General features: G+C 69.5%; 57 protein-coding genes and 1 riboswitch (1 of these 58 only partly in view). Of the genes, 26 read left to right on the plus strand and 31 right to left on the minus strand.

Translation table 11 applies throughout. The annotated features are described in order from the left end of the window. Window positions 1–345 (plus strand): integrase core domain-containing protein (locus E3T61_RS01640; protein WP_134639194.1); only part of this gene is annotated, 345 nt, incomplete at its 5' end. Here E3T61_RS01640 and E3T61_RS01645 read toward each other — a convergent pair. The 3 genes from E3T61_RS01645 to E3T61_RS01655 all read right to left on the minus strand — a co-directional run bounded on the left by E3T61_RS01645 (window position 342) and on the right by E3T61_RS01655 (window position 3,477). Continuing rightward, a complete protein-coding gene (locus E3T61_RS01645) occupies window positions 342–1,925 on the minus strand; it encodes a cation:proton antiporter (RefSeq protein ID WP_134639195.1) in 1,584 nt (527 codons plus the stop codon). The two genes, E3T61_RS01640 and E3T61_RS01645, sit on opposite strands and share 4 nt — an antisense overlap. 67 nt (window positions 1,926–1,992) lie before the next feature. After that, window positions 1,993–3,090 carry an alanine racemase gene (locus tag E3T61_RS01650; protein WP_134639196.1) on the minus strand — a complete coding sequence of 366 codons (1,098 nt, stop codon included), beginning with the start codon at window positions 3,088–3,090 and terminating at the stop codon, window positions 1,993–1,995. Between the two features lie 30 nt (window positions 3,091–3,120). Beyond that, window positions 3,121–3,477, minus strand: a complete 357-nt coding sequence (locus E3T61_RS01655) for a YybH family protein (RefSeq protein ID WP_134639197.1) — start codon at window positions 3,475–3,477, stop codon at window positions 3,121–3,123. A 140-nt stretch (window positions 3,478–3,617) separates the two neighbouring features. Here E3T61_RS01655 and E3T61_RS01660 point away from each other — a divergent pair, with 140 nt between their 5' ends. Beyond that, complete coding sequence (locus E3T61_RS01660) at window positions 3,618–4,442, plus strand: helix-turn-helix transcriptional regulator (protein ID WP_134639198.1); 825 nt, start codon at window positions 3,618–3,620, stop codon at window positions 4,440–4,442. A gap of 4 nt (window positions 4,443–4,446) precedes the next feature. Here E3T61_RS01660 and E3T61_RS01665 read toward each other — a convergent pair whose 3' ends face one another. The 6 genes from E3T61_RS01665 to E3T61_RS01690 form a co-directional block, all read right to left on the minus strand. Next, the gene (locus E3T61_RS01665) at window positions 4,447–5,682 is read right to left on the minus strand and encodes an RNA polymerase sigma factor (protein WP_134639199.1); all 1,236 of its coding nucleotides are present in this window, start codon (window positions 5,680–5,682) and stop codon (window positions 4,447–4,449) included. 21 nt (window positions 5,683–5,703) lie between these two features. Continuing rightward, window positions 5,704–6,129 carry a YciI family protein gene (locus tag E3T61_RS01670; RefSeq protein WP_134639200.1) on the minus strand — a complete coding sequence of 142 codons (426 nt, stop codon included), beginning with the start codon at window positions 6,127–6,129 and terminating at the stop codon, window positions 5,704–5,706. A gap of 131 nt (window positions 6,130–6,260) precedes the next feature. Continuing rightward, window positions 6,261–6,641: a fluoride efflux transporter CrcB gene (gene crcB, locus E3T61_RS01675; protein WP_134639201.1), complete on the minus strand. Its 381-nt coding sequence runs from the start codon at window positions 6,639–6,641 to the stop codon at window positions 6,261–6,263. Further along, complete coding sequence (locus tag E3T61_RS01680) at window positions 6,638–7,096, minus strand: FluC/FEX family fluoride channel (RefSeq protein WP_241992340.1); 459 nt, start codon at window positions 7,094–7,096, stop codon at window positions 6,638–6,640. Before E3T61_RS01680 ends, crcB begins: the two co-directional genes overlap by 4 nt. Then, the gene (locus E3T61_RS01685; protein WP_134639202.1) at window positions 7,096–7,836 is read right to left on the minus strand and encodes a 2,3-bisphosphoglycerate-dependent phosphoglycerate mutase; all 741 of its coding nucleotides are present in this window, start codon (window positions 7,834–7,836) and stop codon (window positions 7,096–7,098) included. Before E3T61_RS01685 ends, E3T61_RS01680 begins: the two co-directional genes overlap by 1 nt. Before the next feature lie 43 nt (window positions 7,837–7,879). Then, window positions 7,880–7,952: riboswitch (Fluoride riboswitch) on the minus strand. A 10-nt stretch (window positions 7,953–7,962) separates the two neighbouring features. After that, window positions 7,963–8,499, minus strand: a complete 537-nt coding sequence (locus tag E3T61_RS01690) for a universal stress protein (protein ID WP_134639203.1) — start codon at window positions 8,497–8,499, stop codon at window positions 7,963–7,965. Window positions 8,500–8,726: 227 nt separating this feature from the next. On the opposite strand from E3T61_RS01690, the gene E3T61_RS01695 reads away from it, so the two are divergent. The 4 genes from E3T61_RS01695 (at window position 8,727) to E3T61_RS01710 (ending at window position 14,268) form a co-directional block, all read left to right on the plus strand. Beyond that, complete coding sequence (locus E3T61_RS01695; protein WP_134639204.1) at window positions 8,727–9,668, plus strand: carbohydrate ABC transporter permease; 942 nt, start codon at window positions 8,727–8,729, stop codon at window positions 9,666–9,668. 4 nt (window positions 9,669–9,672) lie between these two features. Beyond that, a complete protein-coding gene (locus tag E3T61_RS01700; protein WP_134639205.1) occupies window positions 9,673–10,629 on the plus strand; it encodes a carbohydrate ABC transporter permease in 957 nt (318 codons plus the stop codon). Between the two features lie 52 nt (window positions 10,630–10,681). Next, complete coding sequence (locus E3T61_RS01705; protein WP_134639206.1) at window positions 10,682–12,025, plus strand: ABC transporter substrate-binding protein; 1,344 nt, start codon at window positions 10,682–10,684, stop codon at window positions 12,023–12,025. Between the two features lie 122 nt (window positions 12,026–12,147). Then, the gene (locus E3T61_RS01710) at window positions 12,148–14,268 is read left to right on the plus strand and encodes an alpha-galactosidase (protein WP_241992341.1); all 2,121 of its coding nucleotides are present in this window, start codon (window positions 12,148–12,150) and stop codon (window positions 14,266–14,268) included. A 4-nt stretch (window positions 14,269–14,272) separates the two neighbouring features. On the opposite strand, the gene E3T61_RS01715 is transcribed toward E3T61_RS01710, so the two are convergent. Together E3T61_RS01715 and E3T61_RS01720 are read right to left on the minus strand one after the other, a co-directional pair. Then, on the minus strand, window positions 14,273–15,124 hold the full coding sequence (locus E3T61_RS01715; RefSeq protein ID WP_134639208.1) for a siderophore-interacting protein: 852 nt from the start codon (window positions 15,122–15,124) through the stop codon (window positions 14,273–14,275). Window positions 15,125–15,169: 45 nt separating this feature from the next. After that, entirely contained in the window at window positions 15,170–15,640 is a 471-nt protein-coding gene (locus E3T61_RS01720; protein ID WP_134639209.1) for a hypothetical protein, read from the minus strand. Window positions 15,641–15,766: 126 nt separating this feature from the next. Here E3T61_RS01720 and E3T61_RS01725 point away from each other — a divergent pair, with 126 nt between their 5' ends. Further along, complete coding sequence (locus E3T61_RS01725; RefSeq protein ID WP_134639210.1) at window positions 15,767–16,282, plus strand: hypothetical protein; 516 nt, start codon at window positions 15,767–15,769, stop codon at window positions 16,280–16,282. A 24-nt stretch (window positions 16,283–16,306) separates the two neighbouring features. On the opposite strand, the gene E3T61_RS01730 is transcribed toward E3T61_RS01725, so the two are convergent. The 4 genes from E3T61_RS01730 to E3T61_RS01745 are packed head-to-tail and all read right to left on the minus strand — an operon-like array spanning window position 16,307 to window position 21,611. Then, window positions 16,307–17,218 carry a carbohydrate ABC transporter permease gene (locus E3T61_RS01730; protein WP_134639211.1) on the minus strand — a complete coding sequence of 304 codons (912 nt, stop codon included), beginning with the start codon at window positions 17,216–17,218 and terminating at the stop codon, window positions 16,307–16,309. Next, window positions 17,215–18,153, minus strand: coding sequence for a carbohydrate ABC transporter permease (locus tag E3T61_RS01735; RefSeq protein ID WP_134639212.1), 939 nt, complete (start codon window positions 18,151–18,153; stop codon window positions 17,215–17,217). The genes E3T61_RS01730 and E3T61_RS01735 overlap by 4 nt, the downstream gene beginning before the upstream one ends. Window positions 18,154–18,155: 2 nt before the next feature. Beyond that, complete coding sequence (locus tag E3T61_RS01740) at window positions 18,156–19,469, minus strand: ABC transporter substrate-binding protein (RefSeq protein ID WP_134639213.1); 1,314 nt, start codon at window positions 19,467–19,469, stop codon at window positions 18,156–18,158. Between the two features lie 33 nt (window positions 19,470–19,502). After that, complete coding sequence (locus E3T61_RS01745) at window positions 19,503–21,611, minus strand: alpha-galactosidase (protein WP_241992346.1); 2,109 nt, start codon at window positions 21,609–21,611, stop codon at window positions 19,503–19,505. A gap of 284 nt (window positions 21,612–21,895) precedes the next feature. Between E3T61_RS01745 and E3T61_RS01750 the strand changes: the two genes are divergently transcribed. After that, on the plus strand, window positions 21,896–23,047 hold the full coding sequence (locus E3T61_RS01750; protein WP_134639215.1) for an ROK family protein: 1,152 nt from the start codon (window positions 21,896–21,898) through the stop codon (window positions 23,045–23,047). Between the two features lie 41 nt (window positions 23,048–23,088). Here E3T61_RS01750 and E3T61_RS01755 read toward each other — a convergent pair whose 3' ends face one another. The 4 genes from E3T61_RS01755 to E3T61_RS01770 form a co-directional block, all read right to left on the minus strand. Continuing rightward, a complete protein-coding gene (locus tag E3T61_RS01755) occupies window positions 23,089–23,286 on the minus strand; it encodes a hypothetical protein (protein ID WP_134639216.1) in 198 nt (65 codons plus the stop codon). 100 nt (window positions 23,287–23,386) lie between these two features. Beyond that, window positions 23,387–24,469 (minus strand): D-2-hydroxyacid dehydrogenase, encoded by a 1,083-nt coding sequence (locus E3T61_RS01760; protein WP_134639217.1) that lies wholly within the window; start codon window positions 24,467–24,469, stop codon window positions 23,387–23,389. Further along, the gene (locus E3T61_RS01765) at window positions 24,466–25,488 is read right to left on the minus strand and encodes a sugar kinase (protein ID WP_134639218.1); all 1,023 of its coding nucleotides are present in this window, start codon (window positions 25,486–25,488) and stop codon (window positions 24,466–24,468) included. The genes E3T61_RS01760 and E3T61_RS01765 overlap by 4 nt, the downstream gene beginning before the upstream one ends. Next, a complete protein-coding gene (locus E3T61_RS01770) occupies window positions 25,485–26,258 on the minus strand; it encodes a fumarylacetoacetate hydrolase family protein (RefSeq protein WP_134639219.1) in 774 nt (257 codons plus the stop codon). The genes E3T61_RS01765 and E3T61_RS01770 overlap by 4 nt, the downstream gene beginning before the upstream one ends. Before the next feature lie 38 nt (window positions 26,259–26,296). On the opposite strand from E3T61_RS01770, the gene E3T61_RS01775 reads away from it, so the two are divergent. Continuing rightward, on the plus strand, window positions 26,297–27,073 hold the full coding sequence (locus E3T61_RS01775; RefSeq protein ID WP_241992342.1) for an IclR family transcriptional regulator: 777 nt from the start codon (window positions 26,297–26,299) through the stop codon (window positions 27,071–27,073). Between the two features lie 25 nt (window positions 27,074–27,098). Here E3T61_RS01775 and E3T61_RS01780 read toward each other — a convergent pair whose 3' ends face one another. Next, window positions 27,099–28,523, minus strand: coding sequence for an MFS transporter (locus E3T61_RS01780; protein ID WP_134639220.1), 1,425 nt, complete (start codon window positions 28,521–28,523; stop codon window positions 27,099–27,101). Window positions 28,524–28,745: 222 nt separating this feature from the next. On the opposite strand from E3T61_RS01780, the gene E3T61_RS01785 reads away from it, so the two are divergent. Next, a complete protein-coding gene (locus tag E3T61_RS01785) occupies window positions 28,746–29,324 on the plus strand; it encodes a TetR/AcrR family transcriptional regulator (RefSeq protein ID WP_134639221.1) in 579 nt (192 codons plus the stop codon). A gap of 63 nt (window positions 29,325–29,387) precedes the next feature. On the opposite strand, the gene E3T61_RS01790 is transcribed toward E3T61_RS01785, so the two are convergent. The 3 genes from E3T61_RS01790 to E3T61_RS01800 all read right to left on the minus strand — a co-directional run bounded on the left by E3T61_RS01790 (window position 29,388) and on the right by E3T61_RS01800 (window position 31,765). Further along, window positions 29,388–30,494, minus strand: coding sequence for a Gfo/Idh/MocA family protein (locus tag E3T61_RS01790; RefSeq protein ID WP_134639222.1), 1,107 nt, complete (start codon window positions 30,492–30,494; stop codon window positions 29,388–29,390). Continuing rightward, a complete protein-coding gene (locus tag E3T61_RS01795) occupies window positions 30,491–31,294 on the minus strand; it encodes a sugar phosphate isomerase/epimerase family protein (protein WP_134639223.1) in 804 nt (267 codons plus the stop codon). The genes E3T61_RS01790 and E3T61_RS01795 overlap by 4 nt, the downstream gene beginning before the upstream one ends. A gap of 105 nt (window positions 31,295–31,399) precedes the next feature. Then, on the minus strand, window positions 31,400–31,765 hold the full coding sequence (locus tag E3T61_RS01800; protein WP_134639224.1) for a VOC family protein: 366 nt from the start codon (window positions 31,763–31,765) through the stop codon (window positions 31,400–31,402). Window positions 31,766–31,826: 61 nt separating this feature from the next. Here E3T61_RS01800 and E3T61_RS01805 point away from each other — a divergent pair, with 61 nt between their 5' ends. The 3 genes from E3T61_RS01805 to E3T61_RS01815 all read left to right on the plus strand — a co-directional run bounded on the left by E3T61_RS01805 (window position 31,827) and on the right by E3T61_RS01815 (window position 34,777). Then, window positions 31,827–32,267, plus strand: coding sequence for a MarR family winged helix-turn-helix transcriptional regulator (locus E3T61_RS01805; protein ID WP_134639225.1), 441 nt, complete (start codon window positions 31,827–31,829; stop codon window positions 32,265–32,267). A 127-nt stretch (window positions 32,268–32,394) separates the two neighbouring features. Then, window positions 32,395–33,744, plus strand: coding sequence for a hemolysin family protein (locus tag E3T61_RS01810; RefSeq protein WP_134639226.1), 1,350 nt, complete (start codon window positions 32,395–32,397; stop codon window positions 33,742–33,744). Continuing rightward, a complete protein-coding gene (locus tag E3T61_RS01815; RefSeq protein ID WP_134639227.1) occupies window positions 33,737–34,777 on the plus strand; it encodes a hemolysin family protein in 1,041 nt (346 codons plus the stop codon). Before E3T61_RS01810 ends, E3T61_RS01815 begins: the two co-directional genes overlap by 8 nt. A 138-nt stretch (window positions 34,778–34,915) precedes the next feature. Here E3T61_RS01815 and E3T61_RS01820 read toward each other — a convergent pair whose 3' ends face one another. Next, a complete protein-coding gene (locus E3T61_RS01820) occupies window positions 34,916–36,181 on the minus strand; it encodes an MFS transporter (protein WP_134639228.1) in 1,266 nt (421 codons plus the stop codon). Between the two features lie 108 nt (window positions 36,182–36,289). Here E3T61_RS01820 and E3T61_RS01825 point away from each other — a divergent pair, with 108 nt between their 5' ends. The 4 genes from E3T61_RS01825 to E3T61_RS01840 all read left to right on the plus strand — a co-directional run bounded on the left by E3T61_RS01825 (window position 36,290) and on the right by E3T61_RS01840 (window position 38,309). After that, on the plus strand, window positions 36,290–36,859 hold the full coding sequence (locus E3T61_RS01825) for a hypothetical protein (protein WP_174776969.1): 570 nt from the start codon (window positions 36,290–36,292) through the stop codon (window positions 36,857–36,859). Continuing rightward, on the plus strand, window positions 36,849–37,406 hold the full coding sequence (locus E3T61_RS01830; RefSeq protein WP_134639229.1) for a hypothetical protein: 558 nt from the start codon (window positions 36,849–36,851) through the stop codon (window positions 37,404–37,406). The genes E3T61_RS01825 and E3T61_RS01830 overlap by 11 nt, the downstream gene beginning before the upstream one ends. Then, window positions 37,403–37,825, plus strand: a complete 423-nt coding sequence (locus E3T61_RS01835; RefSeq protein WP_134639230.1) for a rhodanese-like domain-containing protein — start codon at window positions 37,403–37,405, stop codon at window positions 37,823–37,825. Before E3T61_RS01830 ends, E3T61_RS01835 begins: the two co-directional genes overlap by 4 nt. Window positions 37,826–37,943: 118 nt before the next feature. Further along, on the plus strand, window positions 37,944–38,309 hold the full coding sequence (locus tag E3T61_RS01840; RefSeq protein ID WP_134639231.1) for a DUF1622 domain-containing protein: 366 nt from the start codon (window positions 37,944–37,946) through the stop codon (window positions 38,307–38,309). 10 nt (window positions 38,310–38,319) lie between these two features. Here the strand turns inward: E3T61_RS01840 and E3T61_RS01845 are convergent, their stop codons facing one another. From E3T61_RS01845 to E3T61_RS01855, 3 genes are all read right to left on the minus strand, one after another. Further along, window positions 38,320–39,465 carry a methyltransferase gene (locus E3T61_RS01845; protein WP_134639232.1) on the minus strand — a complete coding sequence of 382 codons (1,146 nt, stop codon included), beginning with the start codon at window positions 39,463–39,465 and terminating at the stop codon, window positions 38,320–38,322. A gap of 155 nt (window positions 39,466–39,620) precedes the next feature. Further along, on the minus strand, window positions 39,621–40,613 hold the full coding sequence (locus E3T61_RS01850) for an LLM class F420-dependent oxidoreductase (RefSeq protein ID WP_134639233.1): 993 nt from the start codon (window positions 40,611–40,613) through the stop codon (window positions 39,621–39,623). A 39-nt stretch (window positions 40,614–40,652) separates the two neighbouring features. Then, window positions 40,653–41,264: a signal peptidase II gene (locus E3T61_RS01855; protein WP_241992343.1), complete on the minus strand. Its 612-nt coding sequence runs from the start codon at window positions 41,262–41,264 to the stop codon at window positions 40,653–40,655. 261 nt (window positions 41,265–41,525) lie between these two features. On the opposite strand from E3T61_RS01855, the gene E3T61_RS01860 reads away from it, so the two are divergent. The 6 genes from E3T61_RS01860 (at window position 41,526) to E3T61_RS01885 (ending at window position 46,002) form a co-directional block, all read left to right on the plus strand. Next, window positions 41,526–42,530 (plus strand): diacylglycerol/lipid kinase family protein, encoded by a 1,005-nt coding sequence (locus E3T61_RS01860; protein WP_134639234.1) that lies wholly within the window; start codon window positions 41,526–41,528, stop codon window positions 42,528–42,530. A gap of 62 nt (window positions 42,531–42,592) precedes the next feature. Further along, on the plus strand, window positions 42,593–43,381 hold the full coding sequence (locus tag E3T61_RS01865) for an alpha/beta fold hydrolase (RefSeq protein WP_134639235.1): 789 nt from the start codon (window positions 42,593–42,595) through the stop codon (window positions 43,379–43,381). Beyond that, window positions 43,378–44,088 (plus strand): esterase/lipase family protein, encoded by a 711-nt coding sequence (locus tag E3T61_RS01870; protein WP_241992344.1) that lies wholly within the window; start codon window positions 43,378–43,380, stop codon window positions 44,086–44,088. The genes E3T61_RS01865 and E3T61_RS01870 overlap by 4 nt, the downstream gene beginning before the upstream one ends. A 54-nt stretch (window positions 44,089–44,142) precedes the next feature. Continuing rightward, window positions 44,143–44,520 (plus strand): GntR family transcriptional regulator, encoded by a 378-nt coding sequence (locus E3T61_RS22130; RefSeq protein WP_194114240.1) that lies wholly within the window; start codon window positions 44,143–44,145, stop codon window positions 44,518–44,520. Beyond that, window positions 44,513–45,364, plus strand: coding sequence for an ABC transporter ATP-binding protein (locus E3T61_RS01880; protein ID WP_166793116.1), 852 nt, complete (start codon window positions 44,513–44,515; stop codon window positions 45,362–45,364). The genes E3T61_RS22130 and E3T61_RS01880 overlap by 8 nt, the downstream gene beginning before the upstream one ends. Continuing rightward, on the plus strand, window positions 45,361–46,002 hold the full coding sequence (locus tag E3T61_RS01885; RefSeq protein WP_134639237.1) for an ABC-2 transporter permease: 642 nt from the start codon (window positions 45,361–45,363) through the stop codon (window positions 46,000–46,002). Before E3T61_RS01880 ends, E3T61_RS01885 begins: the two co-directional genes overlap by 4 nt. A 42-nt stretch (window positions 46,003–46,044) precedes the next feature. On the opposite strand, the gene acs is transcribed toward E3T61_RS01885, so the two are convergent. From acs to E3T61_RS01905, 4 genes are all read right to left on the minus strand, one after another. Then, window positions 46,045–48,168, minus strand: a complete 2,124-nt coding sequence (gene acs, locus E3T61_RS01890) for an acetate--CoA ligase (RefSeq protein WP_134639238.1) — start codon at window positions 48,166–48,168, stop codon at window positions 46,045–46,047. Between the two features lie 145 nt (window positions 48,169–48,313). Beyond that, entirely contained in the window at window positions 48,314–49,120 is an 807-nt protein-coding gene (locus E3T61_RS01895; RefSeq protein WP_134639239.1) for an ABC transporter permease, read from the minus strand. Between the two features lie 80 nt (window positions 49,121–49,200). Further along, window positions 49,201–50,247 (minus strand): aliphatic sulfonate ABC transporter substrate-binding protein, encoded by a 1,047-nt coding sequence (locus tag E3T61_RS01900; protein ID WP_134639240.1) that lies wholly within the window; start codon window positions 50,245–50,247, stop codon window positions 49,201–49,203. Between the two features lie 100 nt (window positions 50,248–50,347). Continuing rightward, window positions 50,348–51,277, minus strand: a complete 930-nt coding sequence (locus E3T61_RS01905; RefSeq protein WP_134639241.1) for an ABC transporter ATP-binding protein — start codon at window positions 51,275–51,277, stop codon at window positions 50,348–50,350. Window positions 51,278–51,471: 194 nt separating this feature from the next. Here E3T61_RS01905 and E3T61_RS01910 point away from each other — a divergent pair, with 194 nt between their 5' ends. The 3 genes from E3T61_RS01910 to E3T61_RS01920 form a co-directional block, all read left to right on the plus strand. After that, window positions 51,472–52,308, plus strand: coding sequence for an SDR family NAD(P)-dependent oxidoreductase (locus E3T61_RS01910; protein WP_134639242.1), 837 nt, complete (start codon window positions 51,472–51,474; stop codon window positions 52,306–52,308). A gap of 201 nt (window positions 52,309–52,509) precedes the next feature. Further along, the gene (locus E3T61_RS01915; protein ID WP_198418627.1) at window positions 52,510–53,556 is read left to right on the plus strand and encodes a LacI family DNA-binding transcriptional regulator; all 1,047 of its coding nucleotides are present in this window, start codon (window positions 52,510–52,512) and stop codon (window positions 53,554–53,556) included. Beyond that, a protein-coding gene (locus tag E3T61_RS01920; protein WP_134639244.1) for a sugar ABC transporter ATP-binding protein crosses the window boundary here: on the plus strand, window positions 53,553–54,474 show its 5' portion. It continues 584 nt past the right edge of the window; 922 of the gene's 1,506 nt are visible here — the first part of the coding sequence; it begins with the start codon at window positions 53,553–53,555; its stop codon lies beyond the right edge, outside the window. Before E3T61_RS01915 ends, E3T61_RS01920 begins: the two co-directional genes overlap by 4 nt.

The raw sequence follows: 54,474 nt of genomic DNA on the forward strand, positions 1-54,474 counted from the left end.
GTCCTGCAGCGGGCGATCTCGTGGTTCGCCGACCGCGGCGTGACCGTCGAGCGCGTCCTCTCCGACAACGGATCCGCCTACAAATCCCACCTTTGGCGCGACACCTGCGGCGAACTCGGCATCAAAGCAAAGAAGACCCGCCCCTACCGGCCTCAGACCAACGGAAAGATCGAACGCTTCCACCGCACCCTCGCCGACGGCTGGGCTTTCTCACGCCACTACAACAGCGAATCAGCCCGCCGCGCAGCACTACCCGGATGGCTTCACGAATACAATCACCACAGGCCCCACACCGCCATCGGAGGCAAACCACCGATCACCCGGTTAACCAACCTCCCTNACTAGTCGAGCCGCGGGGTGACGCCGGCCTGCAGGGCGTCGAGCTCGTGCCGCACGTCATCGGCGCTGCCCGGGAAGATCCGCCTGGCCATGACCGCCTCGGTGAGGGCGGCGCGCTGCCGGTCGAAGTACTCGCCGCTGGTGCTGTCGGTGCGGCCGGTGACGGCGGCAGCGGCAACCGCGCGGGCATCGGCCCGGCCCTGGTCGATCTCGGCGTCTTCGGCGGTGGTATCGATCTTCAACCGCTTGGCCAGCAGCGGCAGGGTGGAGCCCTGCAAAAGCAGGGTGCCGACCGCCACGATGAACGCCACCGTCTGGATGATGGTGCGGCCGGGGAACGGCGCCCCGGACGCGATGGTGAGCGGGATGCCACCGGCCGCGGCGAGGGTGATGATGCCGCGCATGCCGGTCCAGGACACCAGCAGGTTCTCGGCGGGGGTGAGCACGGTGACGTGGCCTCGGTCCCTGCCGCCGTCCCGGCCGAGCGGCCCGGGGCGGCCGGGTCCGCCGCGGCGACGCCGGCGACGCCGGGCGGTCGGGTCGAAGGAGGCAGCCATCCGTTTGGCGTAGATCAGCAGGGCTAGCTGGGCGCGGCCGTAGCTGAAGTACACCCAGGCGAACCGGCACAGGATGACCGTGAGCAGCACGATGAGGCCCAACCCGATGGTGGACCAGGTGGGGGTGCTCGACTCGGCGAGGTCCTCCAGCACGAACCGGAACTGCAGCCCCATGTAAGCGAAGACGAACGCCTCCAGGATGAGGTCGACGACCGGCCAGAGCGCGGCCTCCTGCAACCGGGTGCGGTAGGCCGTGGAGGGCAGGGCCGACTTCTTGCTGCCGAAGCGGGACATGCTCACGGTGAAGCCGGCCGCGACCACGGCGATGATGCCGGAGGCGTGCAACTGCTCTGAGGCGAAGTAGGCCAGGAACGGCACCAGCAGGTTCAGTCCGCTTTCGATGGTGGGGTTGCCCACCTTGCTGCGAACCATGACGACGACCCGGCCGATGACCGCACCGAGGATCAGGCCGACCGCGGCCTCCCAACCGAACAGCAGGAACGGGTTTTCGATGAACTCGCGATCTCCGGTCACGGCGGCAACCGCCACCGCGAACAGGGTGAGCGCGGCCGCGTCGTTGACCAGGCTCTCGCCGGTGAGGATCGACACCGTGCGTCGTGGCAGGCCGATTTCGCGGCCGTGACTGACTGTGGTGACCGAGTCCGGCGGCGAGACCACGGCGGCTAACACAAAAGCCCCGGCCAGGCCGAGTTCCGGGGCGATCCACGAGGTGACGAAGCCCACCACCACGGTGGTGAAGATCACCAGGACCACGCCGAGGCCGAGGATGCTGCGCAGGTTCTTGAGGAAGGCGAACAGGGAGAAGTTCAGCGTGGCCGAGTACAGCAGCGGCGGGATCACGACCCCGAGGATCAGCTCGGGGTCGAGTTCCAGCCGGGGCAGGCCGGGGATGAACGAGATGGCCGCGGCCAGGGTGACCGTGACGATGCCGGCCTGCAGCCCGCGCAGATGGGCGAACGCGGCGATGACCAGCGCGCCAGTCATCACAAGGAGCAGCTGGACGTCCATGGTGCCTGTCTTTCTGTGGTGTCGTGCCAGTCTCCCCTATCGGACAGGCCCGAAATCTCCCCGCAGGTCAGGTATTCGCACCGCGCGCATCCACGGGCCATCGCCCGACGATGGCGCCGTCGCGCACGACCAGGTATTCGTCGGCCAGATTCACGGCGATGCAGACGTGATTGGGAACGACGCTGATCTGGCTGCCGGTGGGAAGATCGACCCCGGTGATGGTCGCGTGGTGTTCCGACACCGCGGTGATGCGCGCGTCGTGGTGATCGAGCAGTCGACCGAAGCCGGTCGAGAAGGATGCCCGATCGAAGCCGAGTACCTTGCTGCCCGCATCGGCGATGAGGTGGTTGTCCCGGTGGGACACCACCGTGGTGCGCACGGTGAGTGCGATGTCCTCCGGCGTCGACATCCCGAGCTCCCACTGTTGCGCGTCGCGAAACACGTACACGCCGGGGCGCAGCTCGGTGAGTACGGTGGCATCGGCGAACTCGGCAGATGGTGTGGAGCCGCCGCTGACGATCCGGGCGCTCACGCCCACGGCGGCCAACGCGGCGACGGCGTCGGCCAGCTCGCGAGCTTCGTCGACCGCGGCCGCCCGCCGGCCCGCCGGGGAGTAGCTGTGCCCGGGGAAGGTGAACACCCCGGCGACGTCGAGGCCGGCCTGCACTGCGGCGGACGCGACGGATGCCGCGTGGGCGGCCACAACTCCGCTGCGATGGTGCCCGGAGTCGATCTCGACCAGCACCGCGAGCCGATCGAAAAGCCCGGCGGCGGCCTGGGCGGCACGCTCGGCACCCTCGGTCGAGTCGATGCCGATGAGGAGGGGCCCGGTCCCTGCCGGGCTCGCTTCGAGCAGGCGCCGAAGGCGGGCGGTCTTGTCGGCGTCGAGCCAGAGCGGATAGGCGATGAAGATGTCGGTGAAGCCGGCGGCGGCGAAGACCTCGGCCTCGGCGAGCGTGGCGACGGTGATGCCCGCGGCGCCGGCGTCGACCTGGCGGCGGGCGATCTCGACGGACTTGTGCGTCTTCACGTGCGGACGCAGCGTGAGCCCGCGCTCGGACGCGAAGGCGGCCATCGCTGCGATGTTGCGGTCCAGCCGCGCCTCGTCGAGCACGAGCGACGGAGTGGGCAGGTCGGCGAGGCGGTCCGGTTCGCGAGCGGTCATACCCCAGTCTGGCAGTCGACCGGTGTGCGCCTACAGGAGGTCCGCCTGCACTCGCGCGAGCTTCTGACCGGCGAAGGTGATGTCGAACGTTCCGCCTGTCCGTCCGCCGGGAAAGTCGCCGGTGAAGTCCACCTCGACGTGCAGGGAGTTCTCCCTGGCCTCGGTGCTCACCAGCCGGGTCTGGGTGTTGTAGCCGTCGAAGTAGCTCTGGAAGTAGCGGGCGATACCCGGCTTACCGGTGAAGGCTTCGCCGACTGACGGGTCGTCGAGCACGGCGTCGTCGGCGAAGAAGGCGAGGTACTGATCGACATCGTGGGTGTTGGTGGCGGTGATCCACGCGTCGACGAGGGCGGTCTGGGCGGTGCTGGTCTGGTTGGTGTTGGGCATGTCGAGTCGTCTTCCGGTCGGTTCGCCGCGGGCGGCGGGGGAGGTTGTGTAGTTCTTCGAGTCTCATGGTCACCGCCGCCGCCTGCCAGGGTGGGCTGCACCCTGCCAGGGCGTGGGCGGGTGCAACTAACGTGGGCGGTATGCCCGCCCAGACCAGTCCCCTCGGAGACTTCCTCCGCGCCCAGCGCGCCCGGATCTCTCCGGGTGACGTGGGGCTGCCCGACCTGGCCGGCCGTCGGGTCAGCGGACTCCGCCGGGAGGAGGTCGCCGTGCTGGCCGGGGTGAGCGTTGACTATTACACCCGGCTCGAGCAGGGCCGGGAGCGCACGCCATCCGCCCAGGTGGTCGAGTCGATCTGCGCGGCCCTCCGACTGAGCCGGGATGCCCGCGAGCACGCCTTCCGCCTGGCGCGGCTCGCGCCGCGCGACGAGGCTGCCCGTGGCGCGGTGAGTGCCGACCTCCGGCAGCTGATGGATGCGTTCCCCGACTCGGCCGCCTACGTCGTGGATGCGGCGTTCCGGGTGATCGCAGCCAATCCGACGGCCCAGGCGTTGCTCGGCGAAACGCAAATCGACGACGCACTCGACTTCCTGTTCCGCAATCCCGCGGCCCGGGAGTACTTCGTGGAGTGGGACGTCGTCGCCCGCGCCACGGTGAGCGCACTCCGCCTCGCCGTCGGTCACACGCCGCCGCATCCCGACCTGATTCCCACCATCGACGGGCTGCTTCGGGAGAGCTCCGCCTTCGCCGCGCTGTGGGCCGATCACGCCGTGGCCGGGCTGAACATCACCCATAAGATCATCAACCACCCCGACGTCGGTCGGCTGGAGCTGACCTACCAGACCCTGGACGTGCGAGATGCGCCCGGCCAGCAGCTGACCGTCGCGACCGCACCCGCCGGTTCGCCGAGCGCGGACGCCCTCGCGCTGCTCGGTACCGTGCGGGCCACCCGAGCCAGGAACTGACCGGTCAGAGCGCAGCGGCTTTGGCGAGCAAGACACCCCGCTCGCGCTCATTCCCGGTGAGCGCTGCCGCGGTCACGAACTCCGAACGCGCCTCCTCGGCCCGGCCGAGCCGGGCCAGCAGTTCGCCGCGCACGCTCGGCAACAGCGACGAGCCGCGCAGCGCGCCGGCGTCGGCCAGGCCGTCCACGATGCGCAGGGCGGATGCCGGACCGGTCGCCATCGATACCGCCACCGCCCGGTTGAGGTCCACCACCGGGTTCGGCGCGATACGGCCGAGGGCCTCGTAAAGCAGCACGATCCGGGCCCAATCGGTCTCGTCGATACTCGGCGCGGTGGCATGGCACTCCGCGATCGCGGCCTGCAGGGCGTAGCTGCCCCGGCCACGGCCCAGCGTATCCGCCCGGGCCAGCGCCGCCTGGCCGCGGCCGATCTGGGCGCGGTCCCAACGGGCCCGGTCCTGGTCGGCCAGCAGGACGGGGGTGCCGTCCGGGCGCACCCTGGCGCCGAACCTGGACGCCTGCAGCTCCATCAGCGCCACGAGCGCGTTCACCTCCGGCTCCCGCGGGGTGAGGCCGGCCAGCACCCGGCCGAGGCGCAGCGCCTCGTTGGCCAGGTCGGTACGCATCCACTGCTCGCCCGCGGTGGCGGCGTAGCCCTCGGTGAAGATCAGGTAGACCACGCCGAGCACCGAGCCGAGCCGGGCCCGCCACTCGCTCGGGTCGGGTGCCTCAAACGGCACCTTCGCGGCGGCCAGGGTCTTCTTGGCGCGCACGATGCGCTGCTGGATGGTGGCGACCGGCAACAGGAACAGGCGGGCGATCTCCTCGGTGCTGAGCCCGCCGATCAACCGCAGCGTCAACGCCACCTGGGCTTCGCGGGCGATGACGGGGTGGCAGGCGATGAACACCAGGCGCAACACGTCGTCATCGATCGGCTGCCAGGCATCCGGGCCCTCGTGGGGCCCGGTCGCCAGGTCGTGGGCGATCGCCTGGTAACGCTCGTCCAGGCGCTCGCGCCGCCGCCAGGTGTCGATGGCCTTGCGCTTGGCCACCGCGGTGAGCCAGGCCCCCGGGTTGTGCGGGATGCCCGTCTCCGGCCACTGCCGGAGCGCGTCGACGACGGCCTCCTGGGCGAGGTCCTCGGCCAGCACCACGTCGTTGGTCACCCTGGCGAGGGTGGCGACGATCCGGGCGCCCTCGATACGCCAGACCGCCGCCACTGTGCGCCCGGTGTCGACCATGGTGCCCGCCTGCCGTTCCGGCTAGACCTGGCCGCTCTCCACGCGCCAGGTCTCCTGCTGCATGAGCCGCGGGTTGTCGGCGAATTCGCCGAAGTCGCTCATCTCGGTCACCCGGCGAACCTCGAGCTTCGACCCGGGGCCGAGCGGGCACCGGCTCGCCCACTCGATGGCCTCCTCCTTGGAGGCGACCTGGATCATCCAGAAGCCGCTGAACAGCTCATGGGTCTCGCCGTAGGGGCCGTCCGTCACGAGGGGCGGGTCGGCGGTGAAGTCGACCACGAAGTTGTCGGCCATCGAGTCGGCCAGGCCGTCGCCGGCGAGCATCACGCCGGCCTTGAGCAGCGCCTCGTTGTACGCGCCCATCTTCTCGATGATTTCGTTGAAGTCGGCCTTCTCGTAGTCCTGGCGGGCGGCGTCGGTTGCTCGCATGATCAGCATGTACTTCATCGGATTCTCCTTGGTTTCCGGGGCGCCGAATGCGTCCCTCTACAAAGTCGTCGAACAGCATCCACCCCGATCGACATGGCGGTGAAAGAAATTCAAGCAGTTCCGAGAGCCCGGCTCAATCGAATTCAGCGCTACTGGACGCCCAGGCCCAGCCAGAGCCCGAGGAAGGCCGAGGACACGGCGAGCACGAGCATGCCGAGCGCGTTGACCAGGGCTGAGAGCGACCGGCGGTCCTGCGCCAGACGCGCGGTCTCCACGCTGGCGGTGCTGAAGGTGGTGAAGCCGCCCATCAGGCCGCCGCCGAGTACCAGGTGCCAGGCCTCCGGCAGCCATGCCGCGAGGGCGAGCCCCGTGATCAGGCCGAGCAGCAGCGAACCGATCACGTTGATCAGCAGGGTGCCCACCGGCAGGGCGGTCTTCACCCGGGCGCGCACGACGCCGTCCAGGAAGAGCCGCAGGGCCGCACCGGCGCCGCCGGCCAGGGCCACGGCCACGAACAACAGGGGAGTCATGAGGCCGCCGGTCTGGTCCGGCCGGCCCGATGCCGGCACAGGGCCCCGCCGGCGCCGATGCCGGCCCAGGAAGCCAGGGCGCCGACCAGGACTGTGCCCAGCGCGTAGAGCAGCGCCGTGCCGATCCGGTTGTCGGCCAGCAGCAGACTGGTGTCGGTGGCCAGGGCGCTGTAGGTGGTGAAGCCGCCGAGCACCCCGGTGCCCAGCAGCAACCGCAGCTGTCGGCGCCGGCCCTCATCGGGGCCGCGGCGGGTCAGGGTCTCCAACAGCAGCCCGAGCAGGAACGCGCCGACGATGTTGATCCCCACGATCACCACCGCCACCCCGGCCACCGGCGGGACCGAGATCGCCAGGAGCTCCCGCAGCGCGGTCCCCATGGTGCCGCCGGCGAACACGAGTGCGAGGTACTGCCAGCGCAGGTGCACCGGACGCGGCGCGGCATCCGGATCCATCATCAGGTGCCGCCGTCGAGGGTGAGGGCGAGGGCCGCAGCCTCGGCACGCGGGGCGTCGAGGTACCGCCGGCCGCCGGCCTGATAGACGAGCGGATGCCCGGTGGGCAGATTGAGCCGGTGGATGGCGGACTTGTCGAGGTGCTCGAGCACGGCGCAGTAGGCGCGCAGCGAGTTGCCGTGAGCCACGACCAGCACGGTGCGATCCGCCGCCAGCAGCGGCACGATCCGTTCGGCATGGAAGTCGCCGATGCGGGCCATCACGTTCCGCAGGGATTCGGTGCGGGTAAGGGCCAGGGCGGGCAGGCCGCGGAACAGGGCGGTGCGCTGGAAGGCCGCGAACTGTTCGTCGGACAGGGGTGGGGGAGCGGTGTCGACCGAACGCCGCCAGGCCAGGAACTGCTCCTCGCCGGCCTCGGCGCGCACGTCGTCCTTGTGCCGGCCGGTCAAGGCGCCGTAGTTGCGTTCGTTCAGCCGCCAGTCGGTGCCGACCGTGGTCGCCGGCAGGTTCAGCGCGGCGGCGACGATCGCGGCTGTCTGCGCGGCGCGCTGCAGGGGAGACACGAAGACCGCATCCGGCACCAGGTCGTGCGTCAGCAACAGGCCCGCTGCGGTGCCGGCCTCATCGGCGCCCGACGGCGACAGCCCGGGGTCGAGGATGCCGGTGAACAGGCCGGCGGCATTCGCGGTGCTTTGGCCGTGGCGGAGCAGTACGAGGGATCCACCGCTCGGTCTCGCCGCCACCGCTCACCCACCAGTCTCGTCGGCCGGTGTCGGCACGACTAAGAAGTCGGTAGGAACCATCAGCGCAATCGGCGGTTCGAGCGGGCGCTCAGGTGGGATCCATCACCACGCAAAAGGGTACACCGCTCAATCGGACTCCCAGGGCAGGTCATCGTCGAACGACACCGGTGACAGGGGGATGACCACGACGGGCCGGTTCTGCCGGTGGGCGAGGTGCATCGCTATCGAACCGGCGAAGAACTCCTGCAGGCTGCCGCGTACAGTGCCGTCCCGGGTGCCGACCACGATCATCACCGCCCGCAGCGACTCGGCGAGCTGCCCGAGCGCCCTGGCCGGGTCGCCGGAGAGTTGCCTTGTGCTCCAGGTGATGGCATGAACGCCCAGGATCCGGTCCAGATGTGCAGCGAGGTAAGGGCTGAACCCATCGGAATGGGGCGGTGCAGCGGCCGCCGAGCCGGTTCCCGAGGCATCGGCGAGGGCGTCGATGGCCGGCCCCGCCGGCGGGGTGGTGTCGGCATGGTCGGGCCGTGGGTGGCGCCCCGGATCCACCCAGGCGCACACGAGTTCGGCGTCGAAGCGCGCCGCGAATACCGCGGCCTGCAGCACGACTCCGTCGGCCTGACCGGGATAGACGCCCACAACCACACGGCTTCGGATGCTCATGGCGCCCAGAGTGACAGAAGAGTCCCCCTAGCGGTAGGCCCCGTTCAGGATCTGTGGACACCGATAACTTTGTTTCCTGGTTGAAAATAGTCAGGCCCAGATCATCGAACATTTCGACAGCTTCCGAGTGATTTTGACCAATTATCACGATTTGAACAGAGCTGTTGACGCAGTTCCTTGCAACATGCAAGGATCTCTCTCAACAACGAAGTTATGGAGGCCGTCCCATGGTGGTGACCGCACTGAAGGAACCCGCGTCGCTTGCGACCCGGAGAACACCCAGAGTGAAGACCGGACGCAGGGACTCGCAAACGCGGGCCGCGATCCTCTTCCTCGTCCCGGCGAGTATCGGCTTCCTGGTCTTCTTCGCCTGGCCCACGCTGCGCGGCCTGTACCTCAGCTTCACTGACTACAACCTGCTGCGGCCGCCGACCTTCATCGGCCTGGACAACTACATCGCGATCGCCGCCGACCCGGTGTTCTGGAACTCGCTCAAGGTGACCCTCGAGTACGTGGTCATCAATGTGGGCGTGCAGACCGTCGCGGCGCTGGCGCTGGCCGTGCTGATGCAACGCTTCACCCGCTCGATGGTGGTGCGCGGCGTGATCATGCTGCCCTACCTGATCGCCAACGTGATCGTGGCGCTGGTCTGGTTCTGGCTGGCCGACTACAACCTGGGCCTGATCAACGCGGCCCTGGACGCTGTGGGCCTGGGCAAGATCGGGTTCTTCGGCAACGAGGACCTCGCCATGGGCACGATCGCCATGGTGAACGTCTGGCGGCACCTCGGCTACACGGCCCTGCTGCTCTTCGCCGGACTTCAGGCGATCCCGCGCGACGTCTACGAGGCCGCCGAGGTCGACGGTGCCGGCGAGTGGCGGGTGTTCCGCAGCGTCACCCTGCCGCTCCTGCGTCCGGTGCTCGCGTTCGTGCTCGTCGTCACGGTCGTCGGCTCGTTCCAGATCTTCGACACCATCGCCGTCACCACCGGCGGAGGCCCCGTCGATGCGACCAGGGCCATCAACTACTACATCTACCAACGAGCCTTCGAGCGACTGGACTTCGGCTACGCCTCGGCCCTGGCCGTGATCCTGATGATCCTCCTCGCCGCCATCGCCCTGGTGCAGAACAAGCTGCTGCGGGCCAACGAGTCAGACCTGGAGAGATAGCACCATGGCCATCATCGCCTTCAAGACGCCCAAGCGTCCGTCCCTCTCCGCCAAGCGTGCGGCCAACGCCGAGGATGCCGCCCTGGCCAAGTCCAAGGTCTCGCTGTTCTTCGGTCGGCTGGCCCTGGTCGTCGTGATCCTGATCACGTTGTTCCCCATCTACTGGATGTTCCGCACTGCCTTCAGCAACAACCGGGCCATGTTCTCCGAACCGCTCAGCCTGTTGCCCGTGGACTTCACCTTCGGCCCCCTGCAGCGGGTGCTCGGCCTGGCCACGACCGAGGAAGCGCTGGCGGAGGGCGGCTCCGGCGCATCCATCAACTTCGGCCAGTACATGCTCAACTCGGTGCTGGCCTGCACCCTGATCACGGTGCTTCAGGTCACCTTCAGCTCGATGGCCGCCTACGCGTTCGCGTTGCTGAACTGGAAGGGCCGGGACAAGGTCTTCGCGATCTTCCTGATCGCCCTGATGGTGCCCGGTATCTTCACCCTGCTGCCCAACTTCATCCTGGTGAAAGACCTCGGCCTGCTCAACACCATCCTCGGCATCGCCCTTCCGGCGATGTTCATGACCCCGTTCGCGATCTTCTTCCTGCGGCAATTCTTTCTGGGCGTGAACCGCAGCATCATCGAGGCGGCCGTGATCGACGGCGCCAATCACTGGCGCATCTTCAGCCGGATCGTCGTGCCACTGGCGTGGCCGCAGATCATCACCCTGGGCATCCTGCAGTTCATCCAATACTGGAACGACTATCTCTGGCCATTCCTGGTCGGCCAGAGCGAAACCTCCAAGCTGCTCACCGTGGGCCTGGGCATCTTCAAATCCCAGACCCCGCAGGGCAACCCCGACTGGGCCGGCCTGATGGCCGGAGCCCTCGTCGCGGCCGTGCCGATCTTCATCCTGATGCTCGTCTTCGGTCGCAAGATCGTGGGCTCCATCCAGTCTTCCGGCGTCAAGTAACCGCGCCCCTCCCCATCCCGCACCAGAACCCCAAGAGAAAGAGAACACGACCATGAAGAAGAACCGACTGGCGATCCTGACCCTCGCCGCGATTCCTCTCGCCCTCACCGGATGCTCCGCGTCAGCGGGATCCGATTCGGCCGAAGGAGTCACCCTGTCCTACGGCCTGTGGGACGCGAACCAGCTGCCCGCCTATGAGCAGTGCGCAGCGGACTTCCACGACGCCAACCCCACCATCACCGTCGATGTGGAGCAGCTGGGCTGGGACGACTACTGGAACAAGATCAACACCGGCTTCGTCTCCGGCGAGAACTACGACGTCTTCACCGGCCACCTGGCCAACTTTCCCGAGTTCATGCTCAACGAGCAGATCCTGCCGCTTGACGACTACATCAAGGCCGACGGGGTCGACCTCTCTGTCTACCAGGCCGGTCTCGCCGACCTCTGGAAGGGGTCCGACGATAAGCAGTACGGCCTGCCCAAGGACTTCGACACCGTGGCCCTGTTCTACAACAAGCAGTTCACCGACGCCGCCGGCCTCACCGCCGAGCAGCTGGGCGCCCTGGACTGGAACCCCGAAGACGGCGGTAGCTACGAGGCCACCATCGCGCACCTCACCGTGGACACCAACGGCGTGCGCGGCGACGAGGCCGGCTTCGACAAGTCGAACGTGGAAACCTACGGCCTGTGGATGGAGAACTCCGGTGGCGCCGACGGCCAGACTCAGTGGGCCTACCTGACCGAGACCAACGGCTGGACGCAGACCAACGGCGCCTGGGGCGACGAGTACAACTTCGACGACCCGGCCTTCCAGGACACCATCGACTGGTGGTACTCCCTGGTGGAGAAGGGCTACATGCCCACCTTCGAGGCGCAGACGGGCATCGGTTGGGCCGATCAGCTCGCCGCAGGCAAGGCCGCACTGGTCGGCAACGGATCGTGGATGACCGGCGCCGTATTCGGTTCGGCCAGCGACACCTTCACGCCGGCCATCGCTCCCACCCCGGTGGGCCCGAGCGGCGAGCGCGCCTCGATGCTCAACGGCCTCGCCGACAACATCTGGGCCGGCACCGACCACGCTGACGAGTCCTGGGAATGGGTGAAGTACCTGGGCTCGAGCGCCTGCCAGGACGTCGTCGCCGACGCGGCCGTCGTGTTCCCCGCGATCACCACGGCGACGGACAAGGCAGTGGAGGCCTTCGCGGCCAAGGACATCGACGTCAGCCCGTTCATCGTTCAGGTGGACGACGACACGACGTTCCTCTACTCGATCACCGACCACCGCTCCGATGTGCTCGCCCTCGTCACCCCGGCGATGGAATCGATCATGTCGGGCAAGTCAACGGCCAGCTCGATGACGGCCGTGAACGAGCAGGTCAACGCGCTGTTCAAGTAACACCGCTCGCCCAACCGTTGCCGATGCGGACATCTGCGGCCGGTACGCCGGACGCAGATGTCCGCTCGGGGAACAGTTGGGCGCGCATCCCCCCTTCACTCTCTCGACCACAAGGACCTGCCGTGCCCCAGTTCGCAACCACCGCCAGCCCCGACACCGTGATCGACCTGGTCGCCGACGGAGTGTGCGTCCGTGTCGACCTGTCGTCCGGGACCCCGGTGATCCAGCATTGGGGCGCCGAACTCGGTGCCGGTGATCTCGCCGACCTGCTGCACGACGGAGTGCCGCAGTCGAACATCGACGAACCTGTGCTGCCCGGTCTCTGGCGGGAGAACGCCCGTGGCTTCCTCGGCCGTCCGGCGGTTCTCGGGCACCGGGGCGGCGCCGACTGGTCGCAGCTGTTCAGCATCAGCCGGGTCGAGTCGACGGCGCAGACGCTCACTGTCGAGTCGACGGATGCCGTGGCCGGCCTCACGGTCTGCGTCACCTTCGACCTGCAGCCGTCCGGTGTGCTCCTGATCAGCCAGGCCGTCACCAACGACGCCGGCACCCCCTTCGACCTGGCCGAACTCACCACCTGGCTGCCACTGCCCGACGCCGCGGCCGAGACCCTCGACTTCACCGGGCGTTGGCTCAAGGAACGCCAGCCGCAGCGCCGCCCGATCCAGGTGGGCACCTGGGCCCGGGAGATCCGGGAGGGCCGTTCCGGCCACGACTACACCATCGTGCAACTCGCACTCAGCTCAGGTGCGGACTACCAGGCCGGGTCGGTGTGGAGCACCGGCCTGCTCTGGAGCGGCAACACCAGGCACCTGGTGGAACGGCTGCCGAACGGGCAGACCGCCGTCGGCGCCGGCGAGCTCCTGCTGCCCGGCGAGTCGATCCTGGCCCCCGGCGCGAGCTACGCTGCGCCCACCGTGGCGGCCACATTCTCGGCCACGGGTATCGACGGCATGACCGACCGGCTCTACCGCTGGCTCCGGGCCCGGCCGCAGCATCCGGCCCGGCCGCGCCCGTTGACGCTGAACGTGTGGGAAGCCGTGTACTTCGACCACGACCTGGCCAAGCTCGGTGCCCTCGTCGATGCGGCGGCCGAGGTGGGGGTGGAGCGTTTTGTGCTTGACGACGGTTGGTTCCTCGGCCGCCGCAACGACTTCGCCGGTCTCGGCGACTGGGTCGTGGACCGGTCCGTGTGGCCAGACGGGCTGACGCCCCTGGCCGAGAGGGTGGCTGCGGCCGGGATGGAATTCGGGCTCTGGTTCGAGGGCGAGATGGTCAACGTCGACTCCGAGGTGTACCGGGCGCATCCCGAATGGATCTTCCAGGCCGGCGGGCGCATCCCCCCGGAGGCCCGGCACCAGCAGGTGCTCGACCTGGGCCACCCCGGTGCCTACGCACACGTGCTCGGGCAGGTCGACGCGATCCTCACCGAATACGGGATCAGCTACATCAAGTGGGACCACAACCGGGTGCTCACCGAACCGGCCCACCTCGGCGTGGCCGGGGTGCGCCGCCAGACCGAGGCGATCTACCGGCTCTTCGACGAGCTCAAGCGCCGGCACCCGCGTCTGGAGATCGAATCCTGTTCCTCCGGCGGCGGCCGGGTTGACCTGGGCATGGCCCAGCACGCCGACAGGTTCTGGACCTCCGACTGCAATGACGCTCTCGAGCGCCAACACATCCAGCGGTACACCCAGTTCGCCATCCCGCCCGAGCTGCTCGGCACCCACATCGGTCCCACCCACTCGCACACCACCGGGCGCACCCATGCCCTGTCGTTCCGGGCGATCACGGCCTTGTTCGGGCACGCCGGCATCGAGTGGGACATCACCGAGGCCAGCCCTGCCGAGCGGGCCGCGCTGGTCACCTGGGCCGCGTACTACAAGCAGAAGCGCGCCCTGCTGCACACCGGCCGGGTGGTGCGCGCCGACCCGGCCGGCGACACCGCGCTGGTGCACGGAGTCGTGGCGCAGGACGGCGGCGAGGCCCTGTTCGCCTACGTGCAACTCGCGGCCGCCGGCGCCAGCATCCCGCCGCGCATCCTGCTGCCCGGGCTCGACACCACCGCGCGCTACCGGGTGCGGATGGTGGAACCGGCCGGTCCGGCCGGCACCACCCAGGCCCAGCAGCCGCGCTGGCTGGCCGGGCTGGAGAGCGATGGCGCGGCGCTGGCCCAGGTGGGGCTGCGGCCGCCGATCCTCTACCCGGAGACGGCCATCCTCATCGAGGTGACCCGGCTCTGACGCCTCATCGGGCCGGCGGTGACGGCCGCTCGGCGACGGGGAGGATCTGGCCGACCGGTTCACGCTTCTCGGCCTGGAACCGGTCCTCGGTGCGGCCCTGGGCCCAGTAGCCCGACAGGGAGAGTTCGGATCGCAGCACACCGCGGGCGGAGAAGATCTCGCGGAGCCCCTTCATCGCCGTGCGCTCCCCGTGCGCGAACACCTGCGGCCGGCCGGGCAGCCAGGCCGCCGCATCCACGGCCTCGGCCAGCACAGACGGACCGGACTCGAACAGCCACTGGATCTGCACCGCATCAGGAGCGACGAGGTCGAGCATCTCGGTCGAATCCGCCGCCTGGAGGAAGGCCAGGCCCTGTGCTGTCGCCGGCAACGCCGCCAGGGCGGAGGCGATCGCCGGCAGCGCGGACTGGTCGCCGGCGAACAGGTGCCATGCCGCGGCCGGATCCGGCGCATACGCGCCGCTGGGCCCGGAGAAGGTGAGCGGGTCGCCCGGCCGGGCCGCGTTGGCCCAGGGGCCGGCCAGCCCCTCGTCGCCGTGCACGACGAAGTCGATGGACAGGGTGCGCGCCTCGAGGTCGACCTGGCGCACCGTGTACGTGCGGGTCACCGGTAGGTCCTCGGGAGCCAGTCGTTCCCGCAGCGCCGGCACGTCGAACGGTGGGGTGAGCCCGAGCTCCGGCTTCGCGAAGTAGATCTTCACGTATTTGTCGGTGGAGTCGTTCGTCACGAAGTTGTCGAACTGGTCGCCGCCGAGCACGATCCGCACCAGGTGGGGGCTCAGCTGTTCGCGGCGTTCGACGTGGAGGGTGATCTGCGGCCGGACGGGGCGGGCCGGTGCCAGGGTGGAAGTAGTCATCCAGACCTACCCTAAGTTAGGTAACCCTCACCACGCAATGCGCGGCTAGCCGAAGCGCAGGATACGGAATCCTGCCGCGTCCAGCGTGGCGAGCCCGACCCGTTGCCGCAGGGTGCGCTCTTTCTGACCGGGTATGACGTTGGACAGCGCCAGAGCCACGTGGAACAGGACCTCGGCGGCGACCAGGCGCTGCAGCTTCGGCGGAGCGAGCTTGGTTCGGCGGCTCTGCACCACAACGATGCGCACGGCGTCCGGCGCGATGTGGTCGTCCAGCTCCCGCAGCATCGAGGCCGCCTTCACCAGGGAGGAGCGCCGGGCGTCTCGTTGGATGGCCAGCACGACCACGCGGGCCGGCTGCGTCGAGGACGCGTGGTCGGTTTCCGGGATTCCCGCCGAGCGGGCTCCCGTGCGCATCACGGTGAGGAGTTGCTCGGCGTCCCCCTCCAGGAGGACCGGCGCAGTCAGGACATGGGCGGCGAGCGCCCGCAATCGTTCGGCCCGTCTCTTCCGTGTCATGCGGCCCCCTCTGTCCGATGTGTTCCATTCTCCGGCAAACCGGTCCCGGGCGGCCTAGACAGCGTCGGCCGGTCGGGGCAAAGATCGTTCCAATGAGCGCCGACCGCCGGCGCGGAACGGATGCCCGTGAACGCCCAGACAACGAAGCGCTGGTCCAGCGCGTGGCTGCGGCAGGAATTCGTGACCCAGGAACTGATCTCGGGCACCGTGTTGGTGAGTGTCGTGATCGCGGTGGCCGACGAAGCCGGCGGCATCCTGGATGTCTTCGCGATCACGCTGCTCAGCGTGCTGATCTTCTGGGCCACCGAGGTTTTCGCGCACACCGTTGCCGCGCAGCGGCGCCGACCCGACACCGAGACCGTGCGGCTGCGGGCGTCGATCCGGTCGGCGGTCAGGGACTCCCGCGGGCTCCTCCTGGCGGGGATCCCCCCGTTGATCTTCCTGTTGCTCGGCCTGGTCGGGATGGGTGGCGGTGAGGTGGCCTACTGGACGGCGCTCTGGGTCGAGGTCGCCATCCTGGCCGCGGCGGGCTGGATCGCCTTCGGCGGCCTGAGCGTGGCCTGGTACTGGCGGGTGTGCGGCGCCGCGGCCACGGCGGCCCTGGGCCTGCTCGCCATGCTGCTGAAGATCCTGGTGCACTGACCGGCAGCACTACCTGCGGGGCGGCTACTTCACCGAACCGCGGGTGACCCCGCTCACGACCCACTTCTGGGCGATCACGTAGACGATCAGCAGCGGCGCCAGGGCCATCAGGTAGGAGGCGAAGGCCACAGGGTAGTTGGTGTTGAACTGGCCCTGGAAGATGAACTGCGCCAGTGGCAGGGTCTGCGCCGACGGGTCGGAGAGCACCACCAGCGGCAGCAGGAAGTCGTTCCACGCCCACACGCAGGTGAGGATGCCGACCGTGGCGTTCATGGGGGAAAGCAGCGGGAAGATGACCTTCCAGAACACCGTCCAGGTGCTCGCGCCGTCGAGCCTGGCGGCCTCCTCCAGCTCCACCGGGATGGAGTTGATGTAGGCCACGAAGATGAAGATGTTGAACGAGAGCCCGTAGACCGTGTACAGCAGGATCAGGCCCACCGGGGTGTCGATGCCCAGGAGGGCTGTCTCCTTCACCACCGGCAGCATGATGATCGGGAACGGCACGAAGATCGCCGCGAGGAAGTAGAAGTACAGCCCCTTGAAGAACTTCTTGTGCATGTTGCGGGCGATCGCGTACGCCACCAGCGAGTTGGTCAGCAGGGTGAGGAACACCGCGCCGACCGTGATCAGGGCCGTGTTCATCAGTGCCCGGGGAAAGTTCGTCAGCTGGTAGGCATCCGCGAAATTCTCCCAGCGGATGCTCGTGGGCAGCTCGAACCCGGTGCCGCCGAGCTGGTCTGGCGTCTTCAACGCGGTCACGATGGTGAAGTACAGCGGGATCAGCACGGTGAGGGAGCACACTGCGATCAGGGCGGTGAGCCACCAGTTGGTGCCGCCGTTGCCGCCGTCCAGGCGCCGGCGGGTGCGTGGGGCGCGAGCGGCGGCCTCCGTGTCGGCGGGCAGCGGGGCGGTCGTGTTGGTGAGGGTGTCGGTCATGAGAAGCTCGCCTCCCGGCGCTGCAGGATGCGCAGCTGGAGAAATGAAACGATGATGATGACGAACAGGTAGACCACGGCGTTGGCCATCTGGTACCCGTACTCACCGCCTTGGAAGCCGCCGCGGAAGATCACGAGGGCGATGGATTCGGTGGACGTGCCTGGCCCGCCGGCGGTGAGGGCCACGATCTGGTCGAAGACCTGCAGGAACGACTTGAACGAGAGCACCATGTTGATGGTGAAGTACGCGCCGATGAGCGGGAACGTGATCGAGCGGAACCGGCGCCAGCCGCTCGCGCCGTCGATGGCCGCTGCCTCGTAGAGGTCGGCTGAGATGGTCTGCAACCCGGCCAGGTAGAGGATGACGTTGAACGCCGCCGCCTGCCAGACCGTGGTGATGACGATGCCGACCCAGGCGAAGTCCGGGCTCGCCAGCAGGTTGGAGGAGAGTCCCGGCAGGCCCAGGGCGGTGAAGATGGCCGGGAACGAGTTGGCGAACAGGTAGTTGAACACGTAACCGATGATCAGGATCGCGAGCACGTAGGGAATGAAGAACACCCCGCGGAACGCGGCCTGGAACTTGATCTTCGAGTTCAGGCCCAGCGCGATGGCCAGCGCGATCACGTTCACCAGGAGAGTGGACACGATGGCGAAACCGAAGGTGAACCCGTAGGAGTTCAGCACCCGGTCGTCCTGGAACAGGTTGATGTAGTTGGAGAAGCCGACCAGGTCCCAGGTGCCGTAGCCGGCGTAGTTGGTCAGGCTGAAGAACATGCCGGAGAGCACCGGGATGGTGTGCAGGCCGAAGAAGATCACGACGGCCGGCACCACCATCCAGTAGAAGGTGCGGGGTGTGCGGGCGATCGACGACCTCACCCGTGCCGGCGTGCCGGGTGACGCGGCGGGCGTCTTCGCCCGCGTGGCAGTGGCGGTCATGCTCACTTCCCCTGTCTCTGTGTGGTGGTGCGGGCGGCGACCTTGTCCCATTCGGAATCGAGGTCGGCCAGGAAGGTCTCGGTGTCGCCGGTGATCACCAGCGTCTGCAGCAGGTTCACCAGCGGAACGGCCGCCGGAATCTGGTGGTCGATGAAGCCGATGATGGTGCCCGCGGTGAAGTACGGTTCGAGTCCGGCCAGAGCGGGGTCGTTGTTCGGTTCGGCATCCTTGAGCGGCGAGAAGGTGCTCTGCGCTTCGGAGTACGCGGACACGACGTCGGGCGACATCAGGTAGTCGACGAACTTCTGCGCCTCCGCTGCGTGCGGGGTGTTCCGGCCCACCATGATGCCCACGTCCACGCCGGAGACCACGACGCGCGCGTCGGCGTCGTCGGTGACCGGGTACGGGAAGGAGCCGATGGCGGCGTCGGGGTTGTTGGCGCGGATGGCCGGGATCGCGTAGGAGCCCTGCAGGTACATCGCCGATTCACCGTCGGCGAAGGCCTTGTTGCCGGCGTTGTAGTCGCGGCTGGCGAAGTTGTCCTGGCAGTAGTCGAACAGCGTCACCTCTTTGTCGGCGGCGTCGGCGAAGTCCTCGGCGAACGACACCGTGCCGGCGCCGCTGGTGCTCTCCTCGCGGAGAGTGTCGAAGAAGCCGTCGGGCATCAGCGTGCCGCCGAGGTTGACGAACGCGGGCACGGCTGTCCAGGAGTCTTTCACCGTGCAGAAGAACGGCGAGACCCCGTTGGCCTGGAAGGTGTCGGCGGCGGCGACGAGTTCGGTCCAGGTGGTGGGCACCTCGACGCCGTTGGCGGCGAAGATGTCGGGGTTGTAGAGGATGCCGCTGGCGTTGGAGGCGAACGGCAGCGCGTTGACCTCGGCGGCGCCGTCTGCGCCGCAGGTGCCCAGCGACTGCACGATGTCCTGCACGGCCGGGTTCACGGTCTCGGCGGCCGGGTCGGAGCCGAGGTCGGCGAAAATGCAGGCCCTGGCCAGTTCGCCGTAGTTGCCGTTCACGTTCAGGGTGAGCACATCGGGCACCTTGTCCTTCACCAGCAGGGTGCGGATGGCGGTGTCCGGGTCGGGCACTGAGTTCTGGATGACCCTGATGCCCGGGTTCTCGGCCTCGAAGTCGTCGATGATCGCGGCGAAGTCGCTCACGGCCTCCGGTTTGAACTGGAAGAAGTTGAGGGTGACCTGCCCGTCGTCGCCGGCGGTGCATCCGCTCAGCGCGGCGAGGGTGGCCGCGGCGACCAGCACGGCGGTGGCGCGCCGGACCCGACGATGCCTCGGACGGGTGGAACTGGGGGACTGCATGGCGCCTCCTTGCGCTTGATCCGCTAAAAGACTTTAGGCGGACGTGATCTCAAAGACAGCGAGATGTTCGGGAAAAAGTACCGGGCCTTGCAGGCCGATGGTGCGAAGCGCCCGGCCGGAGAGGGTGAGCGGGCGCTGGCTCCAGGGCAGCGGCGACTGGCCGTTGCCGGTGCCGGTGGACTCCAGGAAGACCGGCCGCACTGTGTAGTCGCGGTCGTCATCCAGGCCGGGGAAGCGCAACGCGCCGACCGGGTAGAACTGGCTCGCGGCCACCTGGGTGAACACGAACAGCGCCCGGCTCCGGTCGGCCGCGACGACGCCGCGGAGGTCGACGGCCGGGTCGGGGTGGTCGGCGTGCACGCTGGTGCCGGTGTGCAGCAGGGCGCGGTTGGCTTTGTACAGGGCGATCCAGCCGCTCAGCTCGGTGCACTCGTCCTCGGTGAGCGATGCGATGTCCCACTCGATGCCGAGGTGGCCGAACAGGGCGACGCCCGCGCGCAGTGACAGCTCGTGGCGGCGGCCGGTGGAGTGGGAGACGGGGCCGCTGATGTGGGCGCCCATCAGCTCGTACGGCACCAGCAGGCCGGTGTACTTCTGGATGGTGAGACGCTCGATCGGGTCGATGCAGTCGCTGGTCCAGATGCGATCGGTGTGGTCGAGGATGCCGAGGTCGACCCGGGCGCCGCCCGACGCGCAGCTCTCGATCTCCAGGCCGGGGTGCCGGGCCTTGAGCTCATCGAGCAGCGCGTACAGCGCCAGCACGTTGTCGTGCACCGCGGCGGTGCCGGTGAGGGTGCTGCCCGCGTCGACGAGGTCGCGGTTGTGGTCCCACTTGAGGTAGCCGATCGGGTACTCCACCAGCAGCGCGTCGAGCTTCTCGAGCAGGTAGGCGTAGGCGGCGGGGTGGGAGAGGTCGAGCACCTGCTGCTGGCGGCCCAGGGCGGGCAGCCGGCCGGCGGCCTGCAGCATCCAGTCGGGGTGAGCGCGGGCCAGGTCGGAGTCGGGGTTGACCATCTCGGGTTCGACCCAGAGACCGAACTGCATGCCGAGGCCGGTGACCGTGTCGATGAGCGGGCCGAGGCCGTCCGGCCAGACTCCGGCATCGACCACCCAGTCGCCCAGGCCCGCGGTGTCGTCGCGGCGGCCGTGGAACCAGCCGTCGTCGAGGACATAACGTTCGACGCCCACCCGCGCAGCGGCATCCGCAAGGGCGGTGAGCCGGTCGAGGTCGTGGTCGAAATACACGGCCTCCCAGGTGTTGAGGGTGACCGGGCGCGGGCCGGACGGGTGCGTGGGCCGCGCTCGCAGACGGGTATGGATGCGCGCGGAGAGCTCGGTGAGCCCGTCGCCCCAGGACGCGATGACCGTCGGGGTGCTGTACTCGGCGCCCGGCGCGAGCCGGATCTCGCCCGCGGCCAGGAGTTCGCCGGCCTGCAGGAAGCTCGAGCCGGTGATGAGCTTCTCGGCGGCGAGGCGGTGGTTGCCGCTGGAGGCCAAGTGCAGCGCGTGCACCTGTCCGCGCTCGAAGCCGAAGCCGGGGGTGCCGGCGGCGAGCAGCAGCGTCGCGTCCGCGCCGGGGCGGCCCTTGCGGCTGTCGCGCTGGTGCCGGCCGATGGTGAAGTCGTGTCGCTGCGGTGTGCGCTCGCGCAGGTGCCGGCCGGTGGTGTCGAGGATCTCGGTGGCCGTGGTCGGCAGCGGCAGGGTGACGCAGAGGTCGGCGAGGTCGTAGTGGTCGTCGCCGGTGTTGGTGAGAGTGAGGACCGAACTGAGCACCCCGGCGGCGTCGACGGCCAGGTCGATGCGGAGGGCGAGTGCGCTGGTGGTGTCGGCGGCGTGCACGGTGAGGGTGCTGTCGGTGTGTTCGATGGCGGCAACGCTCAGCGCCGGGGAGAAGAAGCGGCCGGAGCGGCTGCCGGTCAGGCCCGGCGTGCCCTGCCAGCCGGTGGCCTCCAGGGGCAGCAGGCTGAGCCGGGCCGGAACATCCAGGCCGCCGGAGACCCGCTGGGGCAGGGTGGCCAGGACCATGGCGGCCAGGCCGGCGGAGTCGGGCGAACCCAGGTCGGCGCCCCAATGCACGATCACGGGGAGGCCGGGTCCGCTCGTGTCGACGAGAACGCTCGTGCCGCCGTTCCGGAGGTGCATCACGGCCGGTTTGTCAGTGCCGCCGGCTTCGACGGCGGTGCGGAGATCAACGACGGCACTGTGCTGGGACATGCATATATTTCTATATTGCAAGTAAAGCAAAGTCAAGCTGGGCGCCCGCGGCTCAAATTGAGCCGTTTCGTGGTTTTCACGGCCTCATTTTGTTGCGTTTTGAATATAAAACGACCAGCCGGGACCGGTATCCTGATCGTACTCACCAGCTTCTGTGTCCACGACGCAGGGGTGTTATGTGCCGGCGCTGTCCGATCGAAAGTTGCCCACCCATGTCTTCCGTCGAGGCCGCCGAGCGCCGTTACCGCTCACCGTCCAGCGAGCTGGCCCGGGAGGTTCTCATCCACGGCCCGATCCTGCGCAGCGTGCTCGCGCAACGGCTGGGCCTGTCGCTGGCCACCCTCACCCGGTTGGCCCGCCCGCTGCTCGACGGCGGCCTGTTCGTGGAAGTCACCGAACAGCTCGACGGGGCGATGGGCCGCCCGGCCAAGCCTCTTGATGTGCGTGCGGACGCCCGACAGTTCCTGGGCGTCAAGCTCACCGGCGACACCGCGGTGGCGGTGACCACCGATCTGCGGGCGGCCGAGCGCCGCCAGGCCGTGCGCCCGCTGCCCAGCCACGATCTCGCCGATGTGGTGGCGGTGATCGTGGAGTTGGCCGGCGAGCTGGCCAACGAGCAGGAATTCTCCGCCATCGGCATCAGCGTCGGCGGTCAGGTGTCCGACAACCGGGTCATCGACCGCGCTCCGTTCCTCGGCTGGCGTGGAGTGCCGCTGGCTGAGGCCGTGGAGGCGCACCTCGCCGTGCCCGTCATCGTGGAGAACGACGTGGTGGCGCTGGCGGCGGCCGAGCACTGGTTCGGCCTCGGCCGGGGGTTCTCCAACTTCGCCGTGCTCACCGTCGGCGCCGGGGTGGGCTACGGCCTCGTCATGCACGACCAGGTCGTCAGCACGTCAGAGGCCGGTCTCGGTCTCGGCGGGCACTTCCCGCTCGACCCGACCGGGCCGTTGTGCTTCCTGGGTCACCGCGGCTGCTCCACAGCGATGCTCACGATCCCCAGCATCCGGGCGCAGGTGGAGGTTGCCCTGGGCGAGCCGGTGACGTATGCCCAGGTGCTGGAGCTGGCTTCGGCCGGCCACCCGGTGGCGCTGGCCGTGCTGCGGGCCGCCGGAACGGCGCTGGGCCGGCTCATCGCGGCCGTGGCCAACCTCGCCATGGTGGAGCACGTGGTGCTGGCCGGCGAGGGGCTGGGCTTCCTCGACATCGTCCGCGCCGAGATGGATGCAGCCATCCTGGCCGACCGCGACCCGGAGGCCGCCGTGGTCGACGTGCTCCTGGACGCCAGCGGCTTCATCTCCTGGGCGCAGGGCGCCGCGGCCATCGCCATCCAGGCGACCATGGACACCCTCGCCGCCGGCGGCTGACTCAGCCCCGTGGCCGTCGGCCGTGGGGCCGTGTTTCGCGGTCAGCGCTTGCGGGCGCCCCGGCCGGAGGAGCTCCGCGACGGGCGGGCCGGGGTGTTGCGGGCCCGGGCCCGGCGGGCATCCGCCGCGCGCAGCCGGTCGGGATCGCCGTTGCCACCGCCCAGCCAGTAGACGATGAGCTGGGCGACCTCGGTGAGTGCCACGGCGCCGCGCTGAGTGAGTCGCACAAGGAGGTTCATCCGCCCACCCTAGCGACCCAACCTTCCCGCGAACCGTGAGAAAAGCCCCATAAAACGCGATTCTTCGGGGCTTTTCTCACAGGTCGCGGGAGGGGGAGGGCTAGTAGAACTCGACGGTGTCGACCGTGTTGCGCAGGGGACGGCCGTCGAGGAAGCGGGTGGCGTTCTCGGCGAACAGCTCGGCGATGCGGCGTTCCTCGCCGGCGTCGAGGGCTGCCGTGTGCGGGCTGACGAGCACGTTCGGCAGGTCCCACAACGGGCTGCTTGTGGGCAGCGGTTCGCTGGCGAACACATCGAGCGCGGCGAAGCCGACTTGCCCGTTCTGCAGGGCCACCGTGAGGGCGGCCTCGTCGATGACCGTGCCGCGGCCCACGTTCACGATGGTGACGCCGGGAGTGGCGGCGGCGAAGACCGCCGCGCCCACGAGTCCGTCGGTGGCCGCGGTGCCCGGCAATGAGACCACGATGGCGTCGGCCCGGCCGGCATGCTCGGCGAGGTCGTCGATCGAGACGTACTCATCGACGTGCTCCACGGTGCTGCTGCTGCCGGGGCGGCGGGTGCCGATCACGTGCATGCCGAGGGCCTGGCTGAGGCGGGCGATTTCCTTACCGATGCCGCCCAGCCCCACCAGGAGCACGGTCTGGTCGCGCACCTGGCCGAGCGGCCGGCGGGCCGGCCAGTCGTGCTGCCGTTGCTGTTGCTGCAGCTGTGGCAGCCGCTTGGCGCCGGCGAGGATGCCGAACAGGGCGAACTCCGCCAGCGGGCCGCCGTGCACACCGGCGGAGGTGGTGAAGGCCACCCGGGTGAGGTCATCGTCGGCGAGGTCGGCCGACTTCACCTGGGCGCCGCCGCCGGCGGCCATCAACTGCACCCAGCGCAGCTTCGGGTTGGCCGTCACGGTGCGCCGGAGTGCGGCCGGGTCCACGTCGGGGATGCCGTAGAGCACGTCCGCGGAGTCGACGAGGGCCTCGAACTCCGCCTGCTGCGCCGGGGTGCGCACAAACGCCGGGTCGCCGCGGTAGTCGGCCGGATGCCGCATGGGCGGCAACAGGCTCTGGTCGCGCACGAGGTCGATGCGCGGTTCCGCCCGCTCGATCAGCCGGCAGAGCTCCTCCGAGAGCGGCGAGGCGACGACGACACGGAGGGCAGGGGAGGCCGTGGGTGCGGGGGTGGTGGCGGTCATGCTGAGACCCTTTCTGCAGGGGTGTGGTCGTGGTTACGAGTCTGGCCGGTGGCGGCGAGGAAGGCGTCGAGGCCGGCGCGGTCGGGCAGGCCCTCCTGGTCGCCGTGGCTGGTCGTGGCGATGGCGCCCACCGCGGCGGCGCGGCGGAGCCACTCCGGTGCGGGGCGGCCATCGAGGGCGGCGCTGATGAACCCGGCCGCGAAGCCGTCGCCGGCTCCGACGGTGTCCACCGGACGGACCGGGAACGGCGGGCAGAGAACGTGCAGGCCGTCGCGGGTGAATAGCTCGGCGCCGGCCGCTCCGGTTTTCACCGCCACGGTCTGCACGCCGCGATCGAGGTACCAGCGGGCGACGCCGGCCGGGGTGGTCGCTCCGGTGAGGATCCGTCCCTCGGGCAGGCCCGGCAGCACCCAGTCGGCCTGCAGCGCCAGGTCGTTCACGGTGCGCACCATGGTGGCGGTGTCCGGCCAGAGTGCCGGGCGCAGGTTGGGGTCCACGCTCACGGTGGCGCCGGATCGCCGCGCGGCGGCCACGGCCTGCGCGGCCAGCGCCCGCGGCCCCTCGCCGAGCGCGAGCGGGATGCCGGTGAGGTGCAGGTGCCTGGCACGCCGCAGGTAGGCATCCGTTGTTGTCGTGGGGCCCATGCCGCGGGCGGCGGAATGCGCCCGGAAGTACACCACGGTGGGATCGTCGCCGGCGCCGGCGCGGTTCTTGAGCTGGAAACCGGTGGGCGCGGCGGCATCAACGCTGACCTGGTCGGCATCGATGCCGAGCTGGCGCAGACTGGCCTGCGCGAACTCGCCGAACGGGTCGGCGCCGAGGCGGGTGAGGAAGCCCACCCGGTGGCCGAGCCGGGTCAGGCCCACCGCCACGTTGAACTCGGCCCCGGCCAACCGGCGGGTGAAATGCCGGGCATCGGCGAGGGCGCCCGGCTCGTCGGCCACGAACATGGCCATGATCTCGCCGAACGTGACGACATCCAGTGCGAGGGCGGGCGGGTGAAGCGGTGCGGCGTTCATGCGAGGACCTTCCGGTAGTGCTCGAGCAGGCCGACGGGTTCGCTGGCGGCGATGACCGGGTTCTGCAGTGAGAGCCCGGCCACGCTGACCGACACCTGGCCGCCCGGGCGGAGTTCGGCATCGGCTCCGGGGGCGCCGGTGAGGATGACGTCGCCGGGCTGCAGGGTGGTGATGCTGCTCAGGTAGACGATGATCTCGGCGAAACCGCGGGCCAGCGCCGTGGTCGTGCTGCGGGAGACCGGCGTGCCGTCGAGGTCAAGGCGGATGTCGGCCTCGACCGGCAGCTCGGTGTCGATCACGGGGCCGAGCGGTGTGAAGCCGTCGAAGCCCTTGCCCGCGAGCCACAGGGAATCCTGGGCCTGCATGGCCCGCGCGGTGACGTCGTTGGCGGCGGTGTAGCCCAGCACCACATCGAGGGCGTCGTCGAGGGTGCGGTGGCGTGCCGCCGTGCCGATCACGAGCGCCAACTCGGCCTCGGCCACGACCGGGCCGATTCCCCGCGGCACCGGGATGGGATCGCCGGGGCCGATGGCACCGTGCCCCGGCTTGAGGAACGCCTGCGGCGGCAGCATCCGATCGGCCGGCCCGGTGTTGTGCGCCATGCCGTAGATGGTGCCCGGCCGCACCGGGGCGAGCAGGGTGTTCGGGCTGAAGGGCACCCGCGCTCCCGTGGGCCGCAGGTCGGTCAGGCCGTGCACCAGTAGCACCAGGTCGCCGCGCACGATGCCGTGCCGGGGTCCGTCTCCGGTGGCCACCCGCGCGATCAGCACGGTGCGCCCGCCCTGACGGATGCCGGTACGATCGACGCGTGACGACCGGGGACACCGAAGCGGTGGGCAAAGACATGGTGGGCAAGGCCCTGAGCCTGCTGACCGTGCTCGGCCCGCACCCCGACGGGGCCACCCTGTCGGACCTCGCGCGCTGGACCGGTTACCCGGTGACCACGACGCACCGGCTGCTCGGCTCGCTGGTGCGCGACGACTTCGTGAGTTTCAACCCGGAGACCAAGCTCTACAGCCTGGGGCTGCGCCTGTTCCAACTCGGCGCCGCGGTGTCCAGCGCCCACGGCTTCCAGGGGGTGGCCCTGCCCGTGCTGCGCACGCTGTCCCGCGCCACCGGGGAGGCCAGCCTGATGTCGGTTCTGGACGGTGAGCACCAGCTCTACATCCACCACATCGAGGCTCGCCACCACGTGGGCGTGCGCGGCGAGACGGGCAAGCTCGGCCCGTTGCACTGCACCTCGATGGGCAAGGTGCTCATAGCCTTCGCCGAGTGGGAGACCCGCGACCACCTGGTCACGTCGCTCCCGCTGGAGCGATTCACCAGCCGCACCATCATCGACAGGGCGGCGTTCGCGGCCGAGATCGCCCGGGTGCGCTCGCAGGGCTTCGCGGTCTCCAATGAGGAGCACGAGGAGGGCATCGTGACCGTGGGAGTTCCGGTGCTGGACGCCATGGGCATCGCCGTGGCCGCCCTGTCGGTGCCGTCGCCGGCCTACCGCACCACGGTGGAGCAGGCCCTGCAGTTCCTCGGCCCGCTGCGCGAAGCCGCGGCCGAGCTGGCCGTGCTGCTGCCCCGGCGCTGAGCGCACCGGGCCGATCGTGTCACCGTCAGGCACGAGGGGATCCGACGGGCACGGAAACGGTGGCGACGGCCGCGGGGGTGAGAGGTGCGTCGTCGACGGCATCCGCCTCAAGGTCGAGGTCACGGCCCCTGGTCTCTGGCGTGATGAAGGTGACGGCGATGGTCACGCCGGTCAGCAGGAGCAGGTAGACCGCGAGGGGAACCCAGCTGTCGGCGAACCAGGCCAGCAGCAGCGCGCCCACCAGCGGCACCAGGCCGCCGGCGATGACAGCGGAGAACTCACGGGCCACCGAGACGCCGGTGTAACGGTGCCGGGAGCCGAACAGTTCGGGCATCAGGGCGCCCTGGGCACCGAACATGCCCCAGGTTCCGATGCCGAGCGCCACCGAGATGGCCGCCACGGTGGCGACGACGTTGCCGGTGGAGAGGATCCACCACACCGGCACCGCGATCACGAACTGGAAGATCGCGAACCCGCGGTACACCCGGACCCGACCGAACCTGTCACTGAGCAGCCCGGCCACGGGCACGGTGATTGCACCGACGGCGGCGGCGAAGACCAGTGAAATCGCGCCGATCGGCCCGGCGGTGACCGACGAACCCAGGGCGACGGTGACGACGTAGCTGATGGCGAGCACCTGGTAGATCGAGGAGCCGCCGTTTTCGGCCATGCGCAGACCCATGCCGATCAGCACGGTCTTCCGTGAGGTGCGCAGCAGGTTGCGCAGGGGCTTCTCCTGAACCTGCTCGTGGGCCTCGAGCTTCACGAACGAGGGCGATTCCTTGAGCTTGAGCCGGATGTACACGGCCACACCGATGAGGATCGCGCTGGCCAGGAACGGAATGCGCCACAGGCCGTCCAGGACGACCTGCTGGCTGGGGATGAGCAGCAGGAAGAAGACCAGGGCCGCGATCACGGTGCCGATCTGGATGCCCATGAACGGCAGCGAGGCGAAGAAGCCGCGGCGGTGCCGGGGCGCGTATTCGGTCATCAGGGTGGCCGCGCCCGCCTGTTCGGCGCCGGCCCCGAAGCCCTGCAGGATGCGCAGCACGATGAGCAGGATCGGCGCCAGGATGCCGACCTGGTCGTAGGTGGGCAGCAGGCCCATCGCGGTGCTGGCCCCGCCCATCAGCAGCACGGTGAGCAGCAGCACCGACTTGCGGCCGATGCGGTCGCCGAGCGACCCGAAGAACAGGCCGCCGAGGGGCCGCACTGCGAAGCCGATGAAGTAGGTGGCGAAGGCCAGGATGCGTCCGGTGGTGGGGTCGCTGTCGGTGAAGAACAGTTCGCTGAAGATCAGCGCCGACGCCAGGCTGTAGAGCGCGAAGTCGTAGTACTCCAGAGCGCTGCCCAGCGAACTGGCCCAGCCGGCCCGGCGCAGGTCCGCCTCGGAGATGCTCGCGTCTGCCGTGCGGGGTGGCGCAGCCGGAGCGGGGGTTGACGATGACATGGAGACCTCTCTGTCTGTTGTCTGAAACCAGTGTGCGGAATCTGCTCGTTGAGCGTGCGACCGGTGACCGGCGCGGGATCAGAATCACACATTGTTTCCACCATGTGGGTGCCCTTTCCGCGATACGGAAAGCCACATCGCGTGAACCATGAGATAAGCCCCCTGAATCTCGGGTTTTCGGTGCTGTGCTCACGGTTCGCCCAAGCTCGGTAGCCTTGGGAAATGGCGAGCGTGGGCAGGTACCCGAAGGGCGTTGCGAAGCGCGCCGAGATCCTCGAGACCGCGTTGGCGCTTGTGGCGCAGCGGGGCTTCCGGCAGACGTCGGTGCGGGACATCGCCGCCGCGGTGGGACTCACGCAGGCGGGACTGCTGCACTACTTCGAGTCCAAGGACGACCTGTGGGTGGCCATTCTGCGCACCAGGGACAAGATTGACGAGGCAAAGGACCCGGACGACCCCGACCCGGCGGCGACCTTCGCGGCACTGATCCGGCACAACGCCGAGGTGCCGGGGCTCGTGCAGATGTTCGCCAACCTGTCGGCGGCGGCGGCGACCGACCCCGAGCATCCGGCCCACGAGTATTTTCGGCAGCGCTATGCGCGGTCGCGGGCCACGATCGCGGCGGGGCTGCGCCGCATGCAGGCCTCGGGGCGGCTCGACACCGCGGTCGACCCTGAGGTGTTCGCCTCGATCCTGATGGCGGTCAGCGACGGCATGCAGGTGCAGTGGATGTTCGATGAGACTCGTGACATGGGCGCCCATGTCGAGGCCGTGATCGCGCTGGCCCGCCGCGAACTGTGAGCTAAGCACCTAAAAACCCGGGTTTTTGGGGCTTAAGTCACAGTTCGCGGGTGGTGGAGAGCCCTAGAGGGTGGCCGCGGCGGGATCCCAGGTCTCGGCCAGCGGTGTCGGCTTCGTGATCCTCGAGCGCACGTCGACCATGCTGCCGGTCTCGGCCGCCTCGGAGACGGCCAGCAGCACGTCGAGCACGTGGGCCGCAATCGCACCGCTGGCACGCTCGGGGATGCCGGCACGGATGGACCGGGCCAGATCGAGTACCCCGGAGCCGCGGCCGTAGGTGGAGCCGACCGGGGCGATGGTGCTGGGCCCCTCCTGGCCGAACCGCCACAGGGTGGACTCGCCCTCGAAGGTGTTCGGGTCGGGCAGCACGATCGTGCCGTCGGTGCCGCTGATCTCGACGAAGCCCATCCGGGGCAGGGCGTTCTGGAAGCTGAACGTGGACTGCGCGGACTGACCGCTCTCGAACGAGAGCACGGCGGCGTGGTGGGTGGGCACCTCGACGGGGAACTCGGTGCCGGCCCGTGGACCACTGCCGATGGTGCGGGTGGCGCTGGAGCGCGACGACACCGCGCCGACCCGGCTCGCGGAGCCGAAGGCGTGCACCAGGGTCGTGACGTAGTACGGCCCCATGTCGAAGAGCGGGCCGGCTCCGTAGGCGAAGAGGAACTCGGGGTTCGGGTGCCAGGCGTCTGGGCCGGGCACGTGGAACATCGTGGTCGCCGTGAGGGGCTCGCCGATGTCGCCGCGAGCGATCGCCCGCATGGCCGTCTGGATGCCCGCACCCAGCACGGTGTCCGGCGCACAGGCAACCCGGAGGCCGGCGGCGTCGGCCGCGGCGAGGAGCGCCGCGCCGGACTCGTGGTCAAGGGCCAGGGGCTTTTCGCTCCAGACGTGTTTGCCGGCGGCGATGATCTGCTGCCCCACCTCGGTGTGCACGGCGGGGATGGTGAGGTTCACCACGATCTCGATGTCGTCCCTGGCCAGCAGCTCGTCGACCGAGCCGTGGCCGGGCACCCCGTAGGCCTCTGCCTGCGCCTGGGCGCGGGCAAGGTCGAGGTCCGCGACGAAGAGCACGTCGAGGTCGGCGAACGCCGTCATGTTCTCCAGGTAGGTGCCGCTGATGACGCCGGCGCCGATGACGCCGACGCCGACGCGTCCCGTGCGGCTCACTTGTCGTTCTCCGCGAGCCAGGCGAAGGACGCCGCGATGCCGTCGAAGACGTCGCCGGTGTAGCCGTCGAACTCCACGACCCGCAGGGCGTTCGGGGCGGCGGCGAGGATGGCCGCGACGCCGACATCGCCGCTGCCGGCGGGCAGCTGGTTGGCGAAGGCTGCGACGAGGGCCTCCGGCACGCTGAGGGCGCTCTCGCTGCTGGGCAGGGCTGTGGCGATGTCGCCGCGCACCGGGCCGTCCTTGACGTGGATGAATTTCACCCGGTCGCCGAGCCGGCGAAGCAGCTCGGGGGTGTCGGCGCCGCCGACGGTGGACCAGTAGGTGTCGACCTCGAGGGCCACCTCGGGCGAGAGGGCCTCGACGAACAGCTCGTAGATGGGCCGGCCATTGACGAGGTTCGCGAACTCCCACTGGTGGTTGTGGTAGCCGAAGCCCAGCCCCGACTCGGCGGCGAGCGTCTGCAGGACGTTGACCCGCTCGGCGAGTCGGGCCGCGTCATCCGCGCTCTGCCAGCGATCGCTCGGGATGAACGGGTCGATGACCGTGCCGATGCCCAGCTGCGCTGCGGCAGCGAAGGTGCGGGCCGGGTCCTCGGAATCTATGACCGGAGCGTGGCCGGACGGCGCCGTGATGCCCGCGGCGGCGAAGGCCTTCTCGAACTCGTCGACGCGCTCGACGAACGCGTAGGGCTCGACCTGGGTGAACCCGATCTCGGCGACCCGGGCGACAGCGCCCTGCAGGTCGGCGGAGATCGCATCCCGCACCGTGTACAGCTGGACAGAGGGGGTGCTTGACATGCTTGCTCCTTTGAAAGTGTGGGGAGGGACCGGCGCCCGTCCCCATATCTGCAGGAACAAACCTAACGTTGCTCGGTTTTAAATGCCAGCATTGTTGCCAAATGTTCAGACTCCGTCGTGCAGGGTGATCTGGTATCCGTCGGGGTCGGCGAAGGTGAAGGTGCGGCCGAACGGGCCATCGACGGGTGCCGCGGTGATCCGGATGCCGTCGGCCACGAGGGTGTCGTGAATCGCCTGCGCATCCGGGGCGTGCAGCCACAGGCCGACACCGAAACCGAGCTGGCCCACGGCATCCAGGTCGACCCCCGGAAGTGCCGCGCGCACCGCGAATGCTGCCGGTGCGGTATTGAAGACGATGGCATGAGGCGGACCGGCCTGCCGGGTGAGGCCCAGGTAGTGCTCGTAGAACGCCGCCGCGCGATCGATGTCGCGCACCTGCAGGGAAATGAAGCCGGGACCGGATGCAGTCATGTTGGTTCTCCTTCGTGAGTGTCAGTGAATTGACATAGAACCAGTATGTCAGAATATTGACATGAGTCACAAGGATGCGCGCATCGAGTTGGACACGTCCGTCGGCTACCTGCTCAAGGAGGCCGCGAGCGCCCTCAGGGCGGCCATGGAAGCCGTGCTGCGACCGCTCGGCATGAGCATCACGCACTATGCCTGCCTCGAACTGCTCGCCCAACGGCCCGGACTGTCCAACTCCGACCTGGCCCGCGGAGCCTTCGTCTCCCGCCAATCGATGAACGTGCTGCTGCAGTCCCTGGAGCGGGACGGCTACGTGACCCGACCCGAGCACGCACCCGAAGGGCGGGTGCTGCCCACCCGGCTGACCGAGCTGGGCAGGAGCCGCCTGGACGTGGCCAGTGCGGCCGTCAGAGGGGTCGAGGACCGGATGCGTTCGGACCTCGATGCCGCCGAGCGCGAGCAGCTGCGTCTGCTGCTCGGGAAGTGCGTCGCGGCCCTGAGCTGAGGCCCAGGCATCCTGTGCTTTTGTACAGGATCCGCCGGTAAGCTCGATCCACTATGGATGACCCTCCCACGCATATACCCATGCTCCCTGCCCGCCCCGAATGCTTCCGGGCGCAGGGAGCCACCTCGTGAACGAATGGATCATGGTGGGCCTCGGGCTCATTCTGACCTTCGGTACCGGCGTGTTCGTCGCCGCCGAGTTCGCCCTCGTCACGCTCGACCGCAATGAGCTCGAGGCCCGCCGCGATCGCGGCGAGAAACGCCTCGGCCCCACCATCAAGGCGCTGCGGATCACCTCCACGCACCTGTCCAGCGCGCAGCTGGGCATCACGCTGACCACCTTGCTCACCGGGTACACCTTCGAGCCGGCCATCAGTTCGCTGCTGCGCGGCCCGATGCTCGACCTCGGCGTGCCCGACGGCGTCGTGCCGGTGCTCGGCACCGTGATCGGTATCTCGCTGGCGACCCTGTTCTCCATGGTGATCGGCGAGCTGGTGCCCAAGAACTTCGCGCTGGCCGTGCCTCTGGCCACCGCCAAGTTCGTCGTGCCCATGCAGGCCGCGTTCACGGCCGTGTTCAAACCCGTGATCCTGCTGTTCAACAACACCGCCAACGCCCTCATCCGCCTCGTCGGCATCGAGCCCAAGGAAGAACTGTCCGGCGCGCGCAGCGCCGAGGAGCTCGGCTTCCTGGTGCGCCGCTCCGCCCTGGAGGGCCTGCTGGACGCCGACCACGCCGAGATGCTCAACCGCACCCTGCGGTTCTCCGACCACTCGGCCGCCGACGTGATGACCCCGCGGGTGCAGATGGCCTCGGTGCACGCCGGTGACACCGCCGAGAGCATCGTGACCCTGGCCAGCGCCACCGGCTACTCGCGGTTCCCGGTGATCGGCCGCGACACCGACGACATCCTGGGAGTGCTGCACGTCAAGCAGGCCTTCGCCGTGGCGCTCGGCCGCCGCACCCTGGTGCGGGCCGACGAACTGATGCTGCCCGCCCTGCGGGTGCCGGAGTCGATGGGCGTGGACAGGCTCCTCGGCGCGCTCCGCCAGCAGGGGCTGCAGATCGCCGTGGTCTCCGATGAATACGGCGGCACGGCCGGCATCGTCACCCTCGAGGACCTCGTGGAGGAACTCGTCGGCGAACTGGAGGACGAGCACGACCGCGCCAAGGCAGGCATCGTGCGCAGCGGCCGGTCGATAGTGTTCGACGCGGGCCTCCGCCCCGACGAACTGCTCGAGCGGATCGGTGTCACCGTGCCCGACGACGGCGACTACGAGACCATCGCCGGTTTTGTGACCGACCGGCTCGACCGAATGCCCGAGCTGGGCGACACGGTGCCCATCGACGTGGGCACCCTGCGGATCGAGCGGATGGACGGCTCACGCGTGTCGCGCATCCGGCTCACCCCCACCGAAACCACGGCCGACCATGACCCGGTCACCGCCATCATGGAAGGGAGGCTGACCCATGAGTGAGTACCTCCCCGGGCTGCTGTGGCTTGTTGTTCTGTTGGCGGTCAACGCCTTCTTCGTCGGCGCGGAGTTCGCCGTGATCTCGGCACGCCGCTCGCAGATCGAACCTCTCGCCGCGCAGGGCAACAAGGCGGCCAAGACCACCCTGTGGGCCATGGAGCACGCCACGCTGATGCTCGCCACCTCGCAGCTGGGTATCACGGTATGTTCACTGGTGATCCTGAACGTCTCCGAGCCGGCGATCCACCACCTGCTCGAGATCCCGCTGGGCTACACCGACCTGTCGCCAGCGGCCATCAGCGGAATCGCGTTCGCGGTGGCGCTGGGCCTGGTCACCTTCCTGCACGTGGTGCTGGGCGAGATGGTGCCCAAGAACATCTCGTTCTCGGTGCCCGATCGCGCCGCGCTGATCCTCGCGCCGCCGCTGGTGTTCGTGGCCCGGGTGTTCAAGCCGGTGATCTTCAGCCTCAACTGGCTGGCCAACGGGGTGCTGCGGCTGTTCAGGGTGACGCCCAAGGACGAGGCGACGAGCGCCTTCACCCTCGACGAGGTGGCCGGCATCGTGCGCCAGTCCACCCGCGAGGGCATGCTGATGGATGCCTCCGGCACGCTGTCGGCGGCGTTCGAGTTCACCACCAAACGGGTGTCCGACGTGGAGGTGCCGTTGTCCGGCATCGTATTCCTGCCGGAGCATGCATCACCCGCCGACCTGCAGCGGGCCGTGGCCGAGCACGGGTTCTCCAGGTACATCCTCACCGATGCGGCCGGGGCGCCCGGCGGGTACCTGCACCTCAAGGACGTGATGGACCTCACCGGACCCGAGGTCTTCGCGCAGCCGGTGCCGGCCAAACGGGTGCGGAAGCTCGCGACCGTGCTGCGTGACAGCGACCTTGAGGACGCCCTGGCGGCCATGCGCCGCACGGGCTCGCACGTGGCGAGTTCGTTCGACGCGAACGGTGTGGCCACCGGGGTGCTGTTCCTGGAGGACATCATCGAGGAGCTCGTCGGCGAGGTGGAAGACGTGACGAGCGTGTAGCCGCGACCGCCGCCGCGGGTGGACACACACGCTTCGTTGTGAGGAAGAAGCGAGTTTGAAAGGACGGAAATCGGCAGAACGTCCTGATAATCGGCCGTTTTCCTGATAAACGTGCGGTGCTCGGCCTCCGCCTCCGCCTCAGCTGAGGGCGGGGGCGGCCGGGCGGCGGAGCAGCGACCAGGCCACGATCACGGCCACCAGGGACATCGTGGCGAGACCGAGGCCCGAGTAGCCCACCAGGATCAGCACCGGGCCGGCCAGGGCGCCGCCGAGGGCGCCCGCGGCGTTCATCGAGAGGTCGGAGAACCCCTGCAGCGCCGATCTGTCGTGCACGCCGACGGCCTCGGCGATGAGGGCAGAGCCGGCCACGACGGATGCCGACCAGCCCAACCCCAGCAGGATCAGCCCGGTGGTCATCGCCGCCGCATTCTCGCCGGCGAGCCAGAACAGCACGAGAGAGGCCAACAGCAGTGCCTGGCCGGTCAGGATCACCGGCATCCGCCCCACCCTGTCGGCCAAGGCGCCGAACACCGGCGACAGGGCATACATGCCGGCCACGTGCAGGCTGATGGTGAGGCCCACGATGGTGAGGGATGCGCCGTGTTCGGTGAGGTGGACCGGTGCCATCGACATGAGCGCCACCATGGTGGCGTGGCTGAGGGCGACGACCATGACGGCGTAGCGCGCCAGCGGGTTGCCGCGCACGATGGCCAGGCCGCCGTGCTGCCGGGTGCTGGCCGGCCGCGCCTCCCGGGCCGACAACGCGGTGAGCAGCGGGTCGGGCCGCAACCCCACCGTGTAGACTAGGGCGGCACCCACCTGTGCCGCCAGCGAGAAGGCGAACGCCCCGGTGAGCGGCGGCAGGCCGAGCTGCGCGCCGACGACCTCACCCGGACCGAACAGGTTGGGGCCGAGCACCGCACCGATGGTGGTGGACCAGACCACGATCGAGAGGTCCCGGGCGCGGGAGGTGGAGCCGGCCAGGTCGGTTGCGGCGAACCGGGCCTGCAGGTTGGTGGCCGACCCGGCGCCCAGCAGCATCAGGGCGAGCAGCAGCAGCGGGAAAACGTCGATCGCGACCGACGTGATGGCCAGAATCGCGCCGATCCCGGCGATGCCCGCGCCGGTGGCCAGAGAGCGCCGGCGCCCCCTGGCCTGGGCCAGGCGGGCCAGCGGCACGGCCACCAGGGCGGCACCCAGGGTGCTCATCGTGGCGGCCATGCCCGACCACGCGTTCGAGCCGGAGAGCTGGGCGGCCAGCAGTGCGCCGAGGGAGAGCGTGGCGCCCATGCCGATGCCGCCCAGGACCTGGCCGAGGATGAGCACCCGCACCACCTTCCGCTGAAGGTGAGCGTGCGCCGGCACGGTCGACTCCGCCGCGGCGGGCGGGCGGTGTTCGGTCATGGTCTGGTCCCTGTCAAACGAGTGTGCCTAAGTGGCCGACGTCGATCAGCCTACGGTACTGTGGCCTGATACCCCTAGGGGTATGAATTCTCGTTGGGAGGGACCCCCATGCAGACCGAATCGAACTCGGGGCCGCAGCAGCCGGCCGGCGGGCGCCTGCGCCTGCTCGGCGCCGAGCTGCTCCGCTGGCCGGCCCGGCGCTGGTGGGTCGCCCTGGCCACGGCCGTGGGGACGTATCTCGTCATCGCCATCCCTACCGACCTGGTCGACACGCCGTTCTTCGGCCGGGAGGTGCCACCCACGTCGTGGTCGTGGCCGGTGCTCGCCGTCAGCGCCGTGCTGGCCGGCCTGGTCACGGCCACCTACGTGGCCTACCCGGATGGCGCGGCGCCGAAACCGGCCGAGTCGCGGGTGGGGATGGCCGGCTGGTTCGTCACCTTCTTCGCCGTCGGCTGTCCGGTGTGCAACAAGATCGTGCTGCTGGCGCTCGGCTCCTCCGGGGCGATGCAGTTCTTCGAGCCGGTGCAGCCCTATCTGGCCGCCGCGTCGATCGGGCTGCTCGGTTGGGCGTTCTATGCCCGGGTGACCCGGGAGAACAGCTGCCGGCTGCCGCGGGGCGCCTCGCGCGCCACCGGGGACGTATCTCGCACCGTCGTGGAGGCCGATCGTGCTCGCTGACTTGCGCCTGTGGTCGCGGCGGCGCTGGCTGGTCGCCACGGCGGTGGCGGTGTGCGCGAGCGTGGGGCTGATCCTGGCGGCATCGATGGTGTCGAGTGCGCCAGGATTGGGGGCGCCGTGGTGGGCGTTCGTGGGCGTCGCCGGTGGTGGCATCCTGGTCGGGCTCATCGTGGCCGGCTACCTCGAGGCGCCGATCGGCGCCGAGGCCACCGTGTGCGACCTGCGTTGGCCGCTGCTCGGGCTGCTCGGCCTCTATCTGGCCAGCGACGCCAGGGCGCTCGTGCCCACCCTGTCCGCCGAGGTGCGCCCGGTGGTGGCCCTGGCCTCGGTGGCCGTGCTGGTCTGGGCGCTGGCCGAGCGGATGCGTGGGGAGCGGCACGCCCTCGCCGCCGGCCGGCGCCGCGACGCGGTGCTGCACGGTGACGCCGATGCCGGCCACCACGCTCTCAGCACCAGCCACGCACTCAGCACCGACGGCGAGTCCTGCAGCACCTGTCGACCCCTGTTCCCCGCCCGCCCCCATTCCCTTGGAGGACCCACCCCATGAAGACCCCCCACCTCGCCCTCGTGCTGACCCTGGCCACTGCCCTCGGCCTCGCCGGCTGCTCGGCCGGCACGTCGTCGCCGGCCACCTCGCCGGGCACCGAGACGATCGGCCCGCAGTCAACGCCGGACTCCACCACCGCTCCGTTGGCCCTGAGCACGATCATCGACGTGCGCACCCCCGCTGAGTACGCCGAGGGCCACCTCGACGGCGCCATGAACATCGACGTGCAGGCCGCTGACTTCGCCGAACGCATCGCCGAACTGCCCACCGATGCCGAGTACATCGTGTACTGCCGCACCGGCGCCCGGGCCGCGGCGGCCGTGGCGCAGATGACCACGCTGGGTTTCACCGACGTGACCAACGCGGGCAGCCTGGCCGACGCATCCGCCAGCACCGGAATCGCGGTCGTGAGCGACTAGCGTCGCCCCGCGAACTGTGAGAAAAGCCCCAAAACTCGCGGGTTTTCGGGGCTTAAGTCACAGTTCGCGAGCTGGAGAGCGGGTGGGGGAGTATCTTCGCGCCAGAGAGGGGGCGCGGATGACGTTCGAGGCAGTGGTCGAAGCGGCCGTACGGGTGGTCGAGGTGGTCGGTGCGGCCATCATGGTGTTCGGCGGGCTGGCGGCCCTGCTGGCCGGCGTCCCGCGGATGCTCAAGGCCGACACCCGGCCCACGGCCTACCAGGCCATGCGGCGGGAGCTCGGCCGGGCCATCCTGCTGGGCCTTGAGGTGCTGATCGTGGCCGACATCATCCGCACCATCGTGGTGGAACCCACGGTGGAGAGCGTGTTGGTGCTCGGCGCGATCGTGATCATCCGGGTGCTGCTGAGCTTCTCGCTCGAGGTGGAGATGGACGGCGTGTGGCCGTGGGCCCGCTGGCGCACGGCGGGCAAGCCCGAGGCCTGAGTGTGCGGCGCTAGGACCGGCGCAACCGCCAGAGCGAGGTGACCTCAGCGGCGCGCGCCGCGTGCAGCGGGTCGGAGGCGTCGGCCACCTTGCGATGGGTGGGGCGGATGTCCAGGCGTGCGACCACGGCCAGGCCTGCCTCGTCGATCAGGTCGAGCAGTGCGCCGCGGGAGCGCAACCCGAGCAGCTCGGCCAGGTCGGAGAGGATCAGCCAGCCCTCGCCGTTGTCGGTGAGGTGCTCGGCGAGCCCGGCCAGGAAGCCACGCAGCATGCGGCTGTCCGGGTCGTAGACGGCGGCGTCGGTGCTGGTGGCGGCCGAGGCCGGCAACCAGGGCGGGTTGCACACCACGAGGTCCGCGCGTCCCGCCGGGAACAGGTCGGCCTCCACGACGTCGACCTGGCCGGCGAAGCCCAGCCGCTCGAGGTTCTCCCTCGCGCAGGCCAGGGCGCGGGGCTCCATGTCGGTGGCCACCACCCGCTCGATGCCGCGATGGGCCAGGAGCGCGGCGATCACACCGGTGCCGGTGCCGATGTCGAAGGCCACGCCGCGCGCGGCGAGCGGGGCGGTCGCCACGAGGTCGAGGTACTCGCCGCGTACCGGCGAGAACACGCCGTAGTGCGGGTGGATGCTCGCGCCGAGCGCCGGCACGGGCACGCCCCTGGTGCGCCACTCGTGCGCGCCGATCACACCGAGCAGCTCGCGCAGGGCGAGCACCGACGGCCCGGTGCCGGGGCCATAGGCCTCGTCGCAGGCCTGCCGCACGTCGGGCGCCCGGCGCAGGTTCAGGCCGTGCTCGGCGTCGAGCGGCACGAGCAGCAGCCCGAGCAGCCGGGCGCGGCGCAGGGCCTCGGTGCGATGCAGCTCGAACGCGGCCTTGAGCGTATCGGTAGGAGTGCGCCGGTGCCGGTCCACCCGGCGGGCCATCGCGGTGAGCAACTGCCGGGCGTTCTGGAAGTCGCCCTGCCAGAGCATGCCGGTACCGGACTTGGCCATCCGGTACGCCGCATCCGCGGTGAGGGTGTCGTCCACAACGACCACGCGGCGCGGCGCCGGCCAGCCGCCCTCCGAGTGCCAGCGGGCGGTGTGCTCGGTCTTGCCGGTCTGCCAGCGGATGTCGGCCGTCGCCGTGCTGCCGCGGGTGTTCGTGGTGGACATGGCGTCCGATCTGTGCCGCTAGGTGTCGTATCCGCCCGGGTTCGTGCGCCGGGATTCTCGGTCGGCTCTGCGGGGCAGAAGGCTCTCGCGACCTGTTCGATTATCGCATCCGCCGCCGCCACTGGTTCCGCACGGGGGAACAGTTGGGGTGGGGACTACAGGAGCGCCGGCATGACCTCACGTTCGAACAACTCCAGGCCGGACCGGTCGTAGGCCGCCTCGGGGAAGTAGTGGATCGCGTAGCCGAGGCCGCGGTTCTTCATGCCGTTCAGGCGCTCCACGATCTGCTCGGGTGTGCCGACGCCCTGCGCCTGGCCGCTGCGGTACTCGGCCATGAAGTCGGCCGCGCCGTCCACGCCGAGGTGCGGGGTGACCCGGGCCTGGATCGCGTCCAGCCGCTCGGCGACCTCGGCCTCGTCCCGGCCGATCACCGTGTTGTAGTTGGCCGAGCGCACGATGGCGTCGAAGTCGGTGCCGACCGTGGCGCAATGCTCGCGCAGCAGGTCACTCTTGTGGGTGAAGCCCTCAGGGGAGCCGTCGAAGTTGGTGTAGTTCGCGTACTGGGCGGCGATCCGCAGCGTGACCTTCTCGCCGCCGCCGGCGATCCAGATCGGGATGCCGCCCTCCTGCAGCGGCAGCGGCCGCACGATCGCGCCGTCCACCTGGTAGTGCTCGCCGTCCAGGGTGGCGGTTCCGGTGGTCCAGGCCTGCTGCATGATCTGCACGCCCTCGTCGAGGCGGGCGAGACGCTCGCCGGCGCGCGGGAAGCCGTAGCCGTATGCCCGCCACTCGTGCTCGTACCAGCCGGCGCCGATGCCCATCTCGACGCGGCCGCCGGAGACGATGTCGATCGTGGACGCGACCTTGGCCAGGTAGGCCGGATTGCGGTAGCTCATGCAGGTGCACATCTGGCCGAGCCGCACCCGGCTGGTGGTCGCCGCGAAGGCGCTCATCAGGGTCCACGCTTCGTGGGTGGCCTGCTCGCTGGGCACCGGCACGGTGTGGAAGTGGTCGTACACCCAGATCGATTCCCAGGCGCCGGCATCCGCGTGCGCGGCCAGGCCGCTCATGGTGGCCCACTGCTGGGCCGGGTCGATGCCGACGAGGTCGTGACGCCAGCCCTGGGGAATGAAGAGTCCGAATCGCATGCTGCCCAGCCTAGGGGTGGCGGTGGACGTCTGGTCGGTTCAGGCCCTGGTGTCGGGATGCTCCGGTGCGGGTTCCTCGGCGGCGGGGCCGGTTTCGGGTGGAGCCGGCTCGGCCGACGGGCCGGCCTCGGGGCGGCGCAGGTGCACGCCCATCACGGTGAGGATCGCGAGCATGATGGCCCCGGCGAAGATGGCGATGTCGGCGACGTTGCCGATGAACAGGTTGCCGTAGCCGATGAAGTCCACCACGTGGCCGCGGGCGAAGCCGGGATCGCGGAAGAGCCGGTCGCCGAGGTGCGTGGTGGCGCCGCCGAGCAGCAGGCCGAGGGCCACCATCCAGCCGCGGGACTCGACCCGCCAGGTGAGCATGGTGATCCACACCACGGCGGCGGCGGCGACCACCGCGAACACCCAGGTGAAGTCGGAGCCGATCGAGAACGCGGCCCCCGGGTTGTACACGAGCACGAACCGGATCACGTCGCCGATCACGGGAATGGTCTGCCCGTCGCCGAGCGCCGCCTCCGCCCACCACTTGCTGGCCTGGTCGATGAGGATCACGACCAGGGCAATGGCGAAGGCCGGCCAGGCCAGCCTGGATGCCCGGAAGGACCGGGTCGGAGTCGGCGAGGGGGTCGGGATGGCAGAGGTCACCTGAATATCGTCTCAGGCTTTGGGCGGCTGCCGCGCAGGAATCCGCCCCGTTCGCTGTCAATCCGCCTGAAGAGGCGCCGCCAGGTCGGGCCGCGCGTGCGCCTGACCAATCCACGGTGCGGGTGGCTGCGAACAGAGTGTGCCTGTGTCCCTCGCTGCCGGGTGGATGGGCCGTGTAGCGTAGGTGCACCCGTACGCTGCCGGCCGCAGCGGGACCGACCAGAGCGTGATCATCCGCTCACCTGCCTGAGGAGACCGCGCATGTCGTCACCGACAGACGTCGACGCCACCACGAGCAACACCGACGCCGACACCGGCGTCGCCGCCGTGGTCTACAACCCGATCAAGGTGGACCTCGACGCGATCAAGCGCGTCGTGGCCGCAGAACAGGCCCAGGCCGGCTGGGGCGAGACGCTGTGGTTCGAGACCTCGAAGGAGGACCCGGGCCAGGGTGCCGCCCAGCGGGCCATCGATGCCGGCGCCACCGTCGTGATCGCCGCCGGCGGCGACGGCACCGTTCGTGCCGTGGCAGAGGTCGTGCACGGCAGCAGCGCGGCGCTGGCCCTGCTGCCGTCCGGCACCGGAAACCTGCTCGCCCGCAACCTCAACCTCGCCCTCGACAACCTCGAGCACTCGATCCACACCGCGTTCACCGGGGTCGACCGTTCGATCGACATCGCCCGGATCGACATCCGGCACGAAGACAACAGCGTGAGCAAACACGCGTTCCTGGTGATGGCCGGGCTGGGCCTGGACGCCAAGATGCTCGCGAGCACCAACGACGAACTCAAGGCCAAGATCGGCTGGCTCGCCTATGTGGGCGCGATCCTCACGGCCCTGCGTGACAAGAACCAGCTGCGGATGCGCTACAGCCTCGACGGCGGCAGCACCAAGTCGGTGCGCGCACACACCATGATCGTGGGCAACACCGGCCTGCTCACCGCGAACGTGCTGCTGCTGCCCGAAGCCGTGATCGACGACGGCCAGTTCGAGATCGTGATGCTACGCCCGGAGGGGTTCCTCAGCTGGGTGCAGATCCTGGTGAAGGTGCTCTGGGAGAACGGGGTGCTGCGCCGCACCCCGATCGGCCGCCGGATGATGTCCAAGGAGGTCGACGCCCTCAACTACGTGAAGGGCACCGAGGTGGTCGTGAAGCTCAACCACCCGGAGGAGATCGAGCTCGACGGCGACGGCTTCGGCACCGCAACGGCGTTCAAGGCCCGGGTGGATGCCGGCGGTCTGCGCGTGCGGGTTCCGAAGGCGTGACCCTCCCACCCCAACCTCGTATTCCCTCACCGCCATATACCCGGTCGAGCTGAGGGGACCGCGTGCGTGAGCTGAACCTGCCGGTGACCGGCGCAACCGTCAACGTGCTCTCCACGGCCGGCCCCGAGGGCGCGGACGGGCCGGTGTTCGTGCTGGTGCACGGCATCGGGATGTCGCACCGCTATCTCACCCGGCTGCACGGCGAACTGGCGCAGGCGGGCGAGGTGCACTCCGTGGACCTGCCCGGCTTCGGGCGCTCGCCGAAGCCGCGCGACGGTGTGACGATCGAGCAGTACGCCGAGTACCTCGGGGAACTGCTGCCGATGCTGAGCCCGGGCCCCGTGGTGCTCGTCGGGCATTCGATGGGCGCGCAGTTCGTGACCGAGACCGCTGTGCGGCATCCGACTCTGGTGGCGCACCTGGTCTTGATCGGCGCGGTCACCGACCCGACCCGCAGCTCGGTGCTGCGCCAGGGCCTGGACCTGGGCAGGGACACCCTGAAGGAACCCCTCGACGGTTCCCGGATCGTGCTCGCCGACTACCTGCGCTGTGGCCCGCGCTGGTACCTGGCGACCCTGCGTCCGATGCTGGCCTACCGCACCGACCTGCGGCTGCGCGAGGTCCTGGCACCCACCCTGGTGATCCGGGGGAAGGACGACCCGGTGTCTCGGCACGACTGGGGTGTGCACCTCGCAGCCCAGGCGCCGCGGGGCCGGCTGCTCGAGCTGCCCGGCCGGCACCTCGTGCAGTTCAGCGCCGCCACCGCCACGGCGGCTGCCATCCGCGCGCACGTGCACACGCCGCCGGCCCCGATCGGCGAGCACGCTGCGACCGGAGCGGCCGCGACGTGACCGGCTTGCCGGGAAGCGCGGACCGGGGTCGGCTGCGGGAGGGCCTGTGGAAGGCCGGCTCCTGGCTGCTGGACTACAGGTACGCGGTGAGCGCTCAGCTGCGTGGCGCCGTCTCGCGCACATCACCCGAGAGGTACACCTCTGGCGATCTGGCGCCGGTGCTGATCATCCCGGGGATCTACGAAAGCTGGCACTTCATGCGGCCGCTCATCGAGGCGCTGCACGAGGCGGGGCATCCGGTGCACATGGTGACACCGTTGAACACCAACCGTCGGCCGGTTGTGCCGTCGGCCGAGATCGTGGCCGAGTACCTGCGTGGTCGCCACCTGCACGGCCTGGTGATCGTCGCGCACAGCAAGGGCGGTCTGATCGGCAAATATCTGATGTCTCAGCTCGACCCCGACCACCGCGTCGAGCGGATGGTGGCCGTCAGCACCCCATTCTCCGGTTCGCGCTACGCCCGATACATGGTCACCCCGAGCCTTCGCGATTTCAGGGTGAAGCATCCGGCACTGCTGGCCCTGTCGGGCGATGAGCGCGTGAACGGGCGCGTCGTGTCGCTGTTCGGCCGGTTCGATCCGCATATCCCCGGGGGCAGCATCCTGCCCGGCGCCGAGAACGTGCGGATCGACACCGGCGGCCACTTTCGCATCCTCTCGCACCCCGACACCATCCGCCGCGTGCTGGCCGTCGCAGGCCGCCCCTAGCCAGCCGGCCCCAACTGATGTACTGTTGCTAATCACATAAACAGTTGGGGTGATATGCGACTAGTGGTGTCGACAAGTTCGACCACACCCATTTACGAACAGATCAAGGTGCAGGTCCGATCAGCGATCCTGTCGGGTGATGTGCAGCCCGGGCAGACTTTGCCCTCGCTGCGGCAGCTCGCCGCCGACCTGCGGGTGAGCGTGATCACCATCACCCGCGCCTACAACGATCTTGCCGCCGAGGGACTCGTGCACAGCGAGCACGGACGCGGCTTCGTTGTTCTGGAGGTCGAGCCGGATGTCGCAGCCGCGGCGCTGCAGACGCGGGTCGATGAGGTGCTCCGCGAGCTTCGCGGTGCCGCCCGGCATGCCCGACTGAGCCTGACTGACATGCACACCCTTCTTGATGAGACTTGGAGTAAAGATGACTGAGCACGTGGTGAAGATCGCCGATTTGAACGTCCGACGGCCCGCATTCGAGATCGACGGGATCTCCCTGAACCTCTCCCGCGGGTCCGTCGTGGGTTTTGTCGGCCCCAATGGCGCGGGCAAGACCACGGTCATCCGCACGTTGCTCGGTCTCATCACCCCGGACTCCGGTGACATCGAGGTCCTCGGGCATCCTGCCGGTGCCCCCGAGGCCCTGGCCCGGATCGGGATCGTGCTGGACGAGCCCACGGCTGCGCCGGAGTGGCGTGTGGGATCGCTCGGCCGGCATCTCGCCCCGTTCTATCCCGAGTGGGACGAGAGGCGCTTCGGGCAGCTGCTCGAGCGACTCTCCGTTCCCCGCGGGCAGCGGGTGAAGCAGCTCTCACGGGGACAGGGGGTGAAGCTCTCGCTCGCAATGGCGCTGGCCCAGACTCCGGAGCTGCTGATCCTCGACGAACCGTCGAGCGGTCTCGACCCGGCCAGTCGGCGCGAGATCGGGGATCTCATCCGGGAGTTCATGGTCGACCCCGAGCACGCCGTGCTGTTCTCCACGCACATCACGACGGATCTGGATGCCCTCGCCGATGAACTCATCGTGATCGTCGGCGGCCGCATCGAGTATCACGGCGCACTGCCCGACATCACTGAGGAGTTTGCGATGGCACGGGGCTCCGGCGCCGTCCCGACCGCGTCAGTACTCGGACTACAGCGTTCTGGAGCGCAGTGGTCCGCGCTGATCCGAATGGTGGACTCTTCAGAGTTCGGCGCGGATGTGGTCGTGGATGCCGCGACGATCGACGATGTTGTCGTTCATCTTGCCGTCGAGCAGAAGGAGGTCGCCGCATGATCGCCGCATTCACCCGCTTGGACCTCTCGTCCTGGTTCCCCCGGACACAGACGCTCCTGACGCTCGCCTTCGTGGCCGCGGTCGGGGTGCTCCTCCCGGTGCCGGGGATGGCCATCGCCGCCGCCGCCACGGTCACCTCGCTGATGGTGTCGGCGCCGTTCCTCGGGGACGAGCGTGGGCGCCTGGACACGTTGTATGGAGTGCTGCCGATCTCCCGGCGCACCGTCGTGATCGGCCGCGCCCTGGCCGTGTTGACGTATTACGCTGCCGCCTCCCTGCTGGCGACGGCCGTGACGGTCGCGGTCGCCCTTGTGCGCGGGAGCGATCTCTCGATCGGACTTCTGCTGATCGCCCACGCCGCTGCCCTGGCATTCGTCGGCCTCTCGATGGCCTTGCAGCTCCCGGTCTTCTTCCGGATCGGGTATTCGCGAGGCCGATTGATCGCCTACGCGCCTGTATTCGTGATCGCCGGCGCCGGTTGGCTTCTGCAGGAGACGGGTGGGCTCAGCGCTGTGCAGGATGCGTTGGCCGGTGTGCCGGTCGTGACTCTCGCGAGCGTCAGCGCTGCCGTCGGCGTTGCAGGCATCGGCGTCGCGATTGTCACGGCGGTGAGGATGTATCGCACCCGAGAGGTGTGACCCGAGGGCCCTGCTCGCCTGGCTCGCCGCGAACGTGGTGGTCTAGGCGCGGGCGGCCTTGACGATGGCCTGGATGCGGCCGGGCACCGTGTCGTCCTGCAACGAGGTGACGTCGCCGAGGGGGCGGTCGTCCACGATGTCTCCGAGCAGCCGGCGCATGATCTTGCCCGAGCGGGTCTTGGGCAGGTCGGGCACCAGGAACACGTCACGGGGTTTGGCCACCGCGCCGATCTCGTGGGTGATGTGCGCGCGCAGGTGCGGGGCCAGCTCGGCGGCCAGCGCCAACCAGGCGGTCGGGTCATCCGTGGCCGGTGCCACCGCGGGGATCACGAACGCGGCGATGCCTTCGCCGGTCGTGGCGTCGGCGACGCCGACCACGCCGGATTCGCCCACGGCCGGGTGCGAGACCAACGCCGACTCGATCTCGATGGTGGACAGCCGGTGCCCGGAGACGTTGATCACGTCGTCGACCCGGCCGAGCAGCCAGATGTCGCCATCGTCGTCGTACTTGGCGCCGTCGCCCGAGAAGAAGTAACCCTGCTCACTGAACCGGGCCCAGTAGGAGTCGCGGTAACGCTCGGGATTGCCCCACACCGTGCGGGCCATGCCGGGCCAGGTGCCGGCCAGCACCAGGTAACCGCCGGTGCCGTGCGGAACCGGCTGGCCCGCGTCATCCACCACCAGGGTGGTCAGCCCGGGCAGGGCGCGCAGAGCCGAGCCGGGCTTGAGGGTGCTCACCCCGGGCAGCGGCGCCATCACGGCCGCGCCCGTCTCGGACTGCCACCAGGTGTCCACAATCGGAGCGCGCCCTGCGCCGATGTTCTCCCGGAACCACACCCAGGCCTCGGGGTTGATCGCCTCACCGACCGAGCCGAGCAGGCGGATGCTGGACAGGTCGTGCTCTGCCGGCAGGCCATCCGGGAACCAGGTCATGAACGTGCGGATGAGCGTGGGCGCCGTGTAATACGTGGTCACACCGTAGCGTTCGATGATCTCGAAGTGCCGGGCCGCGTGAGGGGTGTTCGGGGTTCCCTCGTAGATCACCGAGGTGGTGCCGTTGGAGAGCGGGCCGTAGTGCACGTAGCTGTGCGCGGTGACCCACGCGAGGTCGGCGGTGCACCAGTGCACGTCGTCGTCCTTGGCGTCGAAGACGGCCCAGTGGCTCCAGGACGCGTGGGTGAGGTAGCCGCCGCTCGTGTGCACGAGGCCCTTGGGCTTGCCGGTGGTGCCCGAGGTGTAGATGATGAACAGCGGCGTCTCGGCGTCGAAGAACTCCGGCTCGTGGGTGTCGGATGCCGTGCCGACGGTGTCGTGCCACCACACGTCGCGCCCGGTCGTCCAGGGGATGCCCGGGGTCAGGTCGCCCGTGCGGCGCACCACGAGAACGTGCTCGATCGAGTCCACACCCGCCACGGCCTCGTCGGCGGCCTCCTTCACCGGCACGGCCTTGCCGCGGCGGAACTGGCCGTCGGTGGTCACGAGCAGCTTCGCGCCGGTGTCCTCCACCCGGAAGCGCAGCGCCTCGGCGGAGAAGCCGCCGAACACGAGCGAGTGGATGGCGCCGATGCGGGCGACGGCGAGGGTGATGATGACGGTCTCGGGGATCACCGGCAGGTAGATGACGACCCGGTCGCCCTTCTCGATGCCGAGGTCGGTGAGCGCGTTCGCGGCGCGGGCGACCTCCTTCTCGAGGTCGGCGTAGGTGAGGGTGCGCCGGTCGCCGGGTTCGCCCTCGAAGTGGAACGCGACCTTGTCGCCGCGGCCGGCGGCCACGTGCCGGTCGACGCAGTTCACGGCTACGTTGAGCGTGCCGCCGGCGAACCACTCCGCGCGCGGCACGCTCAGCACGCCGTCGGCATCCGGTTCGGTGGGCTGCCAGCTGTGGTCGGTGTGCCAGGGTTCGGCCCAGTCGAGCCGGTTGGCCTGCTCGGTCCAGAAGGCGACCGGGTCGGCCGCGGCCTTCTCGTACCAGGAGGCGTCGACGTTGGCCTGGGCGGCGAAGGCGGTCGGGGCCGGGTAGCGGCGGTGCTCTGTGGAGAGGTTGCGGATCGTGGCGCTGGTGTCGGTCCAGTCGGCGGTGGCGGCGCGGCTGGCCGGGGTATGCGTGGTGCCGGTGTCGATGCGGGCGCCGATGCTGGCACCGGTACTGGTGTCGGGGTTCGGCATGGGCACACTCCGGCGGTCGGTTCTGGGGGCGGAACTAGCGGGCACCTTCGACGCTACGCAGGGCGGGCATCCGTCGCACAGGGTGACGCAACGCGGCGTAACCTGCGCCACGACGTAACTGTGAGCCCCCGTGCCAGTGGCCGGGTCAGGCCCACTTCGTGATGGCGTACTTCTCGAACACGCCCAGGATGGCGTCGGTGAGTTTGCCGAGCAGGGCGAGCAGGATGATGGCGACCAGGATGCGGTCGATCCGGCCGTTGGTGCCCGAGATCGAGAGCAGATAGCCCAGCCCCATCGAGGCGCCGAGCAACTCCGCGGCCACCAGGAACAGCCAGGCCTGCGCGAGCGCGAGGCGCAGCCCTGAGATGACCGAGGGGACCACGGCGGGCAACTGCACGGCGGTGAAGAGTTTCACGCCTCGCAGCCCGAAGGCGCGGCCGGCTTCGACGAGGTGGCGGTCCACGTGCCTTAGCGCCAGGGCCACGGTCGTGTAGACGGGGAAGAAGGCGCCGATGGCGACGAGGACGATCTTGGATTCCTCGCCGTACTTGAGCCAGATGATCAACAGGGGAACCCAGGCCAACGACGGCACGGCGCGGATGGCGCCGAGGGTGGGGGCGAAGAGCACGTCGGCGGCGCGGGAGAGCCCCACCAGCGCACCCGCGATGAGGCCGAGCACGGCGCCGGCGACGAAGCCGATGAGCACCCGCTGGGTGGAGATCGCCACGTACAGGGTGAGTTCGCCGCGGTCGAACAGGTCGACGGTGGCGATCCAGACCATGGCCGGTGACGGCAGCTGGGACACGCTGACCAGGCCGAGGACGCTGCTGAGCTGCCACGCGATGAGGATCAGCACCGGCAGCAGCAGCCCGCCGAGGATGCGCACGCCGCGCCGCGAGGTCAGCGGCCGGCGCACGGCAGGTGCCGTGCTCGGGGCGAGGGTCTCGGTCATCGGGGGCCTTCCGTGCTGGGTGAATGTGATGAAACGGATGCCGGGGCGGCCGGTGTGCGGCCGCCCCGGCATCCGCGCGGCTACTCGACGATCGTCGGGTCGGCCCTCGTGGCGAAGGTGTCGTTGACGATCGTGTCGAGAGCGTCGTCGACCTTGCCCTGGTCGAGCACGTCGCCGGTCTCGACGAAGATCGGGCCGATGGTGGTGAGCACCTTCACCTGTGCGGCGCCGGGAACGTTGTCGACACCGAGGTTGGAGCGCTCGGTGATGACCTTGGTGGCGACCGCGAGGTCGAGGCCGGCCACATCGGCGAGGATCTGGGCGGTCTCCTCTTCGTTCTCGAGGGCCCAGGCGCGGGCGTGCTCGTAGACGTCGACGACGGTCTGGGCCACATCCGGCTTCTCGGTGATGAAGGACTCGGTGGCGTTGAGGAAGCCGTAGCTGTTGAAGTCGACGTTGCGGTAGGCGAGCTCGGCTCCGGCGGCTTCGGCGCCGGCCATGATCGGGTCGAGTCCGGCCCAGGCGTCGACGGAGCCGTTCTGCAGGGCGGCCCACCCGTCGGCGTGCTGCAGGTTCTGCACGGTGACGTCGTCCAGGCTGAGGCCGGCCTCTTCGAGGGACTGCAGCAGGAAGAAGTAGGGGTCGGTGCCCTGGGTGGCAGCGATCTGCTTGCCCTTGAGGTCGTCGACCGAGCCGATGTCGGAGCCGGCCGGAACGACGAGGGCGGCCCACTCGGGCTGCGAGTAAATGTCGATCACCTGGATGGGCGAACCGTTCGAGCGGGCCAGCAACGCGGCGGAACCGGCCGTTGATCCCACGTCGATGGCGTTGGCGCGGAGGGCCTCGTTGGCCTTGTTCGAGCCGGCGGACTGCACCCAGTTGACGGTGATGTCCTGGTCAGCGAGGGCTTCTTCGAGCCAGCCCTTCTCCTTGATCACGAGGCTGAGCGGGTTGTAGGTGGCGAAGTCGATGTTGAGGGTGCCGCCCTGGGTGACGATGCCGGCGGCGTCGGCGCTGGAGGCCGGCTCGGCGGCAGGCTGGTTCTCGCCGGCGACGCAGCCGGTGAGCAGGAGGGCGGCGGCCGCGGCTGACGCGATCAGGGCGGTGGCGGTGAAGCGATTCTTCATGGCTGGTCTCTCGTTGGGTACGGGACGGGCATCCGTGCTGTGGATGTGGTGCAGGGGAACGTTGGGGAACCGGCGGGCCGGGTCGGGACGGGCGGAACTCTCAGTACGGGAAGTGCGGGATGCCGGTGCTCGAGGCCACGCCGCGGGCGTCGCCGTGCCGGTCGATGCCCAGGCCCGCGAGCAGGCGCCCGCGCAGCTCGGCGAGTTCTGCCGAGCCGCGGTCGCGGGGGCGGTTGCCGGGCACGGTGAGTTCCTGCACGATGGTGGCGCCGGGGGCAGCGGCATCCGGTGCGACCTGCTCCTGACCGAGCAGGATGATGCGGTCGGCCAGTTGCAGCGCCTCGTCGACGTCGTGGGTGACGAGCAGCACCGTGGTGGGGGCGGCCGCGTGCACGTCGAGCAGCAGGTCCTGCATCTTGAGCCGGGTGAGGGCATCCAGGGCGCCGAACGGTTCGTCGAGCAGGAGCACGCCGGGATTGCGGGCCAGTGCCCTGGCCAGCGAGGCGCGCTGGGCCATGCCGCCGGAGATCGCGGCGGGCCGGTGCCCGGCGAAGGCCGTCAGGCCCACCAGTTCGAGCAGCTCGGCGACGCAGGCACGGCCGGCGTGGCGGGTGGTGCCGCGCGGCAGGCCGAGCGCCACATTGGCGGCCACCGTGCGCCAGGGCAGCAGTCGGGGCTCTTGGAAACCCACGGCGCAGCGGGTGTCGAACTCGGTGACGGGGGAGTCGTCGATCTGCACCGAGCCGGCGCTGGGGGAGTCCAGCCCGCCGGCGATACGCAAGAGCGTGGACTTGCCGCAGCCGCTGGTGCCGAGGATCGCGAGCACCTCGCCGGGGTGCACGGTGAGCGACACGTCCCGCAGCACCGGCCGGGCGCTGGCCGGCGCGGTCGCGGCGAAGGTGCGGCCCAGTCTGGCGAACTCCACGGCGAACGCGGCGTCGGTTCCGGTTGCGGCCCGAGCGCGGCCCGGCGCGCCGCCGGCGGCCGCGGCGAGGCGGGCGGAGGTGGTCGTGGCGGTGCTGGCAGACATGGGCAGCCAATCGGATCGGGGGTGAGCGTGCCTCGACGCTACCCAGCCAGGCGGATGCGCGCACGCCGCCGTGAAACGCAACGTAGCAATTGGGTCTGCGTAATTGGTGCGGCGCATTTGGGCCGGCGGTGCGCATCCGCTCGCGTGCGCGCCCCGTGTGTGTGCGCGACAGCCAAGAAGGGGATGATTGATCCATGACTCGAACCGTTTCCGGAGCCCGCGTTCTGATCACCGGCGCCGCCATGGGCATGGGCCGCCTCTACGCCGAGCGGGCCGTCGCCGAGGGCGCCAGGTCCGTGATCCTCTGGGACCGCGACGCCGCCGCGCTGTCGGCCACCGCCGCCGTCCTCACCGAACGGGCGACCGGGGTCACCCAGATCGCGCCCTACGTCGTGGACATCGCCGATCTCGGCGCCATCGCGCAGACCGCCCAGCGGGTGCGCACCGAAGTGGGCAACCCCGACATCGTGATCAACAACGCCGGTATCGTGCGGGGGTCGTTCTTCTGGGAGCACGACAACGGCGACGACACCCGCGCCACCATGCAGGTGAACGCCCTGGCGCCGATGTACATCACCCGGGAGTTCCTGCCCGCGATGATGCGCAACCCGTTCCGCGAATTCCGGATCGTCAACATCGCCTCGGCCGCAGGGATGCTCTCCAACCCGCGGATGAGCGTGTACGCGGCTTCGAAGGCCGCCGTGATCACCTGGAGCGATTCGTTGCGCCTGGAGCTCGCCCAACAGGGCTTCGACAACGTGCGGGTGAGCACCATCGCGCCCAGCTACATCTCCACCGGCATGTTCGACGGTGCCCGCGGGCCCCTGTTCACACCCGTGATGACCCCGGAGTACGTGGTCAACCGGGTCTGGCGGGCGATGCTCGCCGGCTCGCCGCAGCTGCTGATGCCGTGGACCGTCGGGCTCTCCAAGAAGCTGCGCGGGGTGCTGCCGTTGGCCGCCTGGGACGCCGTGGCCGGCCGGGTGTTCGGCGTGTACAGGTCGATGGACACCTTCGTCGGGCGCCGCTGACCCCTTCCCCGACGCCGAGTTGCCCCGTTGGGGACGAGATGCCCCGGTAGAGCGGAGCAACTCGTCCACAGGTGGGCAACTCGGCAGATGACGTAGCCCGATGAGCCGGGCCGGTTGACATCCTGGCGCTGCCCGACGTACGATGGAAACGATTCCATGGAAACGATTCCACGAGGATCGCGCACACACAAGGGAGTGGCTGTGGAAGCCGTAACGATCAAGGACGTCGCCGCCCTCGCCGGCGTGTCGGTGGGCACCGCCTCCCGCGTGCTGTCCGGCAACCCGGCCACCTCGGCCGACACCCGCGAACGGGTCGCCGCCGCGGCCGCCGAGCTGGACTACCAGCCCAACGCCCAGGCGCAGGCACTGCGGTCCACCCGGTCCACCTCCCTCGGCCTGTTGGTGCCGGATGTGCGCAACCCGTTCTTCGCCGACCTCGCGCACGCCGCGGAGCAGGCCGCCCTCTCGGCGGGCTACGTCACCCTGCTCGGCAACGCCAACGAGCAGGGCGACCAGCAGGACCGCTACCTCGACACGCTCATCTCCCGCCGGGTCGACGGCGTGATCGTCGCCCCGGTCGGCGACGACGGCGGCCGGCTGCGCGCCCTGATCGAACGCAAGATTCCCACGGTGCTCGTGGACCGCACGGTTCCGGGCCTCGACCTACCCAGCGTCACCACCGACAGCGAATCCGGCATCCGCCAGGCGGTGCAGCACCTCGCCGAGCTGGGCCACACCCGCATCGGATACATCTCCGGCCCGCAGGCCACCTCCACCGGCCGGGACCGGTACGCCGCCTTCACCCGCGCCGTCGCCGAGGCCGGTCTCAGCCAGGACCCCGAGCTGGTCTACTTCGGCGACTACCAGGCCGCCAGCGGCTCGGCCGGCGTGCACGCCCTGATGCAGCTGGCCAGCCCGCCCACCGCCCTGCTCGCCGCCGACAGCCTGATGGCCGTCGGCGCCATCAGCATTCTGCACAAACTCGGGATGCGCATCGGCACCGACATCGCCCTCGTCGCCTTCGACGACATCGAGTGGTTCGCCCTGCTCAACCCGGCCCTCAGCGTGATCGCGCACAGCGTCGAAGACATGGGCCGGATCGCCATCGACCTGCTCCTGCAGGTGATCAACGGACAGACGCCCCAGTCCGTGGTGCTGCCGAGCGAACTAATCGTGCGAGCCTCCTCGGCCACCCCGATCACCCGCACCGAACCCACGACGCAGCCTCGGCAAAGGAGCCAGCAATGACCGTGAACCCCCTGATCACCCTGCGGAACGTAACCAAGACCTTTGGTCAGGTCACCGTCATCCAGGATGTCACCGTGAGTGTCTACCCCGGCCAGGTGCAGGTGCTGCTCGGCGAGAACGGCGCCGGCAAGTCCACCCTGATCAAGATGGTCGCCGGCGTCTACCAGCCCGACGGCGGCCAGATTCTCGTCGACGGCACCGTCACCACCCTGCCCACCACCAAGGCCGCCGAAGAACACGGCATCGCCACCATCCACCAGGAACTCAACCTCGTCGCCACCATGAGCGTGGCCGAGAACGTGATGCTCGGCCGGATGCCCACCAAGTTCGGCATGGTCGACCGCAAGGAACTCCGCCGGCAGGCCCGCGCCGCCCTGGCGCTGATCGGTCTCGAGATCGACGTGGACACCCCGGTCGGCCGGCTCGGCATCGCCCGCCAGCAGCTGGTCGAAATCGCCAAGGCCCTGAGCATCAACGCCCGGGTGCTGATCCTGGACGAACCCACCGCCGCGCTCACCCGGCACGAAACCCAGGCCCTGTTCGCCGTGATGGCGGACCTCCGCCGACGCGGCGTGGGCATGCTCTTCATCAGCCACCACCTCGACGAGATCGCCGAGGTCGGCGACACCGTCACCGTCATCCGCGACGGCCACTTCATCGCCGAGGTTCCCGCCTCCACCCCCGAAGACGAACTCGTCAAGCTGATGGTCGGCCGCAGCATCGAGGACCAGTTCCCGCGCCGCGCCGACGAGACCCCCGCGGTCACCGAGGTGCTCGCCGTGTCGAACCTCACCAGCGCCGGCCGGTTCGACGACATCAGCTTCACCGTGCGCGCCGGCGAGGTGCTCGGCATCGCCGGGCTCGTCGGGGCGGGCCGCACCGAACTGATCCGCGCCATCGCCGGCGCCGACAAGTACG

This window comes from Cryobacterium lactosi, from assembly GCF_004403945.1.
Taxonomy (GTDB): Bacteria; Actinomycetota; Actinomycetes; order Actinomycetales; family Microbacteriaceae; genus Cryobacterium; species Cryobacterium lactosi.

Excerpts from the sequence above, each read along its gene's own strand:
- E3T61_RS01645 (WP_134639195.1), bottom strand. The coding sequence starts at position 1,925 with ATGGACGTCCAGCTGCTCCTTGTGATGACTGGCGCGCTGGTCATCGCC.
- E3T61_RS01650 (WP_134639196.1), bottom strand. The coding sequence starts at position 3,090 with ATGACCGCTCGCGAACCGGACCGCCTCGCCGACCTGCCCACTCCGTCG.
- E3T61_RS01655 (WP_134639197.1), bottom strand. The coding sequence starts at position 3,477 with ATGCCCAACACCAACCAGACCAGCACCGCCCAGACCGCCCTCGTCGAC.
- E3T61_RS01660 (WP_134639198.1), top strand. The coding sequence starts at position 3,618 with ATGCCCGCCCAGACCAGTCCCCTCGGAGACTTCCTCCGCGCCCAGCGC.
- E3T61_RS01665 (WP_134639199.1), bottom strand. The coding sequence starts at position 5,682 with ATGGTCGACACCGGGCGCACAGTGGCGGCGGTCTGGCGTATCGAGGGC.
- E3T61_RS01670 (WP_134639200.1), bottom strand. The coding sequence starts at position 6,129 with ATGAAGTACATGCTGATCATGCGAGCAACCGACGCCGCCCGCCAGGAC.
- crcB (WP_134639201.1), bottom strand. The coding sequence starts at position 6,641 with ATGACTCCCCTGTTGTTCGTGGCCGTGGCCCTGGCCGGCGGCGCCGGT.
- E3T61_RS01680 (WP_241992340.1), bottom strand. The coding sequence starts at position 7,096 with ATGATGGATCCGGATGCCGCGCCGCGTCCGGTGCACCTGCGCTGGCAG.
- E3T61_RS01690 (WP_134639203.1), bottom strand. The coding sequence starts at position 8,499 with ATGAGCATCCGAAGCCGTGTGGTTGTGGGCGTCTATCCCGGTCAGGCC.
- E3T61_RS01695 (WP_134639204.1), top strand. The coding sequence starts at position 8,727 with ATGGTGGTGACCGCACTGAAGGAACCCGCGTCGCTTGCGACCCGGAGA.
- E3T61_RS01700 (WP_134639205.1), top strand. The coding sequence starts at position 9,673 with ATGGCCATCATCGCCTTCAAGACGCCCAAGCGTCCGTCCCTCTCCGCC.
- E3T61_RS01705 (WP_134639206.1), top strand. The coding sequence starts at position 10,682 with ATGAAGAAGAACCGACTGGCGATCCTGACCCTCGCCGCGATTCCTCTC.
- E3T61_RS01715 (WP_134639208.1), bottom strand. The coding sequence starts at position 15,124 with ATGACTACTTCCACCCTGGCACCGGCCCGCCCCGTCCGGCCGCAGATC.
- E3T61_RS01720 (WP_134639209.1), bottom strand. The coding sequence starts at position 15,640 with ATGACACGGAAGAGACGGGCCGAACGATTGCGGGCGCTCGCCGCCCAT.
- E3T61_RS01730 (WP_134639211.1), bottom strand. The coding sequence starts at position 17,218 with ATGACCGACACCCTCACCAACACGACCGCCCCGCTGCCCGCCGACACG.
- E3T61_RS01735 (WP_134639212.1), bottom strand. The coding sequence starts at position 18,153 with ATGACCGCCACTGCCACGCGGGCGAAGACGCCCGCCGCGTCACCCGGC.
- E3T61_RS01740 (WP_134639213.1), bottom strand. The coding sequence starts at position 19,469 with ATGCAGTCCCCCAGTTCCACCCGTCCGAGGCATCGTCGGGTCCGGCGC.
- E3T61_RS01745 (WP_241992346.1), bottom strand. The coding sequence starts at position 21,611 with ATGCACCTCCGGAACGGCGGCACGAGCGTTCTCGTCGACACGAGCGGA.
- E3T61_RS01750 (WP_134639215.1), top strand. The coding sequence starts at position 21,896 with ATGTCTTCCGTCGAGGCCGCCGAGCGCCGTTACCGCTCACCGTCCAGC.
- E3T61_RS01755 (WP_134639216.1), bottom strand. The coding sequence starts at position 23,286 with ATGAACCTCCTTGTGCGACTCACTCAGCGCGGCGCCGTGGCACTCACC.
- E3T61_RS01760 (WP_134639217.1), bottom strand. The coding sequence starts at position 24,469 with ATGACCGCCACCACCCCCGCACCCACGGCCTCCCCTGCCCTCCGTGTC.
- E3T61_RS01765 (WP_134639218.1), bottom strand. The coding sequence starts at position 25,488 with ATGAACGCCGCACCGCTTCACCCGCCCGCCCTCGCACTGGATGTCGTC.
- E3T61_RS01780 (WP_134639220.1), bottom strand. The coding sequence starts at position 28,523 with ATGTCATCGTCAACCCCCGCTCCGGCTGCGCCACCCCGCACGGCAGAC.
- E3T61_RS01785 (WP_134639221.1), top strand. The coding sequence starts at position 28,746 with ATGGCGAGCGTGGGCAGGTACCCGAAGGGCGTTGCGAAGCGCGCCGAG.
- E3T61_RS01795 (WP_134639223.1), bottom strand. The coding sequence starts at position 31,294 with ATGTCAAGCACCCCCTCTGTCCAGCTGTACACGGTGCGGGATGCGATC.
- E3T61_RS01800 (WP_134639224.1), bottom strand. The coding sequence starts at position 31,765 with ATGACTGCATCCGGTCCCGGCTTCATTTCCCTGCAGGTGCGCGACATC.
- E3T61_RS01805 (WP_134639225.1), top strand. The coding sequence starts at position 31,827 with ATGAGTCACAAGGATGCGCGCATCGAGTTGGACACGTCCGTCGGCTAC.
- E3T61_RS01815 (WP_134639227.1), top strand. The coding sequence starts at position 33,737 with ATGAGTGAGTACCTCCCCGGGCTGCTGTGGCTTGTTGTTCTGTTGGCG.
- E3T61_RS01820 (WP_134639228.1), bottom strand. The coding sequence starts at position 36,181 with ATGACCGAACACCGCCCGCCCGCCGCGGCGGAGTCGACCGTGCCGGCG.
- E3T61_RS01825 (WP_174776969.1), top strand. The coding sequence starts at position 36,290 with ATGCAGACCGAATCGAACTCGGGGCCGCAGCAGCCGGCCGGCGGGCGC.
- E3T61_RS01835 (WP_134639230.1), top strand. The coding sequence starts at position 37,403 with ATGAAGACCCCCCACCTCGCCCTCGTGCTGACCCTGGCCACTGCCCTC.
- E3T61_RS01840 (WP_134639231.1), top strand. The coding sequence starts at position 37,944 with ATGACGTTCGAGGCAGTGGTCGAAGCGGCCGTACGGGTGGTCGAGGTG.
- E3T61_RS01845 (WP_134639232.1), bottom strand. The coding sequence starts at position 39,465 with ATGTCCACCACGAACACCCGCGGCAGCACGGCGACGGCCGACATCCGC.
- E3T61_RS01850 (WP_134639233.1), bottom strand. The coding sequence starts at position 40,613 with ATGCGATTCGGACTCTTCATTCCCCAGGGCTGGCGTCACGACCTCGTC.
- E3T61_RS01860 (WP_134639234.1), top strand. The coding sequence starts at position 41,526 with ATGTCGTCACCGACAGACGTCGACGCCACCACGAGCAACACCGACGCC.
- E3T61_RS22130 (WP_194114240.1), top strand. The coding sequence starts at position 44,143 with ATGCGACTAGTGGTGTCGACAAGTTCGACCACACCCATTTACGAACAG.
- E3T61_RS01880 (WP_166793116.1), top strand. The coding sequence starts at position 44,513 with ATGACTGAGCACGTGGTGAAGATCGCCGATTTGAACGTCCGACGGCCC.
- E3T61_RS01885 (WP_134639237.1), top strand. The coding sequence starts at position 45,361 with ATGATCGCCGCATTCACCCGCTTGGACCTCTCGTCCTGGTTCCCCCGG.
- acs (WP_134639238.1), bottom strand. The coding sequence starts at position 48,168 with ATGCCGAACCCCGACACCAGTACCGGTGCCAGCATCGGCGCCCGCATC.
- E3T61_RS01895 (WP_134639239.1), bottom strand. The coding sequence starts at position 49,120 with ATGACCGAGACCCTCGCCCCGAGCACGGCACCTGCCGTGCGCCGGCCG.
- E3T61_RS01900 (WP_134639240.1), bottom strand. The coding sequence starts at position 50,247 with ATGAAGAATCGCTTCACCGCCACCGCCCTGATCGCGTCAGCCGCGGCC.
- E3T61_RS01905 (WP_134639241.1), bottom strand. The coding sequence starts at position 51,277 with ATGTCTGCCAGCACCGCCACGACCACCTCCGCCCGCCTCGCCGCGGCC.
- E3T61_RS01910 (WP_134639242.1), top strand. The coding sequence starts at position 51,472 with ATGACTCGAACCGTTTCCGGAGCCCGCGTTCTGATCACCGGCGCCGCC.